Origin of the sequence: Devosia sp., from assembly GCF_028290435.1 — a bacterium.
Lineage (GTDB): Bacteria > Pseudomonadota > Alphaproteobacteria > Rhizobiales > Devosiaceae > Devosia.
This window is the reverse complement of sequence record NZ_JAQGJV010000026.1, coordinates 1-55548: the sequence shown is the minus strand read 5'-3', so window position 1 is coordinate 55548 and position 55548 is coordinate 1. Positions and strand designations below refer to the sequence as shown.

Annotated in this window: 61 protein-coding genes, 1 tRNA gene and 2 pseudogenes (1 of these 64 only partly in view); 27 read left to right on the top strand and 37 right to left on the bottom strand. The window is 62.7% G+C overall.

The window, feature by feature from the left end; genetic code table 11:
• From JWP26_RS07830 to JWP26_RS07815, 4 genes and pseudogenes are all read left to right on the top strand, one after another.
• Positions 1-774, top strand: partial view of an MFS transporter gene (locus JWP26_RS07830; RefSeq protein ID WP_299725400.1) — the 3' portion only. It extends 447 nt beyond the left edge of the window; 774 of the gene's 1221 nt are visible here — the last part of the coding sequence; its start codon lies off the left edge, out of view; its stop codon occupies positions 772-774.
• Between the two features lie 66 nt (positions 775-840).
• Positions 841-1513 (top strand): annotated as a pseudogene (locus JWP26_RS07825) (hypothetical protein); the annotation flags it as partial.
• A 48-nt stretch (positions 1514-1561) separates the two neighbouring features.
• A pseudogene (locus tag JWP26_RS07820) lies at positions 1562-1780 on the top strand (DUF2200 family protein); the annotation flags it as partial.
• A gap of 51 nt (positions 1781-1831) precedes the next feature.
• Entirely contained in the window at positions 1832-2254 is a 423-nt protein-coding gene (locus tag JWP26_RS07815) for an N-acetyltransferase (protein WP_299725398.1), read from the top strand.
• On the opposite strand, the gene JWP26_RS07810 is transcribed toward JWP26_RS07815, so the two are convergent.
• The 6 genes from JWP26_RS07810 to JWP26_RS07785 are packed head-to-tail and all read right to left on the bottom strand — an operon-like array spanning position 2251 to position 9460.
• Positions 2251-3366 carry an anhydro-N-acetylmuramic acid kinase gene (locus tag JWP26_RS07810; protein WP_299725395.1) on the bottom strand — a complete coding sequence of 372 codons (1116 nt, stop codon included), beginning with the start codon at positions 3364-3366 and terminating at the stop codon, positions 2251-2253. The genes JWP26_RS07815 and JWP26_RS07810 overlap by 4 nt on opposite strands.
• Before the next feature lie 2 nt (positions 3367-3368).
• Complete coding sequence (locus JWP26_RS07805) at positions 3369-4361, bottom strand: serine hydrolase (protein WP_299725392.1); 993 nt, start codon at positions 4359-4361, stop codon at positions 3369-3371.
• The gene (locus JWP26_RS07800; protein WP_299725389.1) at positions 4358-6088 is read right to left on the bottom strand and encodes an ABC transporter ATP-binding protein; all 1731 of its coding nucleotides are present in this window, start codon (positions 6086-6088) and stop codon (positions 4358-4360) included. The genes JWP26_RS07805 and JWP26_RS07800 overlap by 4 nt, the downstream gene beginning before the upstream one ends.
• Positions 6085-6924, bottom strand: coding sequence for an ABC transporter permease (locus JWP26_RS07795; protein ID WP_299725386.1), 840 nt, complete (start codon positions 6922-6924; stop codon positions 6085-6087). Before JWP26_RS07795 ends, JWP26_RS07800 begins: the two co-directional genes overlap by 4 nt.
• Positions 6924-7883, bottom strand: coding sequence for an ABC transporter permease (locus JWP26_RS07790; RefSeq protein WP_299725383.1), 960 nt, complete (start codon positions 7881-7883; stop codon positions 6924-6926). Before JWP26_RS07790 ends, JWP26_RS07795 begins: the two co-directional genes overlap by 1 nt.
• Before the next feature lie 53 nt (positions 7884-7936).
• Complete coding sequence (locus tag JWP26_RS07785; protein WP_299725380.1) at positions 7937-9460, bottom strand: ABC transporter substrate-binding protein; 1524 nt, start codon at positions 9458-9460, stop codon at positions 7937-7939.
• Positions 9461-9728: 268 nt separating this feature from the next.
• On the opposite strand from JWP26_RS07785, the gene JWP26_RS07780 reads away from it, so the two are divergent.
• Both JWP26_RS07780 and JWP26_RS07775 read left to right on the top strand, forming a co-directional pair.
• A complete protein-coding gene (locus JWP26_RS07780) occupies positions 9729-10640 on the top strand; it encodes an N-acetylglucosamine kinase (RefSeq protein WP_299725377.1) in 912 nt (303 codons plus the stop codon).
• Complete coding sequence (locus tag JWP26_RS07775; RefSeq protein WP_299725374.1) at positions 10637-11527, top strand: N-acetylmuramic acid 6-phosphate etherase; 891 nt, start codon at positions 10637-10639, stop codon at positions 11525-11527. The genes JWP26_RS07780 and JWP26_RS07775 overlap by 4 nt, the downstream gene beginning before the upstream one ends.
• Here JWP26_RS07775 and JWP26_RS07770 read toward each other — a convergent pair.
• Both JWP26_RS07770 and JWP26_RS07765 read right to left on the bottom strand, forming a co-directional pair.
• The gene (locus JWP26_RS07770; protein WP_299725372.1) at positions 11524-12759 is read right to left on the bottom strand and encodes an FAD-binding oxidoreductase; all 1236 of its coding nucleotides are present in this window, start codon (positions 12757-12759) and stop codon (positions 11524-11526) included. The two genes, JWP26_RS07775 and JWP26_RS07770, sit on opposite strands and share 4 nt — an antisense overlap.
• 150 nt (positions 12760-12909) lie before the next feature.
• A tRNA-Thr gene (locus JWP26_RS07765) sits at positions 12910-12985 on the bottom strand.
• Between the two features lie 71 nt (positions 12986-13056).
• Between JWP26_RS07765 and JWP26_RS07760 the strand changes: the two genes are divergently transcribed.
• From JWP26_RS07760 to JWP26_RS07745, 4 genes are all read left to right on the top strand, one after another.
• The gene (locus JWP26_RS07760) at positions 13057-13833 is read left to right on the top strand and encodes a metallophosphoesterase family protein (protein WP_299725370.1); all 777 of its coding nucleotides are present in this window, start codon (positions 13057-13059) and stop codon (positions 13831-13833) included.
• A gap of 83 nt (positions 13834-13916) precedes the next feature.
• Complete coding sequence (locus JWP26_RS07755; RefSeq protein WP_299725368.1) at positions 13917-16043, top strand: Wzz/FepE/Etk N-terminal domain-containing protein; 2127 nt, start codon at positions 13917-13919, stop codon at positions 16041-16043.
• Between the two features lie 100 nt (positions 16044-16143).
• Positions 16144-16407: a hypothetical protein gene (locus JWP26_RS07750; protein WP_299725366.1), complete on the top strand. Its 264-nt coding sequence runs from the start codon at positions 16144-16146 to the stop codon at positions 16405-16407.
• A 17-nt stretch (positions 16408-16424) separates the two neighbouring features.
• Positions 16425-17369: a hypothetical protein gene (locus JWP26_RS07745; RefSeq protein ID WP_299725364.1), complete on the top strand. Its 945-nt coding sequence runs from the start codon at positions 16425-16427 to the stop codon at positions 17367-17369.
• Here JWP26_RS07745 and JWP26_RS07740 read toward each other — a convergent pair.
• From JWP26_RS07740 to JWP26_RS07695, 10 genes are all read right to left on the bottom strand, one after another.
• Complete coding sequence (locus tag JWP26_RS07740) at positions 17366-18523, bottom strand: hypothetical protein (protein ID WP_299725362.1); 1158 nt, start codon at positions 18521-18523, stop codon at positions 17366-17368. The two genes, JWP26_RS07745 and JWP26_RS07740, sit on opposite strands and share 4 nt — an antisense overlap.
• Before the next feature lie 22 nt (positions 18524-18545).
• Positions 18546-19841 carry a hypothetical protein gene (locus JWP26_RS07735; protein WP_299725360.1) on the bottom strand — a complete coding sequence of 432 codons (1296 nt, stop codon included), beginning with the start codon at positions 19839-19841 and terminating at the stop codon, positions 18546-18548.
• A complete protein-coding gene (locus tag JWP26_RS07730) occupies positions 19838-20599 on the bottom strand; it encodes a glycosyltransferase (RefSeq protein WP_299725358.1) in 762 nt (253 codons plus the stop codon). The genes JWP26_RS07735 and JWP26_RS07730 overlap by 4 nt, the downstream gene beginning before the upstream one ends.
• The gene (locus tag JWP26_RS07725; RefSeq protein WP_299725356.1) at positions 20596-21852 is read right to left on the bottom strand and encodes a glycosyltransferase family 4 protein; all 1257 of its coding nucleotides are present in this window, start codon (positions 21850-21852) and stop codon (positions 20596-20598) included. Before JWP26_RS07725 ends, JWP26_RS07730 begins: the two co-directional genes overlap by 4 nt.
• Positions 21853-21871: 19 nt before the next feature.
• Positions 21872-22834, bottom strand: coding sequence for an NAD(P)-dependent oxidoreductase (locus tag JWP26_RS07720; RefSeq protein ID WP_299725354.1), 963 nt, complete (start codon positions 22832-22834; stop codon positions 21872-21874).
• Positions 22834-23787, bottom strand: coding sequence for a GDP-L-fucose synthase (locus JWP26_RS07715; protein WP_299725352.1), 954 nt, complete (start codon positions 23785-23787; stop codon positions 22834-22836). Before JWP26_RS07715 ends, JWP26_RS07720 begins: the two co-directional genes overlap by 1 nt.
• Positions 23784-24845: a GDP-mannose 4,6-dehydratase gene (gmd, locus tag JWP26_RS07710; RefSeq protein ID WP_299725428.1), complete on the bottom strand. Its 1062-nt coding sequence runs from the start codon at positions 24843-24845 to the stop codon at positions 23784-23786. Before gmd ends, JWP26_RS07715 begins: the two co-directional genes overlap by 4 nt.
• A 2-nt stretch (positions 24846-24847) precedes the next feature.
• Positions 24848-25852 carry a UDP-glucuronic acid decarboxylase family protein gene (locus JWP26_RS07705; RefSeq protein ID WP_299725350.1) on the bottom strand — a complete coding sequence of 335 codons (1005 nt, stop codon included), beginning with the start codon at positions 25850-25852 and terminating at the stop codon, positions 24848-24850.
• Positions 25853-25934: 82 nt separating this feature from the next.
• Positions 25935-27278 (bottom strand): UDP-glucose/GDP-mannose dehydrogenase family protein, encoded by a 1344-nt coding sequence (locus JWP26_RS07700; protein ID WP_299725348.1) that lies wholly within the window; start codon positions 27276-27278, stop codon positions 25935-25937.
• A 40-nt stretch (positions 27279-27318) separates the two neighbouring features.
• Complete coding sequence (locus tag JWP26_RS07695; protein ID WP_299725346.1) at positions 27319-28101, bottom strand: sugar transferase; 783 nt, start codon at positions 28099-28101, stop codon at positions 27319-27321.
• A gap of 171 nt (positions 28102-28272) precedes the next feature.
• Between JWP26_RS07695 and JWP26_RS07690 the strand changes: the two genes are divergently transcribed.
• Positions 28273-29049: an NAD kinase gene (locus tag JWP26_RS07690; RefSeq protein WP_299725344.1), complete on the top strand. Its 777-nt coding sequence runs from the start codon at positions 28273-28275 to the stop codon at positions 29047-29049.
• Here the strand turns inward: JWP26_RS07690 and JWP26_RS07685 are convergent.
• From JWP26_RS07685 to JWP26_RS07665, 5 genes are all read right to left on the bottom strand, one after another.
• Positions 29046-30245: a DUF2336 domain-containing protein gene (locus JWP26_RS07685; RefSeq protein ID WP_299725342.1), complete on the bottom strand. Its 1200-nt coding sequence runs from the start codon at positions 30243-30245 to the stop codon at positions 29046-29048. The two genes, JWP26_RS07690 and JWP26_RS07685, sit on opposite strands and share 4 nt — an antisense overlap.
• An 86-nt stretch (positions 30246-30331) precedes the next feature.
• The gene (locus JWP26_RS07680; RefSeq protein WP_299725340.1) at positions 30332-30481 is read right to left on the bottom strand and encodes a hypothetical protein; all 150 of its coding nucleotides are present in this window, start codon (positions 30479-30481) and stop codon (positions 30332-30334) included.
• Between the two features lie 157 nt (positions 30482-30638).
• The gene (locus JWP26_RS07675; RefSeq protein ID WP_299725338.1) at positions 30639-31448 is read right to left on the bottom strand and encodes a transglycosylase SLT domain-containing protein; all 810 of its coding nucleotides are present in this window, start codon (positions 31446-31448) and stop codon (positions 30639-30641) included.
• A gap of 77 nt (positions 31449-31525) precedes the next feature.
• Positions 31526-31774 (bottom strand): DUF2188 domain-containing protein, encoded by a 249-nt coding sequence (locus tag JWP26_RS07670; RefSeq protein ID WP_299725336.1) that lies wholly within the window; start codon positions 31772-31774, stop codon positions 31526-31528.
• A 52-nt stretch (positions 31775-31826) separates the two neighbouring features.
• A complete protein-coding gene (locus JWP26_RS07665; RefSeq protein WP_299725334.1) occupies positions 31827-32411 on the bottom strand; it encodes a nitroreductase in 585 nt (194 codons plus the stop codon).
• Between the two features lie 219 nt (positions 32412-32630).
• On the opposite strand from JWP26_RS07665, the gene JWP26_RS07660 reads away from it, so the two are divergent.
• Complete coding sequence (locus JWP26_RS07660; protein WP_299725332.1) at positions 32631-33599, top strand: hypothetical protein; 969 nt, start codon at positions 32631-32633, stop codon at positions 33597-33599.
• 12 nt (positions 33600-33611) lie between these two features.
• Here the strand turns inward: JWP26_RS07660 and JWP26_RS07655 are convergent, their stop codons facing one another.
• A complete protein-coding gene (locus tag JWP26_RS07655; RefSeq protein ID WP_299725426.1) occupies positions 33612-33833 on the bottom strand; it encodes an LCCL domain-containing protein in 222 nt (73 codons plus the stop codon).
• Positions 33809-34138: an LCCL domain-containing protein gene (locus JWP26_RS07650; protein ID WP_299725330.1), complete on the bottom strand. Its 330-nt coding sequence runs from the start codon at positions 34136-34138 to the stop codon at positions 33809-33811. Before JWP26_RS07650 ends, JWP26_RS07655 begins: the two co-directional genes overlap by 25 nt.
• A gap of 233 nt (positions 34139-34371) precedes the next feature.
• Between JWP26_RS07650 and JWP26_RS07645 the strand changes: the two genes are divergently transcribed.
• On the top strand, positions 34372-36174 hold the full coding sequence (locus tag JWP26_RS07645; RefSeq protein ID WP_299725328.1) for a hypothetical protein: 1803 nt from the start codon (positions 34372-34374) through the stop codon (positions 36172-36174).
• Between the two features lie 36 nt (positions 36175-36210).
• On the opposite strand, the gene JWP26_RS07640 is transcribed toward JWP26_RS07645, so the two are convergent.
• The 7 genes from JWP26_RS07640 to JWP26_RS07610 form a co-directional block, all read right to left on the bottom strand.
• Entirely contained in the window at positions 36211-37206 is a 996-nt protein-coding gene (locus JWP26_RS07640) for an NAD-dependent epimerase/dehydratase family protein (RefSeq protein WP_299725326.1), read from the bottom strand.
• Complete coding sequence (locus JWP26_RS07635; protein ID WP_299725324.1) at positions 37203-38624, bottom strand: phosphomannomutase; 1422 nt, start codon at positions 38622-38624, stop codon at positions 37203-37205. The genes JWP26_RS07640 and JWP26_RS07635 overlap by 4 nt, the downstream gene beginning before the upstream one ends.
• The gene (arfB, locus tag JWP26_RS07630; protein WP_299725322.1) at positions 38624-39055 is read right to left on the bottom strand and encodes an alternative ribosome rescue aminoacyl-tRNA hydrolase ArfB; all 432 of its coding nucleotides are present in this window, start codon (positions 39053-39055) and stop codon (positions 38624-38626) included. Before arfB ends, JWP26_RS07635 begins: the two co-directional genes overlap by 1 nt.
• Before the next feature lie 8 nt (positions 39056-39063).
• The gene (locus JWP26_RS07625; protein ID WP_299725320.1) at positions 39064-39294 is read right to left on the bottom strand and encodes a hypothetical protein; all 231 of its coding nucleotides are present in this window, start codon (positions 39292-39294) and stop codon (positions 39064-39066) included.
• Positions 39295-39297: 3 nt separating this feature from the next.
• A complete protein-coding gene (thrS, locus tag JWP26_RS07620; protein ID WP_299725318.1) occupies positions 39298-41277 on the bottom strand; it encodes a threonine--tRNA ligase in 1980 nt (659 codons plus the stop codon).
• Between the two features lie 73 nt (positions 41278-41350).
• Complete coding sequence (gene yidD, locus JWP26_RS07615; RefSeq protein ID WP_367184091.1) at positions 41351-41662, bottom strand: membrane protein insertion efficiency factor YidD; 312 nt, start codon at positions 41660-41662, stop codon at positions 41351-41353.
• Entirely contained in the window at positions 41662-42114 is a 453-nt protein-coding gene (locus JWP26_RS07610) for an iron-sulfur cluster assembly scaffold protein (RefSeq protein WP_299725316.1), read from the bottom strand. Before JWP26_RS07610 ends, yidD begins: the two co-directional genes overlap by 1 nt.
• A gap of 148 nt (positions 42115-42262) precedes the next feature.
• Here JWP26_RS07610 and folE point away from each other — a divergent pair, with 148 nt between their 5' ends.
• The 3 genes from folE (at position 42263) to hisI (ending at position 44289) form a co-directional block, all read left to right on the top strand.
• Positions 42263-42883, top strand: a complete 621-nt coding sequence (gene folE / locus JWP26_RS07605; RefSeq protein WP_299725314.1) for a GTP cyclohydrolase I FolE — start codon at positions 42263-42265, stop codon at positions 42881-42883.
• A gap of 87 nt (positions 42884-42970) precedes the next feature.
• A complete protein-coding gene (locus JWP26_RS07600; protein WP_299725312.1) occupies positions 42971-43804 on the top strand; it encodes an AraC family transcriptional regulator in 834 nt (277 codons plus the stop codon).
• A gap of 38 nt (positions 43805-43842) precedes the next feature.
• Positions 43843-44289 carry a phosphoribosyl-AMP cyclohydrolase gene (gene hisI, locus JWP26_RS07595; RefSeq protein ID WP_299725419.1) on the top strand — a complete coding sequence of 149 codons (447 nt, stop codon included), beginning with the start codon at positions 43843-43845 and terminating at the stop codon, positions 44287-44289.
• Here hisI and JWP26_RS07590 read toward each other — a convergent pair.
• On the bottom strand, positions 44283-45026 hold the full coding sequence (locus tag JWP26_RS07590; RefSeq protein ID WP_299725310.1) for a rhomboid family intramembrane serine protease: 744 nt from the start codon (positions 45024-45026) through the stop codon (positions 44283-44285). The genes hisI and JWP26_RS07590 overlap by 7 nt on opposite strands.
• A gap of 178 nt (positions 45027-45204) precedes the next feature.
• On the opposite strand from JWP26_RS07590, the gene JWP26_RS07585 reads away from it, so the two are divergent.
• The 6 genes from JWP26_RS07585 to JWP26_RS07560 all read left to right on the top strand — a co-directional run bounded on the left by JWP26_RS07585 (position 45205) and on the right by JWP26_RS07560 (position 48766).
• A complete protein-coding gene (locus JWP26_RS07585) occupies positions 45205-45849 on the top strand; it encodes a PAS domain-containing protein (protein ID WP_299725308.1) in 645 nt (214 codons plus the stop codon).
• Between the two features lie 130 nt (positions 45850-45979).
• The gene (locus JWP26_RS07580) at positions 45980-46612 is read left to right on the top strand and encodes a PilZ domain-containing protein (RefSeq protein WP_299725307.1); all 633 of its coding nucleotides are present in this window, start codon (positions 45980-45982) and stop codon (positions 46610-46612) included.
• 172 nt (positions 46613-46784) lie between these two features.
• Complete coding sequence (locus tag JWP26_RS07575; RefSeq protein ID WP_299725306.1) at positions 46785-47411, top strand: transglutaminase-like cysteine peptidase; 627 nt, start codon at positions 46785-46787, stop codon at positions 47409-47411.
• Between the two features lie 137 nt (positions 47412-47548).
• On the top strand, positions 47549-47878 hold the full coding sequence (locus JWP26_RS07570; protein WP_299725304.1) for a helix-turn-helix transcriptional regulator: 330 nt from the start codon (positions 47549-47551) through the stop codon (positions 47876-47878).
• Positions 47875-48339 (top strand): SRPBCC domain-containing protein, encoded by a 465-nt coding sequence (locus tag JWP26_RS07565; protein WP_299725302.1) that lies wholly within the window; start codon positions 47875-47877, stop codon positions 48337-48339. Before JWP26_RS07570 ends, JWP26_RS07565 begins: the two co-directional genes overlap by 4 nt.
• A 10-nt stretch (positions 48340-48349) precedes the next feature.
• Positions 48350-48766: a GFA family protein gene (locus JWP26_RS07560; RefSeq protein ID WP_299725300.1), complete on the top strand. Its 417-nt coding sequence runs from the start codon at positions 48350-48352 to the stop codon at positions 48764-48766.
• Between the two features lie 155 nt (positions 48767-48921).
• On the opposite strand, the gene JWP26_RS07555 is transcribed toward JWP26_RS07560, so the two are convergent.
• On the bottom strand, positions 48922-49242 hold the full coding sequence (locus JWP26_RS07555) for a hypothetical protein (protein WP_299725298.1): 321 nt from the start codon (positions 49240-49242) through the stop codon (positions 48922-48924).
• A 114-nt stretch (positions 49243-49356) separates the two neighbouring features.
• Between JWP26_RS07555 and JWP26_RS07550 the strand changes: the two genes are divergently transcribed.
• Positions 49357-50010 carry a hypothetical protein gene (locus JWP26_RS07550; protein ID WP_299725296.1) on the top strand — a complete coding sequence of 218 codons (654 nt, stop codon included), beginning with the start codon at positions 49357-49359 and terminating at the stop codon, positions 50008-50010.
• A 63-nt stretch (positions 50011-50073) separates the two neighbouring features.
• On the opposite strand, the gene JWP26_RS07545 is transcribed toward JWP26_RS07550, so the two are convergent.
• From JWP26_RS07545 to JWP26_RS07535, 3 genes are all read right to left on the bottom strand, one after another.
• Positions 50074-50292, bottom strand: coding sequence for a DUF3126 family protein (locus JWP26_RS07545; protein ID WP_299725294.1), 219 nt, complete (start codon positions 50290-50292; stop codon positions 50074-50076).
• 43 nt (positions 50293-50335) lie between these two features.
• Positions 50336-51211, bottom strand: a complete 876-nt coding sequence (gene cysE / locus JWP26_RS07540) for a serine O-acetyltransferase (RefSeq protein ID WP_299725292.1) — start codon at positions 51209-51211, stop codon at positions 50336-50338.
• A gap of 85 nt (positions 51212-51296) precedes the next feature.
• Positions 51297-52061 carry an alpha/beta hydrolase gene (locus JWP26_RS07535; protein ID WP_299725290.1) on the bottom strand — a complete coding sequence of 255 codons (765 nt, stop codon included), beginning with the start codon at positions 52059-52061 and terminating at the stop codon, positions 51297-51299.
• Positions 52062-52334: 273 nt separating this feature from the next.
• On the opposite strand from JWP26_RS07535, the gene JWP26_RS07530 reads away from it, so the two are divergent.
• The 4 genes from JWP26_RS07530 to JWP26_RS07515 all read left to right on the top strand — a co-directional run.
• Positions 52335-52580, top strand: coding sequence for a zinc-finger domain-containing protein (locus tag JWP26_RS07530; RefSeq protein ID WP_299725288.1), 246 nt, complete (start codon positions 52335-52337; stop codon positions 52578-52580).
• 3 nt (positions 52581-52583) lie between these two features.
• Complete coding sequence (locus JWP26_RS07525) at positions 52584-53798, top strand: FAD-dependent monooxygenase (protein ID WP_299725286.1); 1215 nt, start codon at positions 52584-52586, stop codon at positions 53796-53798.
• 156 nt (positions 53799-53954) lie between these two features.
• Positions 53955-55310: a TCR/Tet family MFS transporter gene (locus tag JWP26_RS07520; RefSeq protein ID WP_299725284.1), complete on the top strand. Its 1356-nt coding sequence runs from the start codon at positions 53955-53957 to the stop codon at positions 55308-55310.
• On the top strand, positions 55288-55548 hold a 261-nt coding region (locus JWP26_RS07515; RefSeq protein WP_367184089.1), incomplete at its 3' end, for an N-acetyltransferase family protein. The genes JWP26_RS07520 and JWP26_RS07515, both read left to right, overlap by 23 nt.

Genomic DNA, 55548 nt, shown 5'->3' with positions numbered 1-55548 from the left:
ATCGTCGCCATCATCCGCATGGCCCTCACCGCGGGATGGGTCATAGGCCCGGTTATCGGCGCTTGGCTCGCTGCCGAAGCCGGCATCCGCGTCATGTTCTGGGGCACCGCGCTCTGCTTTCTGGCGCAAATCATCCCGCTCGGAACGCTCAACACCGAGGCGGCGCCAGCGCAGCGGGCGGCAAACTCGGCATCCGTCAGCACCATGCCTTCGCAATGGTCTGCCATGACGCCGCTGCTCGTCTTCACCGGGCTCTACATCCTCGTCTATGCCGGAGAGGCCATCAAATACGGCTTCCTGTTGCTCTACATGGAGGAACAACTGCACCTCGGGCCCGAGCTGCGCGGCGCGGTCATTGGCATTCAGCCGTTGATCGAGCTGATCATCATGCCATTCAGCGTCATCGTCGCACGACGCACGGGTCCGCTCTGGTTGATGGCGTTCGCCGCTGGTCTGGCCGTGTTGGCGAACCTCTGCTTTGCCCTGTGGCCCAGCGCCGTCGGCATGTTTGCCGGGCAAATCCTGATGGGCGGCGTCTGGGGCGTTTTCGCGGCATTGGGCATCATCGTGGCGCAGCGACTACTGCCCAGCGCCGTCGCCACTGCCTCGGCGATTTTCATGAGCTCGACGGCCCTCAGTTCCGCTCTCGGTGGCGTTACGGGCGGAGTGGGCATCGCGGCGGTCGGGTTGCCAGTGGTGTTCCTGTTCCCGGCCGCCTATGCCGCTTTGGCGACGATCGGGCTCACCATCATGGCCCGCCGGGCGACGAGATGACGCGCAAAGGATACCGATGCTTTCCGAAGCGTTTACGCCTCGCATGGCATGTTAGTCGCCATGAAGATGGCCGAGACATTGGCGCTGCGCAACGAGCGGGCGCTGCTGCGTTTCAACAAGGCGCTGTCGGAGGTATTTCCGGCGGCCGTTCTGACGCACGCAAAGGCCAGACGCTGGACCCCGCCGACCCCACGGCTCGCCGTCGACAGCTACTGGCGGACGCATCCCCTGCGCGCCGACCGGCTGGCGCGGGCCCTTGCGGCCAAGAGCGGAACACCCGAAGGCTGGACCTGGCGGCTTAGGTCGGCCGATGAACCCGATCTCGCCCCCAGTTTTCGCATGCCACCGGCGCCATATCGCCAGCAGGCCTTTTCGCGCGGGGCCCGGCCATTGCGTGGTCTGCGGCCAGCCCGTCTACCGACTTGGCTGGCACGTCGACCTTTGGGACAAGGGTCCCAACAAGAACGCCGTCTGGCACACCGCCTGCGTTACCGCCTGGCAAATGTGGACTGCGCCCAGCAACCACGCCAAACTGCTGCGCAAACTGCAAACCCGGCGCTGTGCGACAAGTGGCGCAAGGCTCCTTCGAACGTCCGAAGTCGACCACCGCACGCCCCTGTTCCGGGTGTGGCATGAACATCGCCAGGCCGAATGGCCAACGCTGCTGAATTATTGGGGCCTGCCCAACCTGCAAGTAATCAACCGCGACGCGCATGCGGAAAAGTCTGCCGCCGAAGCGACGACCCGGCGGCGTAGCAAAGTCGTGGCCGGCGGTGAAGGTTTAGCGACGTTGGATATCGAACTGGCAAGGAAGACAAGTTTTGAGGATTTCTTCTCCCGGGCGCCCAAAATGAATCCCTCGCGGTCCCTGACCAAGGGAGTCGTTTGCGGCGTGCGGGTGGAAGAGATCCAGGACCCTACCATGCGGGAAATCCGCTATCTCGACAAACTGGTCGACGAACTCGCCAAAGGGAAGGCGATGGAGAAAATCCTGCGGAAGGCCTGACACGCTCCTTCGGGTGTGCTTTGTAGCGCACACGTGATTGGATGGGCGATCATGAGCACGACAACGATCACAGTGGCCGCAGAGGCGACACCGGACGAGCTGGGGGCGATTGGCGATGGTTTGACGGCGTTCAACAACGCCGATGTCGGCCGGTCCGGGCGGCTAGCTGTAATCGTGCTGGTGCGGGACGAGGCCAACGCCATCGTCGGCGGCATTTCGGGATATACCGCCTGGGGCTGGCTCTATGTGCAATGGTTGTGGATCGCCGAGGCGCAGCGCGGGCGGGGCATGGCCGGGCAAATGCTCGAGGCGGCCGAGGCCGAAGCGCGGCTGCGGGGTTGTCACGGCGCCTATATCGATACGTTCAACCCGGTGGCGCTGAAAGTGTATCGGCGGCAGGGCTACGTGCCGTTTGGCGAATTGGCGAACTTTCCCATTGGACGCACGCGCACCTTCCTGCAGAAAGCGCTTTAGCCGGCGATGCGGCCGCCCTGCAGGGGGCGAGGGGCGCCGGTGGTCGATGGAAAACTGATCGGCAAGCCGCGAATAACGCGGGCCGCCAGAAACGCAAAGCATTCCGCCTCGATCGCATCCCCGCGCCAGCCGACAGCCTCGGCGGGAACGACTTCGACATCTGCGCGAACCGACAGCATGGCCATGATCGCCGGATTATGCCGCCCGCCACCGCAGACCACCAGCTTGCTAGGCCGTTGCGGCAGGAGATCGAGCGCCTTGCCGACTGCGCTGGTGGTGAACGCGGTCAGTGTCGCCGCGCCATCGGCGGGCCCGAGGCCATCAGCCATGGTGGACAGGAAATCGAAGCGGTCGAGCGACTTCGGATAAGGCGCAGAGAGATAGGGATGCCTTAGCAATTCCTTGAGCCGCGGCTCGTCGACCTCGCCACGCAGTGCGAGTTCACCATTGCGGTCCATTTCTCCCAGGCCGAGATCCTTAATGAAATCGTTGATCGGCGCGTTGGCCGGGCCGGCATCGAAGGCGATCAGCGTATCGGCGCCATCCCACCAGGTGACGTTGGCGACGCCGCCCAGGTTGAGCACGGCGGTGTCGCCCTTGGCCCCAAGGCCGCGCAACAGGGCCTGGTGATAGATCGCGGCCAAGGGCGCGCCTTGTCCGCCGGCTTGGACATCGGCGGTGCGGAAATCATAGGCGACCTTGACGCCGAGCAGCTTGTGCATGAGCTCGCCGTTGCCCAACTGGCGGGTGGCCCCGATCCGCCCCGGCTGCGGCGCGCGATGCAGCACCGATTGGCCATGAAAACCGACCACGCCGATATCGGCCATGGTCATGCCATTGGCCTCGACCAGTTGGCGCACGGCGGCGGATTGCGCGCGGGTCAGCGCCTCCTCGGCCTCGGCGAAGATGGCGGGATCGGCTCCCTCGAAGTTCCATTTGCGCGCCTGGGCCAGGGTTTCATCCAGCAGACGGCGGATCGATTGGGAATACGGCGCCAGCGTGTAGGGGCCGAAGCTCTCCACACGCTCACCGTCTGTCTTGATCATGGCGACATCGATATTGCCGTCGAGCACGGTACCGGTCATCAGGCCGACGGTCCAGATCGTGTCCATAGTCATTGCTCCGCGTTGATGAGATCGCCGGTGGCACGGCGCAAAGCGACGATGCCGCTATCGAAATGACGGGTGGGATGGACGCGGTTGGTCAGCAGCGTCCAGGCGCGGCCTTTGGCGAAATCGATCCATAGGCCGGTGCCGGTGAAGCCGGTATGGCCGATGGTTTCAGGCGAGCAGGTTTCGCCGCCCGACCAGCCGTCATAAGCGCGCTCCCAGCCATGGGTGCGGCGGCCGGCGATGGTGGTGCGGATGAGAGGGGAGGCCTGCCCGTTCAAAAGGGTCTGGGCGAAATCGAGCACTGAGGCGGCGTTGCCGAACAGGCCGGCATGGCCGGAGCCCTGCAACGCGTAACAGTTTTCGTCATGCACCTCGCCGACCACGACGCGATTGCGCCAGGGGTCGAACTCGGTGGCGGCCGCCTGGGCCGGCTCGGCAGACCAGGCGAAGCCGGGACCGGGGTCCATCTGGCGAATAGACTTTCCTTCCAGTCGCTCCAGCGCGATGCCGAGCAAGATGAAATTGATGTCGGAATAGACAGGCGGACCCGAAGGCCATTCATGCTGCAACACGAAGGCGCGGAGCCGATCGGGATCGCCGCCGTAAGTGTAGATCGGAACCACGCCGGGAAATGGCGTGTCATGGCCAAGGCATTGGCGGAAGGTGATTTTGCGCTCCCAGGCATTGGGATCGTACTGCCGGAAATCGGGGATGACCGAGATCAGCGGTGCGTCCAGATCGATGCGACCGGCCTCGGCATGTGCCAGGATGCGCTGAGTGGTGAAGATGACCTTGGTGAGCGAGGCGAGATCGAACCAGGTGCCGTCTGTCATCGGGCGCGGCGACGGCACGAGTTGAGCCGAACCGATGACGCGGGTGGCACGCGCGCCGCCAGCATCGATGACGCCGAGGATGCCGCCGGGAATGCGCTTGGCTTCGACCGCCGCCTGCAATGGCGCGAAGGCGCGGTCGATCATGGCTTGGACGGACGTCATATGGTCTCCAGACGAACACGATGATCAGGGCCCGCGTCGCGCCATTGCGCGGTCGGCGGCTCATAGCCATTCGGCCGTACTAGCGACGGCACCTGCGTGCCATCGACCATGAAGACCTGCTTGCGGCGCTCGATAGCCGGCACTGCGGCGATCAGGCGCTTGGTGTAGCTGTGCTGAGGATCAGACAGCACCGAGGCGGCGGCGCCGATCTCGACAAGCTGGCCGGCATACATGACGGCGATGCGGTGGGCGATGCGCTCGACCACGGCCATATCGTGGGAAATGAACAGGTAGGCGAGGCCGAATTCGCGTTGCAGATCGATCAGCAGATCGAGCACGCGGGCCTGCACCGAAACGTCGAGGGCCGAGACAGCCTCGTCGAGCACGACGACTTCGGGATTGAGCATCAGTGCGCGGGCGATACACAGGCGCTGGCGCTGGCCGCCGGAGAACTGGTGCGGGTAACGCGTCAGCGCATCCTCGGGCAGGCCGACGCGCGTGAGCAGGAACGTCATGCGTTCGCGCAGTTTGGCGTCCCGCCGCTCGCCGGCGGCGATGGCGGGTTCGGCGAGGAGGCCTTCGACGTTGAGGCGCGGATTGAGCGAGGCGAAGGGGTCCTGGAACACCATTTGTACGGGGCGCGGACTGCGGCCGGAGGCCTTGTCGATGCGGCCGCGCGTGGTGCCGACAAGGCCGAGAATGGCGCGGGCGGTGGTGGATTTGCCCGAGCCGCTTTCGCCAACGATGGCAAGGGTTTCGCCGGGAACGAGATCGAAGCTGACGCCATCGACGGCATGCACTGCACCGGCGGAGCGCGCAAACACGCCCCTGGCAGCGGGAAAGCGGACGACGAGATTGTCCACGGTGACGACGGGCGTGGCGCCGGCAACGCGGCTGCCATCGCTGCGGACGGCGCGGCCGCCATTGAAGTGGGGGACGGCCTTTAGCAGGTGGCGCGTATAGTCGTGTTGAGGATTATCGAGCACGGCGTCTAAAGCGCCCTGCTCCACCGCGACGCCATTCTGCATCACCATGATCTGGTCGGCGATGCCGGCGACAAGGCCGATATCGTGGGTGATGAAGATCATCGACATACCGAGCTCGCTTCGCAGTTCGGCCAGGAGCGCCATGATCTGGGCCTGGACTGTAACGTCCAACGCCGTGGTGGGCTCATCGGCGATCAGGAGGCGCGGATTGCTGGCAATGACCATGGCGATCATGACGCGCTGGCGCATGCCACCCGAAAGCTGGTGCGGGTAATATTTGAGCCGTTGAGCGGCATCTGGAATGCGGACGCGTTCCAATGCCTCCTTGGCCGCATGGGTCGCGGCGGCGCCGTTGAGGCCGCGATTGAGGCGGAAGGCTTCCTCGATCTGCGCACCCACGGTGTGGACGGGATTGAGCGAGGTCATCGGCTCCTGGAAGATCATGCCGATATCGCTGCCGCGCACGCGGACCAGCGCCGACTCGTCGGCTTTGGTCACATCGAGAATCGAGCCGTCGCTGCGTTGCAGGGCGATACTGCCCCCGGTGATCCGACCGCCGCCGAAGTCCACCAGCCGGTTGATCGACAGCGCCGTCACCGATTTGCCGGAGCCGCTTTCGCCGACAATGGCCAGCGTTTCCCCAGCCGCCAGATCGAAACTGACGCCCTTGACGACCTCATTGGCCTTGGGGTCCCGACCAAAGCCGACGCTCAGGTCCCTGATCGACAGAAGGGGCGTCATGCCGGCCGCTCCTGCGTACGGGGATCGAGAATATCGCGCAGCGCGTCGCCGAACAGGTTGAAGCCAAGGATGGCGAGCATGATGGTGAGGCCGGGAAACACCATCAGCCACGGTGCGCGCGTCATCATCGACTTGCTCTCGGCAAGCATCACACCCAGCGACGGCGCTGGCGGCTGCGTGCCGAGGCCCAGGAAGCTGAGGCCGGCTTCGGTCAGCAGCGCCCAGGCCAGCGCCAGCGTGATCTGCACGGTCAGCGGCGCGACCAGGTTGAGCAGCAGGTGGCGGGTGAGAATATAGGGCTGCGAACTGCCGAAGGTGCGCGCGGCCTCGACGAATTCACGCGCCTTGAGGGCCAGCGCCGGCGCCCGCACGACGCGGGCAAAGATGGGCGTGTAGACGATGCCGATTGCCGTGATGCTGGTCGCGACACCGGGACCTTCGATCGCCACGATCAGCAATGCGAGCAGGATCGCTGGAAAGGCCAGCAGCACGTCCATGATGCGCATCAATATGCCATCCCACAGGTGCCCCCACCAGGCGGCGAACAGCCCGATGACGGTGCCGGCCGCGGCAGCGGCCGCGACGGACGCGAATGCGACAAGGAAGGATTCCCCGATGCCGAGCATCAGGCGGCTGAAGGTATCGCGCCCCAAAAGGTCCGTGCCGAACCAGTAGGTGCCGCTCGGCGGCTTGAGGCGATCGATCACATATTGCTTCAACGGGTCGTGCGGCGTCAGGCCGATGGCTCCCAGCGCCGCCACGACGAGAAAGAGTAGGATGATCGCCGCGCCGATGCGGCCGCTGGGATGCCGCAGCACCGCGTTGAACAAACGCATCACTTGCCTCCCAGCCGGATGCGCGGATCGAGCGCCGCATAGGCGAGATCGACCAGGAGATTAACGACGAGAAAATTGAAGGCAATGAACAGCACGGCGCCCTGCACCAGCGCATAATCGCGCTGCGAGATGGCATCTAGCGTCAGCCGGCCGAGCCCCGGAAGCGCATAAATCTGCTCGACGATCACCGCACCACCCAGCAGGTAGCCAAACTCGACGCCGCTGAGCGTCACCACCGGGATCAGCGCGTTGGGCAGTGCGTGCCGCCAGACGACATCGCGCTGCGACGCGCCCTTGCTGCGCGCCGTACGGACATAATCCTCGCTCAGCACGTCGAGCATTGACGAGCGCGCGATGCGCGTCACCGCCGCCGCGAAGGCGAGGCCCAAGGTCATCGACGGCAGGATCATCTGCGCCAGGTTGCCTAGCGGATCGACGAAGAGCGGCGTGAACGAGCCCATCGCGGGCAAGATGTGGAAGTTTACCGACAGCAGATAGATGAGAACGAGCCCGACAACAAAGCTTGGCGTCGACTGGCCGAGCATCGCGAAGAGCCGCACGACTAGATCGGATGGGCGGTCGGCACGCGTCGCGGCGAATACGCCGGCCGGCACGCCCACCGCCAGCGCAATCACCATCGAGAGCAGTGCCAGCTCGATGGTCAGCGGAAAGCGGGCGATGATCACCTCGAGCACCGGCTTGCCATAGGTCGTCGAGATCCCGAGATTGCCCTGGAACAGGCCGGTCAGCCAGCGGCCATATTGTATGACGACCGGCTGATCGAGGCCAAAATACGCGGCGAGCGAGGCGCGCTGCGCATCCGTCAGCAGCCCCGCTTCGGTGCCCAGCATCGCGATGATCGCGTCGCCGGGCACGAGGCGGATGGCGAAGAACACCAGCAGCGACACGCCCAGCAGGACCAGCGGAAACGTCAGCAGCCGTTGCACGAGATAGTTCATATTGGGCGCACTTACCGGTCGTGAGGCGGGCTTGGCGCCCGCCTCGGAGACGCTTACTCGCCTACAGTCACCTTGCTCAGCGAGAAGAGCAATCCGCTCGGATTGATCTCATAACCTTTCACGGTGCCCAGGTTGGCGGTGTAGGTCACCGTGCTGCTGATCCAGATCCAGGGGGCCTCTTCGGCGAGGCGTGCCTCGAACTGCTGGAAGATCGGCTTGCGCTTGGCGATGTCGGTTTCCACACGGCCCTCCTGTAGCAGCTTGTCGAGCTCGGGATCGACAAAGTTCGACACCTTGATCAGGTTGCCGTCCTTGGTGAAGTACCGATTGTACATCGGATAGGGGTCCGGGCGGCCGCCATTCTGCGCCACCGCCATGTCGAAATCGCCCTTGAGCCAGGTATCCACATAGACCTTGAGGTCCATGGTCTGGATGGTGAGCTTGACGCCGATCGCGGCAAGCTGGCTCTGCAGTACCTGCGCTTCGTTGGCGGCATAGGGTGGCTCGCCGGTTGCGGCGATCACATTGACGGAGAACCCGTCAGCAAGGCCCGCTTCGGCCATCAGCGCCTTAGCTTTCTCGACGTCCTGTTTATAGCAGAACAGGCTCGCCGGATCGGATGCAAAGGCTGCCATGGTCAGCGGACCCGTGACCTTGCCTTCACCCACCAGCGCGGTATCGATGATTTCCTGCCGGTTGACGGCGCAGGAGATGGCCTGCCGCACCTTCACATTGTCCATTGGCGGTCGCGCGGGATTAAGCTGCAGCACGTTGTAGGCGAGGCCCGGGATACGGTTGAGCGTCATGTTGGGCTCACCCGGGATCAGCGTCGCGATGGTCGGATCGTTGAACAGCGCGAAGTCGATCTGGTTGGCGCGCATCGAGTCGATGATGGAACTTTCGCTCGGCAGCACCGAAATGATGATGCCATCGACGCCGACCTTGCCGCCGGCCCAGTTCGGGTTGGCGCTCAGCACTTCCTTGACGTTCGGGTCCCACTCGTCGAGCTTGAACGGGCCCGAACCGACGGCCTTGGTGCCGATGGTGCCATCGGCAATCGCACTGGCGGGTACGATCGAGGCATTGGTGCCCGACATCGCGATCAGGATCGGCGCGTCGGGCTGGCTCAGGTTGAACACCACGGTCTGCGGGTCGGGCGTGTCGATGGTTTTGATCGAGAGGAAATTAGCGCGCGCCGCGGCGGCGGTGGCCTCGTCAAGCAGGCGTTCGAAGGAGGCCTTCACGTCAGCGGAGGTCACCGCATCGCCGGTCGAGAACTTTGCGTTCGGATCGAGCTTGAAGGTGAGCGTCAACCCGTCGCTGGAGAATTCCCAACTCTTGGCGATAGCCGGCCCGACATTGTACTCCGCATCGAGCCGGACCAGCGGCTCATAGATCAGCTCAAGCAGCCGCAGCGACGAGAATGCCGTCTGGGTATGCGGATCAAGGCCCGTGGCGTCCTGCGCCCAGGCCATGCGTAGCGTCGCTGCCTGCGCCGGCAGTGCCAAAGTGGCCGTACCGAGCAGCGTCGCCATGGCGAGGCTGGTGAAAAGCGTTTTGCCGAAATTCAAATGCATGAAAGTCTCCCGCTCCGAGGTTTTTTGAGCCGCACCATTCCGCACCCCAACGGAAAAGGCGTTGCCGGAGGTGAGCTTACGACTGCTTTCGCGCTAACGGCAATCGCCATAATCGTTCGCCGGACGCGGAGGACGATTCCGTGATCGATTTGTAGATCGAGCAATGAAAGCAGGGTTGCATCCTTTACGCCGGCCAAGCCGTGGTCGATGTTGTGGCAGCACGGAGGATAGTCATGGCGAGACTGAAGCTGCCAGGGGTCGAAGGCTGATGCCAACTTTCCTGGGCGTCGATATCGGCGGAACGGCATCGCGCTGGGCTTTGGTGGATGAGAATTCGGCCGTGATCGCCCGTGGCACCACCGACGGGGCCACCGGCCACGCGTTCAATCCCATCGAGCGTGAGCGGCTATTGGCGACCCTGTCGACCATTGCCGAAGCTGTTCGTGAATTCTCCCCCGTCTCCGCCTGCCTGGGCATTACCGGGCTGGGGCAAGGCGCGCACGACCCGGTGCGCAACATGGTAACGGCGCTGCTCGGCATCGAGCCACCCGCCATCCAGCTTGGCGACGATATGGAACTGGCGTTCCGCGCCACCTTCGCCCCTGGCACCGGACACCTGATTTCAGCCGGCACCGGCTCCATCGGCCTGCACCTGACCACAGAGGGCAAACTGATCCGCGTCGGTGGGCGAGGCCTCTTGATCGACGACGCCGGCTCCGGCACCTGGATTGCGCTCAAGGCGCTCGACCAACTCTATCGGCGCATTGATGAGACGGGCGACCCCGCCGATGCGGCCATTCTGGCAACCGAACTCTATGCCGAAATGGGCGGTGAAGGCTGGGACCACAGCCGCAGCTTCGTTTATGGCAGCGATCGTGGCCGCATCGGCACCCTAGCGCAGGCCGTGGCGCGCGCCGCAACCAAAGGCGATGTCATTGCCACCGACATCCTTGCCCGCGCCGTCGTCGAACTCGCCCGCCTCGCCAGTGCCCTGATCGCGCGAACCGGGCCCCTGCCCGTCGCCTTCATCGGCGGCATTATCACGCTGCATCCCAGCATCAAGCCTGCCTTGGAAAAAGCCCTACCCCATGCCGTGGTGAGCTTCCCCCAGATCGACGCCGCCGCCCACGCCGCCCAATGGGCGCGGCAAAACAGCCAAGAAACCGAGACGTCCCAATGAGCACCACCGAAGCCGCCTCCCCCCGCTATGCCACCTTGGAAGATTGGTCGAGCACCGACCTCGTCGCCGGCATTCTCGAAGGCCAATACGCTGCCATCGCGGCCGTGCAGGCGGCGAGCGCACCAATAGCCGAGGCGATTGATCGCGGTGCCGAGCGCCTGGCCCGCGGCGGCCGACTGATCTATCTCGGCGCCGGAACCTCCGGCCGCATCGCCACCCAGGACGCGGCCGAATTACCCCCGACCTTCAACTGGCCTTATGAGCGCGCGATCACCCTGATGGCCGGAGGCAAGGACGCGGTGTTCCACGCCGCCGAAGGCGCCGAGGACAGCGAACAGCTCGCCACGGATGGGCTAGACAGCGTCAATGTGTCCGAAAACGACGTCGTCATCGGCCTCGCCGCCAGCGGGCGCACACCCTATGCCATCGGTGGCTTGATCCATGCCCGCGCCAAGGGCGCCCTGACCATCGGCATCTTCAACAATCGCGGCGGTCGGTTGGGTGAAGTGGCAGATATTTCGATCCTGATCGAGACCGGGATAGAAGTGCTGTCCGGGTCCACCCGGATGAAAGCCGGGACGGCCCAGAAGGCCGCGCTCAACTGCATTTCCACCGGCGTGATGATCCGCCTCGGCTTCGTCTATCGCGGCCTGATGGTCGAGATGCGCCCCACCAACGTCAAGCTACAGGACCGCGCAGTCAAGATGGTCGCAACCCTAGCCGATGCCGAATACGACGTCGCCAAAACCGCGCTGGATACCGCCGAGGGCAGCATCAAGCTGGCCACGACGATGCTGATCCTGGGGCTGGATCGTGATGCCGCGCAGCAGCGCCTAACCGCAGCGGGTGGAAACTTGCGCACTGCCCTGCAAGACGCAAAAGACTAGCCGAACCGGGCAACGCTATATGGCGTCGGCTCGATAAATGGCGTCTGGCCAGTCATCATTTCGGCTAGCAGCCGCCCGGTGGCGGGTCCCAGGGTCAGGCCATGGTGCGCATGGCCGAGCGCCAGCCAAAGTCCCTCGCGGCCTTCGGGGCCGATGACCGGCTTCATGTCCGGCGTACAAGGACGCGCACCCATCCAAGGACTTGGGTTAAGTCGCTCACCCAAAGGATAATCGGCGGCAGCAATCTTTTCCGCGGCGTCCAGTTGCGCCGGATTGGGCGCCGCGTCCAGCAAGGCAAATTCCGCCCCTGTGGTCAGGCGCAGGCCGCCATTCATCGGCGCGATGAGGAAACCCGCGTCATCATAGATCGGCATGGAAATGGTCGCGTTGCCGCGCGGGGCATAATGCATGTGATAGCCGCGCTTGACGCCCAGCGGCAGCCTGCGCCCCAGCTTGCGCAGCATCTTGTCCGACCACGGCCCCAAGGCAATGACAGCTTCCTTGGCGGTCACCGCGCCGTCGACGGTGTCAACCTCCCAGCCCCCAGCAGCACTGCGCAACGTCATCGCATCGCCGGTGACGAATTGGCCGCCCAGCTTCTGGAACAGACGGAGATACGCCTGCGTCAGCGCCAGCGGATCGCGCACGCTCCAGGGCTGCGTCCAATGGACGGCGCCGGCAAGCGGGGCAGTGATGCCCGGCTCTTGCTGACGCAGCGCATCGGCGTCAAGCGCCTCGTGCTCCAGGCCGAACCGCTCAAACGCCTCCGCCTGTTCGCGGGCGGCGCGATAATTCGCCTCGCTGCGATAGGCCTGCATCCAGCCGGCCTTGCCGATGAGATCGGTGGCACCCGCCTCCTCGACCAGCGGCGCGTGTTCGCTGACCGCATGGGCGATGAACTTGGAATAATCCTCGACAATGGCACGATACGACAATGCGCGCGACGACCACCAATATTGCGCTAAAAACCGCGATATGCGCGGCAACGCCCGCCACTGGTAGCGCATGCTGGTGCTCTGGTTGCGCGCATATTTGAGCAGCGTCGCCATATCCTGCGGAAACAGGTGCGGCGCCACGCCCTCGCGCTGGATCAGCCCTGCATTGCCGAACGAGGTTCCCTCTCCCGCGCCTTGCCGATCGAGCAGCACCACCGAGCGACCACGCTTGACCAGATGGATGCCGACGCTGACGCCAACGATCCCGGCGCCAAGCACAAGGACATCGCTCTTCATTTGCGAAAACCCATTCTGTAGAATCAATTCTCGCCATACACCGATGATTTGCCGCGTCTGGCAATTGGGCGCCGCTACAATTCGCTATCCAGACAGCCATCCTCCGATTTGGGCGGTCGGGAGCGTCTGGGCATAAATGCTGGAGATTTGTGGTGCCGGCATCAGGGTTCGAACCCGAGACCCCCTGATTACAAATCAGGTGCTCTACCAACTGAGCTATACCGGCGACGCGACCGCATCTAGCATTGCGCGCCGCGCGGGGCAATAGTGGGCGCAGCCTCGAACCGGACTGATATCATGCTGCAATCGCTTATGCGTTCATTGTTCGGCGCGCCCACCCCACCGGCGCCGGAACGCCAGCGCCTGACGGTCGCGGAATGGCCCGCCGCCATCTACGCGATCGGCGATGTTCATGGATGCCTTGCAGAGCTTGAGCGTCTCGAACAGGCCATCTATGCCGATGGCGCCGCGTTCGCGGGCGAGAAGTGGATCGTCATGCTGGGCGATTACGTGGATCGCGGACCCAACAGCGCCGGAGTGCTCGATCACCTGCTGGCCCCCGTGCCCGCCGGATATCGGCGCATCTGCCTTGCCGGCAATCATGAGACCATGATGCTCGCCTTTCTCGATGAGCCCCTCTCAGGGTCGGACTGGCGTCGATTTGGCGGCGACCAGACGCTGCAATCCTACGCCATCGATGAGCACTTTGACGCCCACACTCTGGAGCAACGACGCCAGATCCTGCACGGCCACGTGCCCAGGCGGCATGTGGAGTTTATGCGCAGCCTGCCCCTCTATCTGCGCGTCGGCAATACTGTGTTCGTCCATGCCGGACTGCGGCACGGCGTGCCGCTGGAGCAGCAGAGCGAACGCGACCTGCTCTGGCTGCGCCCCGGCGACGACCTACCCTTCGAGGCCGGAACGGTCGTCGTGCATGGACATACCCCCGCCGCGACGCCTACGCTGTCGCCCTGGCGCATCGGCATCGACACCGGCGCAGCCATGACCGGCATCTTGACCTCGGTCAGATTGACGCCGCATGGCGACCCAGCAATACTTCAAGTCGGCAACTGATTAAATTGCGAAAATTGCTCTAGGCAAGACTCTCTAATCCGAAGATTTGTGGCTAGGCTCAATGCGATTGCGGCGGGGTCTTCATGAGCGACGGCGAAATCGACATAAGGGCCATTTTCGGCCTGTTGCGGCGGCAATTTCGTTTAATTGCGATTACCACCCTTGCTATCGTCGCTGCCGCAGGCCTGGCGACACTAGCGCTTACGCCCATCTACACCGCCACAGCACTCATCATGGTCGATCCAAGCCGCAAGGATCTGCTGGATCCCGAGAACCAGGTGCGCAACAGCGGCTCCGACAGCGCCCGCGTCGAGAGCGAAGTGGAACTGGTTCGCTCCGACACCGTGCTAATGCAGGTCATCGAGGACCGGCAACTGGCCTCCGACAGCGAGTTCGGGGCAGGCCCGGGATGGACCGCGCGCCTGCTGGCCCTGGTCCGCCCTGATAATGAAGCGGCGCCTACCGGCCAGCGCGCCCTGGGTGAAGTGCTGAACAGGCTGCGCGCCGCCGTCAGCGCCCAGCGCCGTGGCTTAACCTATGTGATCGCCGTGCAGGCCCGTTCGGAGAACCCGACGCACGCTGCCGACCTGGCCAATGCCATCACCCAAGCCTATATCAGGGATCAGCTCGCGTCCAAAGTGGCAGGCACATTGGCATCGCACGACATTCTGCAGGCCCGGATCGAGCAGGCACGCCAGGCGATCGTGGCCTCCGAAAATTCGTACGATAATTTCATTTTCGACAACATCGATCGTCTTGTCGGCCAGTCTGGCGACAGCCAGCTCGCCGATTTGGTCGATCAGATCGGGGCGATCAAAAATGCCGCCGAGCAGAGTTCGCAGACCGCAGATATCGTTCGGCGAAGCGTGGAGACCGGCAATTGGGGCGAACTCTCCGGCTCCCTGGCCTCCGATACACTCAGAGCGCTCGCTCGGCAGCGCGAGGAAATCGCCAACAGTCTCACCCAGCTCGCCGATAGCGCGCCCGCTCCTGCCAGCCTGAGTGCCGAACTCGATCGTCTCGACGCCGAGCTGCGCGACGCCGCGACGACCGAACTGACGGCGCTGCAGGCAACGATCGCCGAAGGGCGAAACAGCGAAAACCAGCTTCGCGACACCCTTCGCACCGCGGTCCTCAATAGCGACCTGCCGCCGGGCGTGCTGACGCAAATCTACGAATCCCAGCAAAACGCCAGCATTGCCCGAACCCAATACGAAACCCTGCTGGCGCGAGCGCAGGACCTGAGTGCCCAGGCCGACCTGCAGGTCGCCGATAGCCGCGTGGTTTCGCCCGCCTTGGTGCCAGCGGCCCCCTCATTTCCCAATCCACAGTTGATCTTACCGTTGAGCGCCCTTGCGGCGCTGAGCTTTGGTGTCGGCCTGGCCTTTCTCTATGAAAATGTCATCGGCGGATTCAGCAGTGAAGAGCAGGCGGAGTCCGTGCTTCGCGTCAAGGTGGCCTCGTCCCTGCCACGGCTGAAAACAGTCCGTCCAGACCAAACCAGCTTTGCCGAACTGATGGTCAACGCGCCAATTTCGGTGTTTTCCGAATCGGTCCGCCGGGTTCGAGCCTCGGTGGATCGCGCGGCCAAATCCGGCACGGTGTTCGGCCAGGGCACGGTCGTCATGGTTTCATCGACGGCTCCCGACGAAGGCAAGACCACCGCCGCCCTGGCGCTGGCCCGCAGTTATGCCCTGTCGGGAAAATCGACCCTGCTGATTGATTGCGACCTGCGCAAGCCCAGCGTGCATCGCCAACTGGGCATCGAGCCATCGGTCGGCTTTCTCGATTATCTGACCGCTGAAGCGGGGGACGCGATCAATATCCAGGCAATCACCGCCAGGGACCCGCTCAGTCCGGCGACGGTGATTGCCGGCGCCCACCGCAGCAGCCTTCCGACGGACCAATTGATCGCCAGCACCGCCTTTGTGCAGTTGATCACCGCTGCGCGGCGCAGTTTCGACATCGTAGTGCTCGATACCCCGCCGATCGGACCGGTCGTCGACACCCTCTATATTGCCCAGCACGCCGACGTGATCGTGTTCGTCGTGCGTTACGCCTCCACACCGCAGACCGAGGCGCGCAAGGCGCTGGCCAGTCTGGGCGCTGCCAAGTCCCATGGCGCTGAAATCCTCGCCGTGCTCAACCAGCAGGACAGTTCAGCCCCGGGCTATTCCAAGCGCTATGGCGCCTATTTTTCTCAGGCCTGACAGCCCGCGATCATGAGGGCGATTATCCACCCTGCCCCGCTTGTCCCCCTCGTTAGCCGACACCGCATAATCTGGCTCGAACCATCTGAGCGAGGACCCTATGCCCGATCGTTACGCCGACCATGCCGGCAGCCTGGAAGCACCAGCCGAGACCGGCTTTTCCATCACCCCCAATGACGCAACCGATCTGAGCGAAACCACGCGCGCCATCTATGTCGGCAATGGCGGCAGCGTCGTCGTCGTACTCGCCTCGGGCGTCGAATTGACCCTGGCCGGCCTGCAGACCGGCTCGATTATTCCCATCCGTGTCCGCCGCCTCAAGGCCACGGGCACCACCGCCACTGCGCTGGTCGGCCTGCTATGATGGTTGGCCTCACCCTGATGACAGGGCGCCCCAGCTATCCGTGGTGGGCGGTCGACGCCGCCTACGCCGCCGATTTCGTCAACGACCGCTATATGCGCGGCGGCGTTGCCCTGGATCGCGCGACGGCGCTCACCTTTACCAGAAGCACGCCGAAGCTGGCTCAGGACAGCAGTGGCGTCTGGCACAGTTTCAACATCGACGCTCTCGCCCTGACAGATCGCGGCCTCTCACTCGAACCGGCCGCCACCAATCGCGTACCGAACGCCGCAATGGCCGGCGCCGCCCTCGGCGTCATCGGCGCGGGCGGCACGCTGCCAACCGGTTGGACCGCCGCCGATTTCGCCACCGTCGAGATCACTGCCACTGGCACCGAAGCTGGCCTGCCCTTTGTCGAACTGCGCCTGCAGCACGAAAACAGCACTGGGGGCAGTCAGTTCCCCCGCCTCGGCTGCGCCGGGGCGATCGCCGCCGGGATCGGCGAGCATTGGACGGCCAGTTGTTTCTACAAGAAAATTGCCGGCACCTGGCCGGCCATCACCGGTGCATTTCTCAATGTGCAGGAGATCGGCACCACCACCGCTTATGCCACGGCCGATCGTCCAGACCATCTGGAAACGCGTACCCGCCTTGCGGCCACCTGGATCACGAGCAGTCCGGGAACGATTAGCCTCGATATGCGGGCGCTGATGTTCAACCTGTCACCGGGCGAGCTGTTGGATGTCACCCTGCGCATCTACGCGCCGCAATTGGCGAAGGAAGTTGCGGCATCGAGCCCCATCATTACGTCCGGCACCGCCGCGACCCGCGCGGCCGACGCGGCATCGCTGTCACTGCCCGGCGGGACGTATAGCCTCGCGCTTACCTTTGACGATGCCAGCCCGCAGAGCGTTGAAGGCCAAAGTGGCAGTTACAATCTGGAAAACGCCAGCGCCAGTCCCATCCGACAGGTGATTGCCAGCTAGTGATCCGGGTGGTCGAGTTCTCTGCGCATCCCGTAACGGATCGCACCCAGAACGAGGCCACCCACCACCGGCAGCACATAAAACAAGCCCACCGCAACCAGGAAAACGCCGGCAATTGCCTGCACGGCGATACCGGCGACAACATGGGGCAAATATCTCCCCTCGCGGCCTCGGGCGTAGCTCAAGGCTTCAAATGGTGGCACCAGCGCCGATAGCGTGTATCCAACTGACGCCGCGGCGGCCACCGCGGCAATGCGCCATTCGAACATGCCGAACACCATATAGCCCCACACGCTGGCGAAGACCGGCGCAGCAAAGCCAAGGACGACCATCAGGCTGACGGCGTAATAAGAGCGCTCAAAAATGCGTTGAACGGCAGCCTGATCCTGCGCGGCCACTAAACTGGCGAGGACCGGCTGTATGGAGTTGATATAGGCAACGACCGGGAAGGTCAGAACCATCGTCATTCGACTGGCGAACGCATAATACGACAGCTCCTGGCCACTGACGAACAGACTGACGACCCACAAATCGAGCTGGGAAATACTGCTCACCAGGATCGTCACGGCCAATGACGCAAAATCCAGAATCTTGACTGGCTGACCCACCACCTGAGGGGCCGATACCCTGCGCCAGTCGGCAAGGCGGAGAGCGATCAGGCCCAGCCCGGCCCCTGCCGCCAGGCAAAGCCCGTAGAGCCGCATGGTGTCCATCGTGACGAACGGCATGATGACGATGAAAATCGCGTTCGGCACGATCACGAAATTCAGGCGAGACAGGACGAAGCGACCGAGCCCGTTGGCCAGGCCGCTGACGATAAACTGGACGCCGACGAGGAGGGCTCCAGCGCCATAGACCGCAATGCTGACGTCCCCGCCCATGTAAGCCAGCAGCGCGCCCAGGACGATCCCCAGCCAAAGGGCCGCCTCGACGCTGGCCCGCGGCTTCAATCGCCCGGACGCATCGAGATTTTGCGCAACCAGATAAGGCCCGCGCTGGTATCCGGCCAGCGAGGCCACCTGCCCCAAAATATAGACGGCGGAGTAGAAGACAAGAAACGGCCCGACAATGTCCTCGCCGCGCAGCATGCCAATTTCCGCCGAAATCAACATCAGGCTCGCAAAGGCGCCACCGCCAAAAAGCAAGCTGAACACAAAGCGTCTCACGATGGACCAGTCATCGTGTTGCGAGACCGGCCGGAACAGTTGCACCGATAGTCTGCTCGGCAAGGGCCCGCTCCGGCCCTGATCTGACGATCGACAAGGCTACCGCCAGCGGCAGGACAAACACGCTATTGTATCCGGACCCCGTGGCTGCCGCGAACAGTGCTAGCACCACCAATGGCAAGGCGAGATTACCCCGGCTTCGCAATGCTCGCCACAGTCGCAGCAGGCACCAGACAATGAAGCCCAGTCCCGCCAGCCCGAAATAAACGACCAGCCAGACGTAGAAATTGTCTAAGGTTGAGAACTGGCGACCGGCAAAATCGACCAGATAGTCGCGCGTTAGCAAGAAGGTTGGGTCATTGATCGGCAGACCGAGCAGGCCCTTACCCAGCACCTCCCCGATCAGCATGAACGGGCCGGTGAAACGAATATAGATTGACCCGCCCATTTCACCGGCGCCATCCACCCGGTCCATCAGGTATGACCCGCCCACAAGAGCTGCAACCACCACCGCCAGCAATGCCAGCGCGTAAATGCCGAACTTGTGGCTCGATTTCATGCCGCGCGCGCCAAACATCATGAAACAGGCCAGTACACCGCCCAGCATGACCCAACCCGTCAAGGCAAAGGTGGCAAAGGCGCCCGCGGCGAGAACCACCGCCATAGTGACTTTCCGCCCGCTTCGCAGTGTGGTCGCCGATAATACGCAGGCCAACGCGAAAACAGTATAGGCCGCCGCGACTGATGGCTCCGAATAGAATCCGTTCGGTCGCATGACGCCGTCTTCATAGGGCAGATAAGGTGCCTGCAACGCGCCAAGCTCGCCCGCCGGCCCGATAGCAGAAAACGGCCCGAACGGATTCTGTAGGACGAACGATCCAAAGACGTTGAGCGCGATGCACTGCGCGATCAACAGCACGGCATGCAGGGTCATCAGCCGGCCAAACAGCACGGCGAAGTCTTCCCGATGCACCAGACCGCCACGGCGGACACTGAAGATGCAAAGGCAAAGCGCCGCCGCGATGATCTGCGCCCCGGACTTCGCGGACTCTTCGACATTTTCGGTCCCGATGGCCTTTACCGCCACGATAGCCACAATGATCGCCACCGCCAGCAACGGCCATCGTGGCACCCGACCCTCGATGACCAAGGTCAGCATGGCCGACGCCGCCAAGGCAAGGAACGACCCGTTCAGCGCGTAGCCGCCCAAATAGGTCACCGTAAAATTGGCAAACAAGCAGCCGAAGGCAAATACAGGCGTCAGGACATCCGACAGCTGCCCACCCGTTGCAGTGGCCGGCATCATGCCCGCCCCGGAAAGGTCTGGATTATTCGGATGGCCCCGATCGCCACCGCCTTCCGGGCGAGACTGGCCCATTTGATAACCGCCGGCACATTCAGCACTTCGGTCTGAATTCGATGGTGATCCCGCAACATGCGCAACGGATGCCGGGCGGTGAATGACGCCCCGCCGATCGGCGTCTGCGCCACCTCATAGTTCAGCAGGAGCACGTTATCGCGCCGGTTCTGATAGATTTTGGCGATCGTGTAATAATCCGAGCTGACACTATAGCTCAGGTCGTGCGGTATTAGCAGATGCTCGGCTAGGCTGATGAACGTCGCCTGATGCGAGGTGGGCATGCGATGCCAAAGGTGGACATCGGGCGGCAGCACCTTGCGATGCCGAACCCGGCCATTGCTGAACAGCAGCGCCACTTCCCCGAAAATCAGGCTATAGCCGCGCCCGTCGTCCGCGAGCCTTTGCTCGGTTCGCGCCAACACATCAGGCAGCAAGATATCGTCGCCGTTGAGAAACAGCACATACTGCCCGCTTGCCCGGGCAATGCCCTTATTCATGGCGTCATAAAGCCCACGATCCGGCCCCGACTGGAAATGATCCATCAGGCCGGAGAACTCGGCGAGCGCCTCCAGCGTGCCGTCGGTCGAGCCGCCGTCCACCACGATCCATTCAAACAATTCGCGCTGCTGTCCTCGCAGGCTCTGCGCTGTTTTCCGCAGCCCGGAAAGATTGTTCCAGACGATGGTGACGATGGAAAATCTCACACCGGCTCTCCCACCCCAGCACTATCCTGAGGACTGAAAATCGGCGCAGTTTTTGCTTGAGGCGTTGGTGAGGCATTGCGCAGGATCAGTTCAAACCGTGCAGAGATGAGGTCGATATCGAACGCTTTTTCCGCGTAGGCACGACCAGCCCGACCCATCCTGGCCCTCAACTCCGGCTGCTCCAGCAAGGCACGCGCATACTGAACCAGCGCTTCGATATCGCCCGGTGCGGCGACCAAGCCGGCCCCTTCGCGCGCCACCGTGACGGCCGCGAGGTTCTGCTCCGGAATCGACGCCAAAATGGGCTGCCCGGCTGCCAGATAGCTCAGCACCTTGGACGGCACTGAGAACACACCGGCATCGGCCTCGATGATCGCCAATGCAATATCGGCGCCGGCGAGCATGCTCGGCAAGTCCTCCACCGAGACCCATGGCCTGACGATGACATTGTCCAAACCCTCGGCCGACGCGGCATCACGCACGAGGTCCGCTCCCGATCCTTGGGAGAACAAATACACATCGGCATCCAGCTTGCGCGCCAACTCCAGCAGCAGGCCCGGATTGTGCTTGCGGGCGAGCGTTCCCGAATAGACCACGCGGTGGCGCCCTTCCCGCATGTTCTCTTGAACCCAGACATTGTCACGCGGCAGCGACGGCATGTCGGCGATATTGGCCCAGTTCTCGATGACCACCATGTGCGAGACATCCAGCCCCCAGCGCGGCCCAGCCAACACATCGCGGAAGGCCTCCGCGATCACCACTACGCCATCGCTGTCGCGCAGCACTCGCGCTTCCTTGCGTCGATAATAGGCCCCCACCAGCCTGCCCAAAACGTCATTCTTCTTGCCGATGATCCGCTCGATCGCCTCGGCATGGATATCCTGCACCCAGAAAACGAACGCCGCCCCCAGTGTCCGGCAAGCGGTCAGTAAATGCTCCTGCACCTCAATCGGCGCATTGGCGGACAGCACCACATCCGGCCTCTCAGCCAATACCAGCGCTCGAATCCGCCTTGCATATTCGAGCTGCTGGCGATGCCGTTTCAGCAGATTGTCCTTGTCGAATTCTTCCGAAATGCCGATCTGCACCGCGCGAAAACTGGCCGGATCGCCTACCATTCCAGCCACCCGGCCCTTGGGCGTCGCGAACCCCTCGAAAGAGGCATAGACGACCTCGATGCCACGACACGCCAACGCCCGCCCCAACTGGGCAGTGAACGCGTGGCCGCTATAATCGTGCAGCAGGAGCTTCATAGGGCGCCGGGCTCCATCATCACTTGAAATCACTGATGGCCTTCCAGCGCGCCAACGCCTCGGTCAGCGAATAACGAAACGTCCATCCACGATCGAGCAATTGACGCGGATAGACATTGGTCGAATGCAGCAACTTGCCCATGCGGACGCGGTTGATCGAGGTCTTGAGCCCGATCTTCGCCAGCAACTCAAACGCAAACGCCCCGACCATCATCAGGCTGGCTGGAATGACCAGACGCGGAGTCCTGAAGCCCCCAGCCTCGGCAAAACTCCGGTTGATTGCCTCGGTAGTCGTACGGTCCGGATACGCGTAAATATAGGTGAGGACGGGCTCGTCGAACGCGCCCATGAAAGCGATGCTGCGCGGAAAATCTTCCACCGGGGCGCAGGCCTTGATCGTATCGGTTCGGCCCGGATAAACAAACAATCCCCGGCGCAATAGCCCGGCCAGCCGGGTGAAATTGCCACGTTCGCCTTCCCCAAAGATCACCGCAGGCCGCACAACCAATAGCCGGTTGGCAGCGTCGCTCGCCTGCCAATCGCGATGGATATTCTCCGCCAGCAGCTTGGAGCGGCCGTAGGCGTTTACCGGCTTGGGCACGGTGGTTTCATCGACCTGCACTTCCTGCGGTCCATAGACCGACATGGTGCTGGCAAACACCATACGTCTTGCGCCGACCCGTGTCGCGAAACGGCACGCATTGGTGGCTCCTGCCACGTTGGTCCAGTAATATTCCCAATCCTCATGCCCCGGCGTGGTGTGCACGGCGGCAAAATTGTAGACCTCGACCTCGCCCAATACCGGCAGATCGATCGCCTCGCAGACATCGACGCGAACATATTCGGCCTTCGCCGACAACTCGCGAGGCTCCTTGATGTCGGCCAGGATAATGCGCTCATAAGCCGGATCGAGTGCCAGCGCCCGCATCAGATGCGTCCCGAAAAACCCGCAGCCTCCCGTGATGACCGCCGTCTTGCCCATCACGCCGATTCCAACGTCGTCGGCATATTGGCGAGGAACCACCGATAGGTGTCGGCGATCCCCTGTTCCAGGCCAATGCGCGGCGTCCAGTCCATCGCCCGCAGCTTGTCGCTGCTCATCAGCTTGCGAGGCGTGCCGTCAGGCTTGGACACATCATGCGCAATCGCACCGGTAAAACCCACCACGCGGCAGACAAGCCGCGTCAGTTCCAGAATGGTGACGTCTGCGCCCGAGCCGATATTGATGTGCTCGAACTCCGAATAGTTCTTGAGCAGAAACAGCAGTGCATCGGCACAATCGTCGACATGCAGGAATTCGCGGCGCGGCGTCCCCGTGCCCCACACCGTGATTTCAGTGTCGCCCCGCAACTTGGCCTCGTGCGCCTTGCGGATCAGGGCCGGCAGCACATGGCCGGACCTCAAATCGAAATTGTCACCAGGGCCGTAAAGATTGGTCGGCATGGCCGAGATGAAATCATGGCCATATTGCTTGCGATAAGACTGGGCGAGCTTGATCCCCGCAATCTTGGCGATGGCGTAACATTCGTTGGTCGGCTCCAGCGGACCGCTCAGCAGCGCCGCTTCCGGGATGGGCTGCGGCGCCAGTCGCGGATAAATGCACGACGAGCCGAGCGACAGCAGTTTTTCCACGCCGCTCGAATGTGCCGCGTGGATGATATTGGCCTCGATCATCAGGTTGTCGTAGAGAAAATCGGCCGGAAAGCTGTCATTTGCCAAAATGCCGCCGACCTTTGCCGCGGCGATCACAACGGCATCCGGCAGGGTCTTGGCGACAAAAGCCTCTGTTTCGGACTGGCGCCTGAGATCAACCTCGCGCCGGTCGGCGATGATCAACTGCACGCCCTCTGACGCCAGGCGGCGTACCACCGCGCTGCCAACCATTCCCCGATGGCCCGCCACCCAAACCTTTTTGCCGGCCAGCGCGTATGTCATGCGTCCACCATCGCGGGCGCGACCTGCACGCCCCTAAGGTCTTCGCGCACCATTTCGGCGATCAGCGCGCGCACCGATATTTCGTGCGTCCAACCCAATTTCTCATACGCCTTGGCGGGGTCGCCGAGCAGCAAGTCCGCTTCTGTTGGGCGGAAATAGCGCGGGTCGACTTCGACCACGACCTTGCCCGTCCTGGCGTCTCGGCCCTTTTCGTCGGCCCCACAGCCCGTCCACTCCAGCGCCATACCGACATTCTCAAAGGCCCATTCGGCGAATTGACGCACCGAGGTGGCCCGGCCAGTGGCCAACACGTAGTCGTCCCCCTTCTCCTGCTGCAGCATCAGCCACATGCCGCGCACATAGTCCCGCGCATGCCCCCAATCGCGCTGCGCATCGAGATTGCCGAGATACAATTTATCTTGGGCCCCCGTATGGATGGCCGCAACGGCGCGCGTGATCTTGCGGGTCACGAACGTCTCACCCCGCAAGGGGCTTTCATGGTTGAACAGAATGCCGTTGGAGGCGTGCAGCCCATAGGCCTCGCGGTAATTGACCACGATCCAATAGGCGTAGAGCTTGGCCACCCCATAGGGCGAACGCGGATAGAACGGCGTCGTCTCGCGTTGCGGCACTTCCCGGGCTTGGCCATAGAGTTCCGAGGTCGAGGCCTGGTAGAATTTGCATTTCTCCTCAAGGCGAAGAATGCGGATCGCCTCGAGCAGCCGCAACGTGCCCAGGCCATCGACATTGGCGGTATATTCGGGCGTCTCGAACGACACCTGAACATGGCTTTGCGCGGCTAGATTGTAGATTTCGTCCGGCTGGGTTTCCTGCACGATGCGGATCAGGTTGGTGGCATCGCTCATATCGCCATAGTGCAGCACGAACCGCGGATCGGTCTCATGCGGGTCCTGATAGATGTGCTCGATACGCCCGGTATTGAACGAAGAGGACCGCCGTTTGACGCCATGGACGATATATCCCTTGTCCAGCAGCAGTTGCGATAGATAAGCCCCGTCTTGCCCCGTGACGCCCGTAATCAACGCAACCTTGGGCAAACTCAAAACCCCGTCTCGACGGTGAAAGGACCCTGCGCGGGGAGGTTGTCCTGCGCCAGATTGGCGCCATTGACCTGGAGCAGCGCATCGAAATAGCGGATGGTCCGCGCCAGTCCAGCGCGCAATTGCACGCTGGGCGCCCACCCCAGAACCTGCCGCGCCAAGGTGATGTCGGGCCTGCGCTGGCGCGGATCATCGACCGGCAAAGCCTTGTGGACTAGTCTGGAGTTCGAATTGGTCATGTCGATCACCAGCTGGGCCAATTGGTTGACGGTAATCTCATCGGGATTGCCGATATTGATCGGTCCGGTCACCGAGCCGTCGGTACCCATCATGGCGACCATGGCTTTCACCAGATCGTCGACATAGCAGAACGACCGCGTCTGGCTGCCATCGCCATAAATCGTGATGTCCTCACCGCGCAGCGCCTGCACAATGAAATTGGATACCACGCGCCCGTCGTCCGGATGCATGTTGGGGCCATAGGTGTTGAAGATGCGGATCACCTTGATCTGCAACTGGTGCTGGCGGTGATAGTCGAAGAACAGCGCTTCGGCACAACGCTTGCCCTCGTCGTAGCAGGCGCGCGGGCCGATGGTGTTGACGTTGCCCAGATAGCTTTCAGGCTGCGGATGCACTTCGGGATCGCCATAGACCTCTGAGGTCGAGGCCTGCAGGATCGGCACATCGAGCCGCCCGGCCAAATCCAGCATGTTGATCGCGCCCATGACGCTGGTCTTGGTGGTCCGCACCGGATCGGCCTGGTAATGCACCGGCGAGGCCGGACAGGCCAGATTATAGATTTGATCGACCTCAACCTGCAGCGGCGACGTGACGTCATGCTCCATGATCTCAAAATGCTGATCGAGCAGATGCTCAACATTGGCCTGGCTGCCGGTCAGGAAATTGTCGACGCACAGCACGTCATTGCCGTCCCGCAGCAGCCGGTCGCAGAGATGGGAACCGATAAATCCGGCCCCGCCAGTCACCAAAATACGCTTCGCCACATGAGCCCCCACTCATATTCGACACCGCCGCAAAGAGCGGCGCTTACATTTCGTCGTCTCAACGGTCCCTAACCCGTCGAGATTATTCGGCCGCCTCCGCCAAATGTCCTGGCGCCGCGCCTTCTGGCCGGCCGATGCTTGAATACATCAGTCCATGGGCCACCGCGTCAGCGCGATTGTAGATATTGCGCAAATCCACCAATACGGGTTCGGCCATGATGGTGCGTAAATGAGCCAGGTCGAGCGAGCGGAACTGGTTCCACTCGGTCACGATCACTGTCGCATGCGCCCCCCTGGCAACGTCATACGCGTCGGTGCCGAACTGCACATTGTCCAGCAGCCTGGCAGCAGGCTTCATGCCCTCAGGATCGAACGCCCGAATGATCGCGCCGTTGTCCTGCAACGTCTGGATGATTGTGATGGATGGGGCGTCGCGCATGTCATCTGTATTGGGCTTGAAGGTCAGTCCGAGGATGGCGATGGTCTTGCCGCGGACGCTGCCGCCACAGGCCGCGATGATCTTGCGCGCCATCGCCCTCTTGCGGTTGTCGTTGATGGCGACGGTGGTCTCGATCAAGTTGACCGGGCTATTGTGATCACGCGCTGTCTTGACCAGGGCCAACGTATCCTTGGGAAAACACGAACCGCCATAGCCCGGGCCCGCATTGAGAAATTTCATGCCGATCCGGTTGTCGAGGCCAATGCCGCGCGCCACGTCCTGCACATTGGCGTCCACCGCCTCGCAAAGATCAGCCATCTCGTTGATGAAGGTGATCTTCATCGCCAAGAATGCGTTCCCCGCATATTTGATCAGCTCCGCCGTCCGCCGCGTAACAAAGAACAGTGGCGACTGGTTGAGAAACAGCGGCCGATAGACTTCCGTCATCACCTGCTTGGCGCGCTCACTGTCCAGGCCCACAACGATGCGGTCGGGGTGCTTGAAATCCTGGATCGCCGCGCCCTCGCGCAAGAATTCGGGGTTGGCCACGACGGCGAAATCGGCCTCGGGATTGACCTCGCGGATCAGCCGCTCAACCTCGTCGCCCGTGCCCACCGGCACGGTGGACTTGGTCACCACGACCGTGAACTGCTGGATCGACCGGCCGATGGTACGAGCAGCGTCGTACACATAGGACAGGTCCGCATGACCGTCGCCGCGTCGCGACGGCGTCCCCACGGCGATAAACACCACTTCGGCGCCCGCTACCGCTTCCGCCACATTGGTGGAAAAAGTCAGGCGGCCGGCCTTGGCATTGTCGGCCACCAGAGAATTGAGACCCGGCTCGAAAATCGAAATCTCACCGGCCTGCAAAGCGGCAATCTTGGTCTCGTCCGTGTCGACGCAGGCAACCGAATGCCCAAAATCGGCAAAGCAGGCGCCGCTCACCAGGCCAACATACCCCGAACCAACAACAGCGATGCGCATCTGACTGACCTCCCACTGAGCGTTGACGTCTCAGGATCGATTAATAGCCCGTTCCCGTGACGAATTCGCGCAGAACCGTCCGGATCATGATCCGGATATCCAGCAGGAGATTGAAATTCTGAATGTAGGCAATGTCGTGCTCGATGCGGGCGCGGGCCGTCGTCGCATTGTCGGTTGGCCCCCGCAGACCATTGGCCTGCGCCCAGCCTGAAATCCCCGGTTTCATGACATGGCGCGCGTGATAATACGGCACCAGTGCTTCATACGGGCCACCCGCCGCAAGCAATCCGACCGGATGCGGACGCGGCCCGACGAGGCTCATATCGCCCCGGATCACGTTCAACAATTGCGGCAGCTCGTCCATACTGGTTCGACGGATAAACCGACCGATCGGTGTAACCCCGGCGCGGTCGACATACATGGAGCGAAATTTATAGACCGAAATGACGGCACCGTTCAGCCCGTCCCGATCCTGGCGGAATAGCGCCGGGCCCTTGCTGGTCAGACAGATGACGATCGCCAGCAAAACCAACACCGGCGCCAGGATCGCCAAGGCAACAGTCGCCAGAACCATGTCCATGGCACGCTTGACCACGAGTTGCACCGCACGCGATGTCGTCAACCGCGCCGACACCGGCCTGCCCGCCAACAAATGCATCGGCAAGCCACTGGCAGAATGCAACGTGACGGAGTGCTTGTTTGCCGATGGATTCGAGGCTGGGAAACAAACAAATTCAGCTGCCACGCTGCCATTTGTGCGCGCAGTATCATAGGACGACAAAACTTGCATCGCCGCCCGCTCCTGCCCAGCCTTGGCTGCCATTACTTCCGTCTTTGTACGTAGGTTACCAAGATATTAAGAAATGCCAATACCAAATCAGGCGCGGTGCAAATTACCACCGGCTAGTGTGACGTCGCTCCCTGCCGGCTGGCACGCTGGCGGCCCGCATGATAGCAGTCGCCGCATCGGGCTCTAGAGTCTTTGAGGAATGCCGTGGCCAGCCGACCCACCGAGCGCATCAGTTTCGTCACCAACGGCACGCCGGAGGCTGATGTCGCGGCCCAGCGCCTGCAGCAGCGCTATGGCAACATCGCCTTCGAGTCCGCTGAGGTGGTAGTGGCCCTGGGCGGCGACGGCCTGATGTTACAGACCTTGCACCGCGTCATGCGCACCAGCGTGCCGGTCTATGGCATGAATTTCGGCTCGGTCGGCTTCATGATGAACGCCTTCTCGGAGGATGACTTGGGTGACCGCCTCGCAGCGGCGCAGCAGACGCGGATCTATCCGCTCTCGATGCAGGTGGTCGATACCACCGGCCGCGCGCAGACCGCCCTGGCGCTCAATGAAGTGTCGCTGTTCCGCTCCACCTATCAGGCCGCCAAGATTCAGATCGTCATCGATGGCGAAACCCGGCTGGAAGAGCTGATCTGCGATGGCGTTCTGCTCTCCACGCCCGCCGGCTCCACGGCCTACAACCTGTCGGCCCACGGCCCTATCCTGCCGATCGAGGCCCCGCTGCTGGCGCTAACGCCGATCTCGCCGTTCCGCCCCCGCCGCTGGCGCGGTGCGATCCTGGGCAATCGCGCCGTGGTCAAGTTCATCACCCGCGAAGCGGCCAAGCGTCCGGTCAGCGCCGTGGCTGACAATATCGAATTCCAGAATGTCCTTGAGGTCACTGTGCGTGAAGACCGCTCGCATGGCGTGACCCTGCTGTTCGATCCCGGCACGAGCCTGGAAGAACGCGTGCTGAGCGAACAGTTCCGCTATTAGGCCGCCGGCAGCGCCAGCCGCTCGTCCAGCATCGGCAGGGCCATCGGGGCATTGGCAATCCCGGCAAAGGCCGCCATTACGCCGCGCGCAGCCTTGCGGGCCAATTGAACATTCTGCTCGCTGAGATAGGCAAAGGCCTCTTCCAACTCTTCGGGAATGACGCCGCCATGATCGACGATCAGTTCCTCGGTCAGCGCCGTCACCACATAATGGCGGGCGGCTGCGTCATCGGCGAGGTCCGCTGCGCGGGCGTGCATCACCAGCTTGGCGAACAGGTTGCGCATCCCCTCGCCCAGCCCGCAACGCACCAGCAGCGCATTAAGCGCCGGCCGGCTGCCGCTCTCCAGCAGCGAAAACACCTTGTCGCGCGGGGTCTGGCCGAGTTCGGCGAGGCAATCGGCGAAAAACATCACATGCCCGGTCACCACCGCATGCAGCAGCAACCGGGTATTCAATTGGTCGGCCCCGATCAGCCCGGCGGCAAAACCCGTTTGCGCCTTCACCGCTTCGCGTTCGCCGATCGCCGACAGCGCGGTATCGCCGCTATTGCGCAACAGGCGCTCCAGCCGGTCACTGGCCAGCGCGCCCTTGACAATGCGCGCATTGCCCAGCGCGGCGGCAACCTTCTGCACCAGCAGAGCCCTGATGCCAGCCGGCAGGTCGCGACGGCCCAGCAGCGCCCCGCGCATCTCGGCATCATGGCCATCGCTTTGCGCCAAAGCCTGCAGCAGTCTCGCACTCACCGGGACATCCGCTCGCCTGAGCAGCCGCAACGTCACCGGCCGCTCCTGCCGCCCGATCAGGGCGGCGCCGAGACGTTCGCTGATCCGGCTGCGCTGACACACCGCCACCAGCATCGACAGATCGAAACCGCGCACCAGCCCCATGATATCGGCATCGATCAGCACCGGCGAATATTGCAGGACGGCGCGCGAAATGACCGAGCTGTCATGCAGCAGCGCCAGCATGATCGGACGCGGCGCGATATCGGCATGCAGCAGGCCATAGGCCAGAGCCGCACGCACCTTGACCGAAGGATCATCGAGGAAATTGATCAGCGAGGCATACAGCGCCGCCTGCTCGTCGGCCGGGCCATCATGGTTGAGATAGGCCATGGCAGCGAGATGGGCCGCACTGCCGCGCTCTTCGCTATCGCTCGATTGAGACAGCCGGACGAAGTCCTTGTACGCAACCATTACACTCTCCGGATACCCGGAGCTGAAGTTAGCCGCGAAGGTTTAAGGAACGGTTCACCATGATTTCGATGACCGTCAGAGCCGCGTTAGAACGCGGCAGCCACATAGTGGAACAGGCCGGACACGATCTGGATCGTCAGAACCAGCAGGCCCCACGACGCCAGGGCAAGCGCCAGGACAGTCCATCCCCTGGGCAGTGAGATCAAGCGATCAGCTACAGCAAAAGCACGGCGCATGGCACTCTCCTCAGAGCTGGACGGACACGGTGATTACTGCGTGAACACCTTTAACAGGCCGTCAATTCACTCACTTCGTTTCGTCTCGACTCAAACTATTCGCGCCCTATTCAATTTTCCTTGATCAGGAGTAAACGCCCAATTGAGGTGTGCGTTCCTATTTTGCATAAAGCTGAGTGAAAAACGCGCTACCGCCCGCCCCGACCGGGTTCAACGGCGATTCCGGCCCGATCTGCTCTTCGTTCTTGAACAGACCGGTGAACGACATATTGGCCGGCGAAAAGCGCGACGCCACTACGGGCGCGGCACTGGCAACGGGCTGGCTCGCCAATTGCTGCGCCGCAAAGCCCGACGATTGCCCACCGCCCTCATGCTTGGCGACCAGCGCGCGATACACCTGCCGGATCGTGCGTGGTTGGCCTTCGTCGTAAAAAATGGTCCTGTTGGCCTGCGCCTGGCGCGGAAACAAGTCGGCGGCGATCTGGTCGGGGTTTTGTAGCCCCGCGTTGAACATCCGCTCGGCCCCCTGCGCGCCCAGGAAATGGGCGATATAAAGCTCGCCGGCGCTCGGCTGCCGGCCAAATTTGGCGCTCAGATAATCGCCATTGGATTTGGTGAACGCGGCCGCGAGATCGGAGGCAATCTGCGGGTCCTCGCGCAACTTGAGGATTTGCGCCCGTGCATCGGGGTCGCGCACCGTATAGCCGTTGCCGCTCTTTTCGATCTGGTCGGCATATTGCCCGTAGCCCAGCCGCGGCCCCTGCTCCTTCATGGTCTGCAGCCAGGTCGTATCGAGGAATTGGAACAGCCCGGTGGCGGACGAGGTCTGCGCCTTCGCCTGCGGATTAAGGCTGCTCTCGCGGATCGCGGTTTGCAGCAGGTAGTTAAAGTCCACGCCATTGCGATCGCCCGCCGAAGTCAGGACATAGGCAAGACTTTGCGGTATCGCGATTGGCTGAACGCCCATTAATCCGTCTCGAAAGAATCGTGTCGGTTAATGAAACACTAACAGCAGTTAACCGCGCGTTAACTTCGGTTTCACACTTAGGCCCGCGTCGCCAGCTCCTCGTCGCTGTCGTCATCAGCGCCCGACCGCCACGCGCTATGGAACGTGGAGTCAATATCCTGCACCAGCACCTCGACCTCACGCCCCTTTGCCGATTGCAGCTTCGCTTCCGCGACCGCCGCCACAATCGCATCTTCCTTGGTTTCGAACGGGCTCTGGTCGGAACCGTGAAAGCTCACTTTCCAGTGACTATCGCAGCGCGCGACGATGAAATGATCTGCAACCATGAATGCCTCCCTTGCGCCGGCATAACGCAGGCGCCCGCTTTGATGTTGCATCCTACTCCGGCAATTGCCAACGCGATACGATAGTGTCCAGCTTCGGTCGTGGCCGGTCCTCGATCACCGCGCTCGGCGTGCCGATCTGCACGAAGGCCACGAACCGCTCGCCCTCCCGCGCGCCCAGCATGCGGGCCGCTTCTGCGTCCATGGAATACCACCGGCTCACCCAGTTGGCCGCATAACCCAGTGCGAATGCCGCATTCACCAGGTTGAACGCCACATTGCCGGCGGACAGGAACTGCTCCCATTCCGGCACCGTCGGATGGGCCTTGGGTGCTGACAGCACGCCAATCGTCAACGGCGGCGGCAGAAACCGCCCCAGTTCGCGGTCGAGCTCCGCCCCCTCCAGGTTGGGGTTCTTTGCCTTAGCCATCGCCGACAGCTTTTCACCGATCAGCGCTCGGTCATCGCCGCTATACAGCACCAGCCGCCACGGATTGAGCTTGCCGTGATCGGGCACGCGCGTGCCGATGGTGAGGATCTGCTCCAGTTCCTCCGCATTCGGCCCCGGCTCCTTGAGAAAGGCCTGCCCCACCGACCTGCGGCTCATCAGATACTCGCGCATCGCTGCATTGGCCGGCATCATCATCTCCTTCTCATCGAAGTCATCCAATAATCAGACTGCCGCGATCACGATAGTCCCCAGTGGCTATTCACATAAAATCGTCTGCGCTGGCGCACAGGGCTGTTCCAAAGTGGCAGCGTCTATGACACAGCTTTTCCCCAATCGCCGCCTATTGCGTCGCGACTCTCCACACACGACGCCAATTTTTGGGCGTACCTACCGGGGCCGGGAAAACATATGCGTTCGGGACTAGTCTTTGCCCTCTTGTTGCTCTTGCTGGCGCCATTAGCGCCTGCGGCTCTCGCCCCGTCGGCATTCGCGCAGGACGCTGCCGCCGAAATGCCGCCCATGCCGCGCCCGCGCCCCAATCGCGACGAGACGCCGCCAGTGACGCCCCCCGCTGCGCAGACGCCCGCCACCGAGGCCATCAGCGCCCTGACCACGGTGCCGCAACCTGTCTCGCTCAAGGCCCGCATCACGGAGGATGGCACCACCATTCCCGAGGGCCTGGTCTGGCGCATTTTCGGCACCACGCCCGATGCCAATGGCGAACTGGCCTTGGTGGCCAAATCCGACGAAGCAATCGCCTCGGTAGAATTGCCGCCCGGCGAATATGTCGTTCATGTCGCCTATGGCCGCGCCCAGGCCAGCGACACGCTGACGGTCACCGAAGGCACCAATGAAAAGAGCTTCGTCATCGGCGCCGGCGCCCTGCGTCTCAATTCTGCGATCACCGGCGATATCCCGATCCCCGCCAACCTCCTGAAATTTGACATTCTCACTGCCGGCGATGAAGCCAACCGCACCACCGTTGCCGAAGGCCTGCGGCCCAACGAGATCGTCACCCTCAATGCCGGCACCTACCACATTGTGTCGCACTTTGGCGACGTGAATGCCGTGGTGCGGGCCGATCTGCGCGTCGAGCCAGGCCAGCTCACCGACGCAACGCTCTACCAAAAGGCCAGTCAGATTTCGTTCAAACTGGCCTCCGAGGTGGGTGGTGAGGCGATTGCCGACGTCGAATGGACCGTCAAGGCCGCCGATGGCACCACGGTGTTCACCGATCTAGGCGCCTTCCCAGCAACCGTACTGGCCGAAGGCGAATACACGGTCCTGGCCAAGCAGGGCGAAACGGTCGTCAACCGCGACTTCGAAGTCCAGGCCGGCTCCAGTCAGGAAATCGAAGTGCTGACGACCGCCCACTAGGGCTGCCGCGCCCTAGTTGCTCAGCTTGCTCTGAACCTTGGCGTCGACGTTCAGCACGAATTTGAAACTGCCGTCCCATGGGCCGTAGTCGCGCGAGGCCACGCCATTGGCCTGCGAGCCGCTATAGCTGGCCTGTCTCGGCATGATCTCGATGACGACGGGGCCGGTTTGCCCCGGTTGCACTGCGCCCGCATGCACGGCTGCCGCGGCTATCGAGGAATCGTCGGTATAAATGCGGTCGCCCCAGACGGTCTGCGCGTGACGACGCCCGCCTGCCCCACCTTCAAGGCTCCGGCATGCACAGCGGCGACGGCCAGCGCAGAGTCACTGGTATAGGTGCCATCGCCCCAGATCGCTCCGGTATCGCTGCCCACGACATTGAGTTTCAACGTCTGGCCAACCGCCCCGGCAAAGTTGAACAGGCTCCCCGGATCGGGCTCGACGACCGCGCCCGCAATAGCCACTTCAGGCGTGCCGAGCTTGCCGCTCGACGGCTGGTTTGACTGGGCCGAAGCAGAAATGACGCCAAGCAACGCCATAAATGCGCCGGTCACTATGGTGCGCGGAACTTTGGTCGCCAAAATTATCAAGCCCCGGCCGTCTCGTCTGGTGCCGGCTATATTGCTTACCGCCGCCCGACTGACAAGCATTTGCGCGCGTCCAGCCGCGCCTTAACATTTGACCAACCCTATGCGCGACGACGCTCTTTGCCTATTGCTGGCAACAGCGCGATGGCACAAATTGCGCACCGAACAAGCCCGGAGAGTTAGCCGTGACCTTTGATATCCTGTCCCGCCCCAAACTGGCAGCTTTTGCCGCTGCCTGCCTGCTGACTGTGGCCCTGCCTGCCGGAACCGCGATCGCCAAGGAAAAGATCAAGGCGCCCGCCGAGCAAAGCACGCCGGCGGTCACGACGCCTCCCGAATTCTCGGTTGAAATTGCCGACCTCGACGCCGTCGACTCTAATGTCGATGACGCTACGCTACGCGCCATTTTCAGTGGCGACGTGATCGACAACGCCGACGCGCTGGCCGGCCTCACCGCCACAAGCATCACCATTCCCGATATTACCGTCAGTTTCACCTCCACCGTGGACGGCGAAGCCAAGTCCGGGCAGTTCAGCTTCAAGGACGTTGTTCTCGACAATGTCGAGGAAGGCGTCGCCGCCAGCGTGTCCCTGGGTGGTGTCGAACTGAGCTCCGATGAAAATGTCTCGGGCAACTTCGGCGCGGTCTCGGCGACCAATTTCGATATCGGCGGCATGCTCCGCATCTATGGCCTGGTCGATACCGCCGGCCAGACCGAACTCACCACCCTCTATAGCGATTTCAAGGCGGAAGGCGGCACCATGGATATCAAGGACGTCGCCTGCCATGTCGGCGCCGTCGAAACCGCCGAATTCAAGGGCCGTCCGCTGAAATTCTCCTTTGCCGATATCATGTCAATGTCCCAGTCGATGGAAGCCGAAGGCGAGACCCCTTCGCCCGAGACCATCGGCAAGGCGCTCCACATGTACGCCGATATCTTCACCGCCTTCGAATCCTCCCCCGTCACCTTTGGTGGCTTCGATTGCAAGGGCACCAACGAGGACGGAACCCCGCTGGACTTCGCTATGGGCGGCATGACCATGGACGGCATGTCCCCCGGCACCTACCCGGCAATCGCCCTGCAGAATTTCCGCGTCGCCGTGGAAGGCGATGGTGAAATGAGCATCGCCAATATCGCCTTCAAGGCGATGGACCTCAGCGGCCCTATAGCCGCTGTCGAGGCCGCCCCCGAAGCCATCGACCAGGCCTGGCTCGATGCCAATGCGCGTTCGCTGATCCCTGCCTTTGCCGGGTTCTCGTTCGACGGCTTCAAGATGGACGTTCCCAACCCCGACGCCACCGACGAGCGCATCAAGGCAGATATCGGCGCGTTCGACCTGTCACTGGGCGACTATCGCAACGGCATCCCGACCAATATCTCGACCACCGGCGACAACATTGCAATCGATGTGCCCAAGGATTCCGGTGACGAGCAGTTTCAGCAAATGATCGACCTGGGCATCACCTCGGTCGATCTCGGCTTTGCCGTCAAGGCCGCCTGGGATGAGGCGGCAAACGCCATCAATATCGAGGATGTCTCGGTCAGCGGCGCCGACCTCGCGACCGTCAAGCTCGCCGGCACCATTGGCAACGCCACCGAGGCCCTGTTCGATATCGATCCGGACACGTCGCTCGCCGCCGCCATGGGCGTCGTCATCAACAATCTGAAGGTCAATGTGGTCGATGCCGGCCTCTCCGACATCATCCTGAAGCGTGTTTCCACCGAACAGGGCTCCGATGCCGCCAGCATGCGTCCGATCTATGCGGGCCTGGCCGAAGGCACCATTTTGGGCATGCTCGCCGGCGCCGCCGAGGCCCAGAAGGTCGGCAAGGCCGTCAGCGCCTTCATCACCGGCGATGCCAAGGACCTGACCATCGAAATGACCGCCAAGGACCCCGCTGGCCTCGGCCTCGCCGATTTCATGGCCGCCGAACAGGACCCCACCGTGCTGTTGACCAAGACCAACATCACTGCAACCTCGAAGTAAGCCACTGACTGGCCTCGCTCCGGCGGGGCCAGTTCCCTAGCGGTAGAACTGCCGATACCAAGCCACGAGTTTGGCGGCACCATCCTCGACCGAGGTCTGCGGCAGCGTCCCGATCAACTGCCGCAGCAGCGACACATCCGAATAGGTTTCCACCACATCGCCCTGCTGCATCGGCAGGAAATTGAGCTTGGCCTTCTTGCCCAGCGCCGCCTCAATGGCCGCGACGAAATCCATCAGCTCGCGCGGCTGCCCGCCACCCAGATTGACGATGCGGCTCGGCGCCACCGGCGACAAAGTATCGCCCTCCAGCACTTCGCCCATCACCGGCGGCCGGCCGATAACCCGCACGATGGCCTCGACCAGATCGTCGATATAGGTGAAATCGCGCCGCATCTGGCCTTCGCCATAGACATCGATGGCTTCGCCCGCCTCGATCGCCCGTACGAACTTGAGCGCCGCCATGTCCGGACGCCCCCAAGGCCCATAAACGGTAAAAAACCGCATGCTGGTCGCGGGGATGCCCCACAGATGCGCATAGGCATGCACCATCGCCTCGCCACCCTTTTTGGTGGCGGCATAGAGCGAAACCGGATTGTCGGCGCGATCGGTTTCCGCGAACGGCATCTCCAGATTGCCGCCATAGATCGAGCTGGTCGAGGCAAACACCAGATGCCGCGGCCGATGCGCCCGCGCCGCCTCCAGCAGGTTGGCCGTGCCCACCAGATTGGAGCTAATATAGGTCTGCGGCGCCTCGATGCTGTAGCGAACCCCCGCCTGCGCCGCCAAATGAACCACGACCTCGGCCTGACTGGCCCGCAACGCCTCGGTCAGCCCCGCCGCGTCCTCAAGCATGCCCTGCACGCCCTCAAAGCCCGCCTGCCCCGACAGCAGCGCCATCCGCCCGGCCTTCAGCCCCTCGTCATAGAACGGCGTCATCCCATCATAGCCGGTGACGCTGTGCCCATCGGCCAGCAACCGCCGCGCCAGATGAAACCCGATGAACCCGGCTGTGCCCGTCACGAATACTTTCACGGCAACGCCTTCAGCGCGCCAACGGCTGCCGCCAAACCCCACTGCAACAAGGCCCGCGCGCTCGCTTCCGACCCGCTCTCGACATAGCAGCGCAGTTCAGGCGCATTCCCCGACGCGCGGAAGTGCACCATCTCCCCCGCCCGCGTCCAAAACTGCAGCCCGTCAATTTGCGACAACCGTTCGATTTCATGGTCCGGCGCAAAAAAAGCCGCCGCATATTCCACATCCGCCGCCAACCGCCCTAGCAAAGCCGCGCTTTTTTCCCCCGGCACATGTTCAAGCCGGTCGCTCGCCGCATACTGCAGCGGCAGTCCCGCCACCAGCTCCGCTAGGCCCAAACCCTGCCGCGCCGCCAATCCCAGCGCGCTGAGCAATGGCAGTACCGCATCCCGCGTCGGCAATGCCGAAATCTCGCCGCCTCCGACCGACGCCGAAGTGCCGAGCAACGTTCCGCCATTAGCCTCGAACCCCACGACGACAGAGCTGCCCCCCGCAATTGCCTCCGCGATACCAGCGATCACATAGGGCGACCCCACCTTGGTGCGGATCACACTTGGGAAAAACCCGGTCTTCTCGATCGCGCTATTGGAGGTCACCGGCGTCACCACCGCATCGGCGCCGAGATAGCGCGCCGCCAACAGTCCCAGCACATCCCCGCGCACAAACGCGCCCTGCCCGTCCATCAGCAGCGGCCGGTCGCCATCCCCGTCCGCAGAAACAATGGCGTCCAGCCGCTCAGACGCAATCCACCCCTTGAGCGGCCCGAACACCGCATCGCCGAATGCCTCGGTATCCACCGCCACAAAGCCATCGACCCGCCCCAGCGGCACGATTTCCGCGCCAGCCCGATGCAAAATGGCGCCAAGGATATCCCGCGCCACCGTGGAGTGCTCGAACAACCCGATCCGCCAGCCCCGCAACGCGCCAGCCGGCACCAAATTGGCAAACCGCGCAACATAGCGCTCGATCGCCGCCACATGCTCATGACCGACCGGCAACGCCCCATCGGCAATCGCCTCGTCCCGCAACGCCGCCAAAATCCCCGCCTCGTCGGCCTTACCGATCTCGCCGCTGGGCGTGTAAAACTTGAGCCCGTTCCGATCCGCCGGAATGTGGCTGCCGGTAATCATGATCGAGGGGCTGTGCGCCGCCATGGCATGCAAGGCCAGCGCCGGCGTCGGCAATGCCCCGCAATCCACCGCCCTCAGTCCATGCGCCTCGATCGCCGCCGCGCAGTCTGCGGTAACTGCCGCGCTCGACGCCCGGAAATCGCGCGCCAGATACACACTATCGCTCACGATCGCCCCGAGCCCATCCAGATGCCGCAGGAACGCCGCCGTATAGCGCCGCGCCGACTGCCCTTGCAGGTCAACCGCGAGACCACGCAATCCGCTGGTGCCGAATTTCAGACTATCCATCAATCGCCATCCGGAATATCGCGCCGCATCGTCTTGGTCACCGAGCGGATCGATTTCCCCTCAAGACGCCGCCTTTTCGAAGCCAAAGTCGGCCGCGTCGCCACCCGGAATTTCGGCGCTATTGCGCCTTCCTTGAGCAGCGCCACCAGTCGCTCCTGCGCATCGGCGCGGTTCATCGGCTGGTCGCGATGGCTATTGGCGGTGATCACCAGCACGCCCTGCTTGGTAAGCTTGCGCCCAGCCAGCACCGCGACCCGGCGCTTCATTGGCTCGGGAATATTGGGGGAATTCATCAGATCGAAGCGCAGTTGCACTGCGCTCGACACCTTGTTGACGTTCTGCCCGCCCGGTCCGGCGCTGCGCACGAAGGTTTCCTCCAGCTCGCTGGAGTCGATGCTGATCCGTTGTGTGATCTCTATCGGATCGGGCATCGCATCATCTAGTTCCGGTATCGACCGGCGAAGATGATCTCGCCTTCGTGGATCGTCAGGCCCTTGATGGTCGCGCGGTATTTGCCGGGCAGTCCCTCTGCGGGGACCACCCAGCCTTTTTTGAGCATACCGGCGAAAACCTTCTCGCCGATATCCTTGAAGTCGCCCGGCCCAAGCGCGTTTTCCTCACCCAGCAGGGTAAGCGCCTTAATCTCGCGATTGGACGGACGCTGCGGCATGGATCAGGCCGCCTTCGCCTTGAGGTCCGGCGGGGTCGCTTCCGCCATCAGCTCAACCAGCGCGTCCATGAACGGCACGACTTTCTGCCCTTCGGTGCCGAGGCGGCGGACGGACACGGTGCCCTCCTCGGCCTCGCGCTTGCCGACGACAAACATCAGCGGCACCTTGCCCACCGAGTGCTCGCGCACCTTGTAGTTGATCTTCTCGTTGCGCGCGTCGAGCTCCGCCCGGATCCCTGCCGAGCGCAACTGGCGGACCAGCTTCTCGGCGGTCTCGTCGGCTTCCGACACGATGGTAGCGACCACCACCTGCACCGGGGCCAGCCACATCGGCATCTTGCCGGCATAGCTTTCGATCATCATGCCGATGAACCGCTCCAGCGAGCCCAGGATCGCGCGATGCAGCATTACGGCGTATTTGCGCGAACCGTCCTCGGCCACATAGGTGGCGTCGAGACGTTCGGGCAGCACGTAGTCGAGCTGCAGCGTTCCCACCTGCCACGAACGCCCGATGGCGTCCTTGAGGTGGAATTCGAGCTTTGGCGCATAGAAGGCGCCCTCGCCCTCGGCGATCTCGAAGTCATAGCCGGTCGCGCGCAGGGCATCGCCCAGCGCCTTCTCGGCCGCGTCCCAGCGCTCGATCGTGCCGCCGAACTTTTCCGGCCGCGTGGCGAGCTTAATCACCACGTCCGAAAAGCCCATATGGGCATAGACCGAATAGAGCAGATGCACGAAATGCTCGGTCTCGGACTGGATCTGGTCTTCGCGGCAGAAAATATGCGCGTCGTCCTGGGTCATCTGCCGCACGCGCATCAGCCCGTGCAGCGCGCCATGCGCTTCGTTGCGATGGCAGCAGCCGAATTCGGCCATCCGCAACGGCAGATCGCGATAGCTCTTGATGCCCTGGTTGAAGATCTGGATATGGGCCGGGCAGTTCATCGGCTTGAGCGCCATCAGCTCGCCCTTGCCGCTCAGAACCGGACCTTCTTCTTCCGTGCCGGGCACTTCGTCAGGCACCACGAACATGTTTTCGCGGTACTTGCCCCAGTGGCCCGAGGCCTCCCAGAACTTTGAGCTCATCAGTTGCGGCGTCTTGACCTCGACATAGCCCGAGGAATTCAGCCGGCGACGGATATAGGTCTCCATCTGGTTGTAGAGCACGTAGCCCTTGGGATGCCAGAACACCGATCCCTGCGCTTCCGGCTGGAAATGGTACAGGTCCATCTCCTGCCCGATCTTGCGGTGATCGCGCTTCTCCGCCTCTGCAATCATGTGCAGATACGCGTCCAGCTCTTCCTTGGTGGCAAAGGCGGTGCCGTAAATCCGGCTCAGCACCGGATTATTGCTATCGCCACGCCAATAGGCGCCAGCCACCTTGGTCAGCTTGAACGCATTGCCGATATCCTTGACCGTACGCATATGCGGCCCACGGCACAGGTCGATCCACTGGCCCTGCTTGTACATCTTGAGCGACTGGTCAGCCGGAATGGCATCGACCAGCTCGACCTTGAAGTTCTCGCCGCGCGTATTGAAGAATGCCTTGGCCTGATCGCGGCTCCAGATTTCCTTGGTAAACGCCGCACCGCGATCGATAATCTCGGCCATCTTCTTCTCGATGGCCGGGAAATCGTCTTCGCTGAACGGCTCGTCCCGCTTGAAGTCGTAGTAGAAGCCGTTCTCGATCACCGGCCCGATCGTCACCTGTGTCGTTGGCCACAGCTCCTGCACCGCTTCGGCAAGCACGTGCGCCGTGTCGTGCCGGATCAGTTCCAGCACATCCGCCGACCCGCTATCGCGCGTCACGAATTCGATTTTGCCGTCGGCTTCCAGCGCGTCAGACAGATCGCTGAGCACGCCGTTCCAGCGCATTGCCACCGTCTTCTTGGCCAGGCTCTTGGAGATGCCTTCGACCACGGTGGTCCCGGTGGTGCCACGCGCATAGTCGCGAGCCGCACCGTCGGGGAACGTCACCTTGATCGTCATTTTTCACATCTCCAGAAATTGGATAGATGCAGCGACCTTCGCTGCAAGGCGGCTTGTCTAGCACGACTGGATTTTATTTCCAGCTTCCATAGGTCCATGGCGCAAACCAGTGCGCCCGCTCTGGCACAACCACGGGCACCGGATCATAACCATGTGTACCGCCCGGCCTGCATCGCACCACCCGCGCCAGCCCCATCCAGCCGCCGGGCCAGAACCCGTGCTGCCAGATGGCGTCTCGCGTATATTCCGAGCAGGTTGGCGCATGCCGGCAGGTTCGCCCCACGAAAGCCGAAAGCGTATAACGATAAATCTGGATCAGCAGCACGCCGACCAGCTTGAACGGCCAGTCGATCACCCGCCACATCATATCGATGACTCTGCCCATCAACCGGCGGCTCTAACCGATTCTACCGACTCGATTTTATCCAGCGCCTCGACCATCGCGTCGAACACCAGCAGCGTCGAGGTGTGCCGAGGCCGGTATTCCCGCACCGGCTCCAGATATTTGAGGTCGCTCCACTTGCCCGCGGGCGGCGCCCCATTCTCCTTGAGCATGGCATGCATCTGCGCCCGCAGTGCCCGCACCTCTTCGACTGGCGTGCCGACAATCTCTCGGGCCACCACTGCCGCCGAGGTCTGCCCCAGCGCGCAGGCGGAAATATCATGCCCATAGTCGACGATGACGCCGTCGCGCACGGCCAAGTCTACCTCGATCACCGAGCCGCAAACCCGGCTCACCTTGCGAGCCGAAGCATCGGGCGCAATGAGCCGCGCTGGCTGCACGGCGTTTGCTGCCAGATCGAGGATTTTTTCGGAATAGAGATCGCTAAGGTCCATGAAACGAACAAATCTGTTTCTTGTGGGCGGGTCGTGCCCCTCCTATATATGTGCTCGCAAACGGACTGTCAGGGCGCGCTGTCGCTTTGTGGTCCAAATTCGCGTCCGGCCCGTATCCAACGCTGACGCCAATTGAGGACCTGCTGCTATGGACGCCCGCATAAACTCCCTCGAGACCGAGTCCGGCGCTCTGCGTGCACGCCTTCGTCCCAGCCAGGCTGAGGCAGAGGCGGCCGTGCGCACCCTGATCGCCTGGGCCGGCGACGACCCGAGCCGCGAGGGCCTGCTGGAGACCCCTGCCCGCGTCGCCCGCTCCTATGGCGAACTATTTGCCGGCTACGACCAGGACCCCAAGGAAATCCTCAGTCGAATCTTCAAGGAAGTTGGCGGCTATGATGATATCGTGCTGATGCGCGATATCCCGTTCCATTCCCATTGTGAGCATCACATGGTGCCCTTCGTCGGCAAGGCGCACATCGCCTATCTGCCCCACGACGGCGTCGTCGGCCTGTCCAAGCTCGCGCGGCTCGTTGAGGTGTTCGCACGCCGCCTTCAGACTCAGGAAAACCTCACAGCTCAAATCATCGACGCCCTCAATGAGCATCTGGGCCCGCGCGGCGTTGCCGTCATGCTCGAAGCGGAGCATATGTGCATGACCATGCGCGGCGTCCGCGCCCATGGCGTCGCCACCATCACTCATCGCTTTACCGGCGTCTTCGCCGAAGACCGCGTCGAGCAGGATCGCTTCTTCGCGATGATCAAGCGCTAAACTCGCGTTAGGCTCGCCGTGCATGCGCGATCAAATGCACCGGCTCACGCCGTGGCATAGAATCGGCGTCTCAAGCGAGTTCTGCCCATGTCCGACGTCGCCAAAATGCTCTGGGTCCTCGAAAGCCGGCTCACCGAGCCGGTATCGCTGGATGATCTGGTGGAAGTCACCGGCCGGTCGAAATCCTACCTGTCGCGCGCCTTTCCGCTGGCCACCGGCTATTCGATCTCAGGGTATATGCGGGCCAGGCGGCTCACCGAAGCAGCACGGAAACTGGCGGATGGCGCCCCCGATATCCTGTCGGTAGCGCTCGATGCCGGCTACGGCTCGCACGAGGCATTCACCCGCGCCTTCGGCGATCAGTTCGGCATCACGCCGGACGAGCTTCGCCGCCGGCGCAATCTGGACACCATCCAACTCGTGGAGCCTCAGCGCATGGATACCACCACAACGATCGATATCGCGCCGCCCCGTTTCGAAACCCGCTCGCGCATGCACTTCGCCGGCCTTGCCCAGCGCCATCCGATGAACAATCCCGCCGGTATTCCGGCCCAATGGCAACAGTTTCAGGCCTATATCGGCAACATCGAGGGGGCCGTCTCAGACGCCGCCTATGGCATAGTCTGCGGTATAGAAGGCGGCAATTTCGACTATATCGTCGCCGTCGAGGTACGCGAAGGCGTCGATGTTCAGCCCGAGCTCAAGCGCATCACCACTCCCGCATTGAACTGGGCGCGTTTCGTGCATCGGGGCGACGTCACAACCATCCGCTCGACCATTGGCGCGGCCTCCGAATGGCTCGCCAATGCCGGCCGGGAGCTGAGCGACGCCCCCGTCGCCTTCCTCGAATATTACGGCCCCGCCTTCGATATGGCCACAGGCAGTGGCGATATCGAAATCTGGTTCGGCCTCAAGGCCTGATCTGGCGCAATGTCATGGCGCGGTATAAAAACCGCGCCATGACCCTCACCTTTGCCGACGCCAAAACCCTCAGCCACGCCGAACTCGAAGAAGGCGCCGCCCTCGCGCCCGCCTTCGATGCAAACGGCCTCGTCACCGCCGTCACCATGGAGGCCGGCAGCAACGAGTTGCTGATGCTCGCCCACATGAATGCCGAGGCCTTGGCGCTGACGCTGGAAACCGGCTTCGCGCATTACTGGTCCCGCTCGCGCGGCAAAATCTGGAAAAAGGGCGAAAGCTCCGGCGAGTTGCAGCGCGTGATCGAAGTTCGCGTCGATTGCGACCAGGATGCCGTCGTCCTGCTGGTCGAACAAACCGGCCTCGGCGCCGCCTGCCACACCGGCCGCAAATCCTGCTTCTACCGCCGCATCGTCACCAAGGACGGCACCGCGACGCTGGAAGACACCGGACTGCCCAAGCTGTTCGACCCCAAGGACGTTTACTGACGTCTTTCGAACAACCCCACGAGAAGGATACCCGCAAAAAACCCGCCCAGATGCGCCTGCCACGCCACCTGCACATTGGCACCGGTGAAAATCGGCAGCAGCGGCACCGCGGCGTTTAGCACCACCCAGATCAGGATGAACATGCGCGCCCGCGTGTCCTTGGCCAGGTCGGCGAAACTCGCTAGCCGCCGCCCCACCGGCACGCGCTCGCCGGTCTCAGGATTTTGCATCACCAGCACCGGCTGGAAAATGAACCGCACTGCCGCTCCGGTCAGCCCAGCGATCCCGCCTGAAGCGCCCACGAGATAAGCCCCGCTCCACAGCGTTGTCGCCGCGAACAGTGCCGCGCCCGCCGCCGAGGCCACGAAGAACAGAACCAGCGTCGCCACCGTCCCATAGCGCCGCGCAATCGGTGTCCCAAAGATCGCCAGCCAAGCCATATTGATCAGCAGATGGTCCCACCCGCCATGCAGCAGCGCATGGGTAAATGGCGTCCAGAGCAGCGGCAGCGCCAGCGCCAGATTCTCCTGCGCCGCCAGGATTCGCAGGGGTAGAAATGCGAACCAGAAAATCAGTTGCCCATACCCATCCTGGTTAAGAACAAAGGTTGACGCCGCCTGAATCGCGACCATGACGCCGATCATCGCGGTGATCACGCCCGGCAGCAGGAAAACCGGCTCGCGCCCGCCCGCCCTGGCATTTTCCGTGCCCGGCGCGTGTGGTCCCTGTTCACTCATCACTTTGCTCCGACTCGCAGGCGCCACGCCGCTCTGCCTCTTCTTTTCCACATTGGGACACCCGCGTTAACCTTAAGTATTCTTTAATGGCGCTTTTGCCCCGCCCTTTTGCCAATGTCATCCCATGGCGGAAGCGCTCCCTTTGGGGTCGAGCGCGAGTCCATTTGGGTCATGACGAATGCAAAAGACGAGCACCAAGACGCTCTACGAATATTGGAACGGCATCCGTGGCGCCCGTAGCGCGCCCGACCGCAAGGATATCGATCCGACCCGCATTCGCGAAGCCCTGGCCAATACCTTCATCCTGGAGCTGGATGAAGACGAAAAATTCTCGTTCCGCCTCGCCGGCTCCCACCTTTGCACCGCCTATTCGCGCGAACTCAAGGGCCGCTCCTTCTCCGGCCTTTGGCATGAACGCGACAAGGATGCGCTCGATACCCTGATGCGCGCCGTCACCGAGGATCATGCCGTCGCCCTCGTGACCTTCCAGGGCACCACGGCCATCAATACCAAGGCCAGCTTCGAGACCATCCTGATGCCGCTGCGGCACAATGGCTCCACCCATACCCGCATGCTCGGCGCCATGACGGCGGTGGACGAGCCCTATTGGCTCGGCGTGCAGCCGATCATGGAACAGCGCATTACCGGCCTGCGACTGATCTGGCCAGACGACGTGGCGATGCAGGATGTTGCCAGCGACGTGGCCACCACGGTCAACAGCGATATCGGCTACACGTCCCCTGTCGCCATGCCCGCCGTGGTATTCGGCCGCACCGCCCGCCGCTATGCCCACCTCGCGGTCATCGATGGTGGCCGTCAGTAAGCAAATTGCTGCCCTGCCGCCGCCAATTTGAAGCGCATTTGCGGCGCTTCCTCGCCGGCAGACACAACCATGCGTTAACCAAAACCCGATAGCGTGATCATAGAGTCACAGCTTTTTATCGGTCATGCGCATGCTCAGCGACGATATTCCATCTCCGCAGTTCATCGCCCCCCTGCGGACGCGTGCCGAAAAGGTGCGCTTCCAGCGCGTAAAGGTTTCCGTGCTCGGCCGCTACATGCTGGCCGATCGCCGTGAGTTTCCCTGCCAGGTGCTGGAAATGTCGCCCGGCGAAGCCATGGTCATCGCGCCGGTCTCCGGCGTGGTCGGCGAACGCGTCATCGCCTATATCGATCATATCGGCCGCATCGAAGGCACCATCATCGAGCAGGTCGAGGGCGGCTTCCTCATGGAAGTGGCCGCCTCCCCGCGCAAGCGCGACAAGATGGCCGCCCAGCTCACCTGGCTGGCCAACAAGGACGTCCTCAACCTGCCCGAGGATCGCCGCCACGAACGCGTCGTGCCCGACAATCGCCACTCCACCGTCGTGCTCGATGATGGACGCCGCTACAATTGCAAAATCATCGACATCTCGCTCTCCGGCGCCGCCATCGAACTCGATGTCCGTCCCGCCATGGGCACGCCCGTCACCCTGGGCCGCATGCGCGCCCGCGTGGTCCGCCATTTCCAGAACGGCGTCGCCGTCGAATTTGCCTCCGCCCAGGAAATGCTGACCGTGGTGCAACAGAACCTGCGGATGAACTAAGGAACCGGCCCTCAGCCGGAATCCAAAACTGCGCTTCTCAACCCAAGCATCTGATCTGCATAGTTAATCGCGACTGAATCCGGTCGATAAGACTTGAATCAAAACTGCATTGCAGTTTTCGGACCGGCGAAATCCGGCCCCCATAGGTTGGTCTCCATCAGGGAGATCAACAATGTCATTCACTCAAAAGGGACTGCCGGCGGCGCTGATTGGCGCAGTTCTGGCTCTGGCAGCGGTCATCGCGCCGGCCCACGCTTTCGACACCACCAACGTCGCTTTTATCCAGACGCTCGACGTCACAACCTCCATTCCTGTCGGCGCCGCCGAGTTCTGCAAGAGCCACCGCGACGAGTGCCGCCCCAATGCCGTGGTCGTGCCGGCCGTCAACCTGGACGAAGCCAGCTGGAGCCAGTTGCTCACCGTCAACGCCACCGTCAATCAGACCGTGGTGCCGGTCACCGACCAGGAACTCTACAACGTCTCCGAATTCTGGACCTATCCCAACGGCTACGGCGATTGCGAAGACATCGCGCTGGAAAAGCGCCGCGACCTGATCAACGCCGGCTGGCCCGCCAGCACCCTGCTGATGGCCGTGGTGCGCGAGCGCAATGGTGACGGCCATGCCGTGCTGATGGTGCGCACCGACCGCGGCGATCTCGTGCTCGACAACCAGGAAGGCCAAGTGCGCGTCTGGAACGAGACCCCCTACCATTACATCAAGCGCCAGTCCCAGGCCGACGCCGGAAAATGGGTCGACATGATCGACGACCGCCCGGTCATCGTGGCCGCCGCCAACTAATTCCGGACCCCGCCAAAAGCCTATCCCTGATAGGGGTCTGATGAATGAGGCCAGTTCCGCGCAAGCGAAACTGGCCTCATTGTTTTAGCCAACCAATTAGCATTGACTCATCAATTAGCGTTCGCTATTGGTTTGTCATGACCCAAGCCGCCCCCATCAACGCCGTCATGCGCGCCCTTGCCGATCCTACGCGTCGAGCTGTGTTCGAGCAGATCGTTAGCGCCAACGAAATCACCGTCGTCGAACTGACGCGCGGCAGTGGCGTAACGCAGGGCGCCGTTTCCCAACACCTCAAGGCCCTCAAACAGGCCGGTCTGGTCGCCGAACGCCCCGAGGGCCGCAACGTCTATTACCGCGCCGAGCCCGAGGGCCTCGCACCCCTGGTCGATTGGATGAGTCATTACGGCGTGTTCTGGCGCGAGCGCTTCGCCAATCTCCGCACTCTTCTCAAGGAAATCGATCCATGACCGACGCAGCATTAAAGCCCGTCACGCAGGACATCGTTGTCGATGAAATCTTCCCCCATACGCCCGAGACCATATGGAATGCGCTGACCAGTGGCGCGTTGATAGCGCGCTGGCTGATGGCGCCGAAAGGCTTTGCGCCGGTCGCCGGTACGCATTTCACCTACCAGACCACGCCAGCCGGCCTTTGGGACGGCGTCATTCAATGCCAGGTGCTGGAAGTGATCCCCAACGAGCGCTTCGTCTACGCCTGGAAGGGCGGTCACGAAAGCAATCAGGGCTACGGTTCGCGGCTCGATACGGTGGTGACCTGGGTTCTCTCGAAGGTCGAGCGCGGCACCCGCGTTCGCCTCGTCCATTCCGGCTTCGTGATGCCGCTGAACGATACCGCCTTCAACAATATGAGCGAAGGCTGGAGAAAGATCGTCCCCCGCCTCACCGCCATCATCGACGAGCAGGCCTGAGGACGAGCACATGAGCCAGCCCTATACCGGCGGATGCGCCTGCGGCGCGATCCGCTACGAAATTTCTGCCGAGCCAATTGTCATGAACGACTGCCAGTGCCGCGACTGCCAGAGCACGAGCGGCACCGGCCACGGATCCTACCTGACCTTCCCGAGCCGCCAGGCGGTGACCCTCACTGGCAAAGCCACCCATTGGGACATGATCGGCGACAGCGGCAACACCAAGACGCGCAGCTTCTGCCCCGCCTGCGGCTCGCCAGTCTACCTGACCTTCTCGGCTATGCCGGACCTTTTCACCATCCACGCCGCAAGCCTCGACGATCCAACCCGATACCGGCCGCAAATGGTGACCTACACCGTGCGTGGCCATGTCTGGGACCAACTGGATCCGACCGTAGCGAAATTCGAAAAAATGCCGCCGATGTGACTCTAAGCCACCACCACCGAGGAGCGATCGAGATTCAGCTCAGGCTGAGCCGAAAATGGTGGTTTTCGAGAACCGGAGCGTACGTTGGTACGTGAGGACCGGAAGCGCAGAAAACCGGCATTTGCAGGCCAGCATCAGCTGAATACCGATTAGTCCTAGCTGCGAACGGCCACGTAGAGGCCCACGATCAGCAGGCCGGTCAAAAAAGCCCAGCCAAAGGCGACCAACGCCGACAGCAGCGCCGAACCCATATTGACCGATGCCCCGCCCTCCTGGCTCCAGCCCATTTGCAACATGATGTAGGGCCCGCAGAAAAAGCTCATCACCAGGTTTCCCATCGAGGCGAACACCGTCGCCCCGTCATAGCGCAGCATGGCCTGCTGGCGTAGCCGCCACTGATAGAAATGCGTCCCGGCCCCCGCCACGCACAATCCCACGGAGATGATGAAAGCTGCCAGCAGCAATTCCTTGGTCATGCTCTATTCCCCGCCGCCCGATCGCCGAGATCGGCCGCTGTTAACCCTTCATTAATCATATTGCGGGCTCTATGCCCTGTCACCTCTCCTCGGCTGAACTGGTTAATTCTGGTCATGCGCACTCATGCGGCCGCACCGCAGTCCAGCTCGCTCGGCTTCAACCTTGCCGGCATTGCCGTTTTGGTGCTGTTGTTGGCTGTCGGCGCCGCCTATGTGGTCGATATCCTGGGCAAGAACAGCCGCACCGCGCCGCCGAACCTTGCGGACAAATCCACCGTCGCCATCGCCGTCGCCGGCAAGGAGCTGACCATCCCCTCGTCCTGGTTCCGATACGGCGAGCAATTGCGCGGCGGCTTCGTCAACCAGATCGACCTGCACGTGCTGCTGGGCGAAAGCGCTATCCCGGTCGATGTCACGCTACTGCCGCGCAGCCGCGTCCGCCCGAGTGCCATCCTGCTCGATGGCGTCTACCTGCACCAATTTGATGATGCCACGCTGAGCGGCGTCGCGGGCCTGGTCGGCAAGCCGCTGCACGATGGCGATGGCTTCACCGGCGAAAGCGTCTGGTACGATGCGCTAGCCGCCAATCCATTCGTCGCCAAATGCCTAGCACCTGTCCGCAAAGACGAGCCCGTGCAATGCCTGCGGACCGTCTTCCTGCCCAGTGGCATTGCCGCGGTCTACGCCTTCGACGCCAGCACCTTGCAATCCTGGCGCCAGTTCGATTCCGAAATGCAAAAATGGCTGGGTCAGATCGGGGCTTGGTGATCAAGCCCTTGAGTCGTCACCCTCGCGCTTGACGCGAGGGCAGATAGTGCAAAGGCCTGTGCCTTAGGCGATGTCTTCCAGATCGATGTCCAGGATCGACATGTTGAAGATATACGACTTGTCGCCGTCCTCGTCGTCGAGGTGGATGAGACCGACCGATTCATCGCCGATGAACACTTCCACCGAATCGTTGAGCTTGTGGCGGGGCCGCACGTCGATGTTCTTGTTGTTGAACTTCACCTGCAGAAATTTCTGCAGCTTGAGGATCTCGGGCTGATTCACTGTCACGCGTCCTGTTTGTTGGCTAAGGCCGCAATGTAGGGCCTCAAGCGCTTGGGGCAACCCCCGGGCTGTCCGAATTAGCGGTGGAAGGCGCAGTTTCGAGGTCGTGCACCAGGATCATCTGGTCCATGACGAGTGCCGGTTGCGCGCAGCCTGCTTCGCCGATCACCTTGGCCGGAACCCCGGCGACAGTGGTGCGCGGCGGCACTTCCTTGAGCACCACGGAGCCCGCGCCGATGCGCGAGCAATCGCCCACTTTGATATTGCCCAGCACCTTGGCGCCCGCTCCGATCAGCACGCCATTGCCGATCTTGGGGTGACGATCCTGATCGGCCTTGCCGGTGCCGCCCAGGGTAATGCCCTGCAACATCGAGACATTATCGCCGACCACCGCCGTCTCGCCGATCACCAACCCCGTGCCGTGATCGAGCATGATGCCCTTGCCGATCCGCACTGCCGGATTAATATCCACCTGGAACACTTGGCTCGCCCGGCTCTGCAGATAGAGCGCAAAATCGCGCCGACCGGCCAGGAACATCGCATGGGCGAACCGATGCGTCTGGATCGCCTGATAGCCCTTGAAATACAGCAGCGGCTCGACCGCGCGGTGGCAGGCCGGATCGCGCTCCAGCGTCGCCGCCAGATCGACCCGGGCATCGGTCCCGATCTTGGGCGTATCGGCGATAATTTCGGCAAAAGTCTGCCTGATGATATCGGCCGACACGTCTTCGTGGTCCAGCCGCGCCGCGATGCGATGCGCCAGCGCCTGCTCGAAGGTTTCGTGGTTGAGGACGGCCGTAATCACCAGATTGGCCAGCGAGGGCTCTGTGGCGATGATCTGTCGCGCTCCGGCCCGCACGGCATCCCATACGGGATCCATGGACTGGACGCTGGCGGATTTTTTGGCGCTCGCGCTCATGGCACGTCACTCCCACATTCAAGACCGTCGATATAAGCTATACCATGCCCCAAAACAAAGCCCCAACGACCCGTTTGGTTCACGTTCAGCTGACGCTGACGAAATTCCTGCTCAAGAATTCCAGCGCCGCCGCCTTGAACTTGGGATCGCCGGTGCCGCGCATGTGATCGCGCTTGGGAATGACGAAGGCTTCGCCCTTGGGCAAAAGCTCCGCCAGCGCCTCGGGCGGCCCGGCCATCGTATCGGCCTCGCCGACCGCCACCAGCACCGGAACCGCGATTCGCCGCACATCAGAGCGCGCCATCGGCTCGCGCGACGTTTCCATGCAGGCGGCCAGCGCCTCCCGATCAGCCTTGGTATGATCGGCAAAAATCCGGAACTGCCGCGCCGTCGGATGGCTCAACTCCGCCAGCGTCGGCGCCCGCAGCCCGGCAATGATGTCATTGCCATCGCTCAGCCCGTTGATGAGGTTGATCCCCATGCCGCCGAACACGGCGCAGGCGACCCGTTCTTCATCCTGAAACGCTGCAAACGCCGCAATCCGCGCTCCCATGGAATAGCCCAGCAGCGCCGCCCGCGCGATTTCCAGATGGTCCAGCAACCGCACCGCATCCCGCGCCATATCCTGCGGATAATAGCGCTCCGGATCATAGGGCTTGTCCGAAGTCCCATGTCCGCGATTATCGATCAGGATCGCCTGGTAGCCAGCCCCCGTCAGCGTCTCCACCCACCCTGTGTCGATCCAGTTCACTTTGCCGCTCGACGCAAAGCCATGAATGCAGAGGATGGGCAGGCCTTCGCCGAAGACTTCATAAGCCAGGGTCAGGCCATCGGACTGGAATGTTGGCAAGGCAAGAACCTCATGAAGTGATGCATCGGCTTTTAGAACGTCAGACGCCGCTGCGGAACCCCACTCTCGCCCACCCACCATCCTTCCCGCGGGCCTGACCCGCGGGCCCCCACCACGCCCCCAAGCTACGCGTCCGTCGAGAGCGCCCGGCGGATCAAGTCCGCGGGAAGGACAGAAAGGAGTAGTAATGCATCAGGCATCGCCACCCTTCCAAATCTTCCCCCACTTAGCTATGGTCCGGCGCAAATCATTCCATCTGCGCAGGTCTGCACCATGGCTCACGGCACAACGCCCCATTTCCACAATACCGAGGGCCTTCGCCAGATCGAGGTGGGCTCCAAGGAATTCCAGTGCGTCGGCGCCCTGCCCCCGTTCGACCACCCCCATATCTACATTGACATGGGCAAGGACAACGAAGCGGTCTGCCCCTATTGCTCGACCCATTTCGTGTTCAATTCCCGCCTCGCCGCTGGTACCGCCAACCCGCTGTCCGCCGTCTTCCAGGCCGACGCCGCCTAGCTAATGAATATGCCCGGCTCCGGCCGCATCTATTACATAGTCGGGGCCGGGATTTCCGGCCTCACCCTCGCTTTGGCGCTCGCCAAATTCGGCGCCCATGTCGTGGTGCTCGAACGCAGCCCGGTCCTGTCCGAGTTCGGCGCCGGCCTGCAGATCAGCCCCAATGCCCGCCATGTGCTGAACGACCTCGGCCTCGACGCGGCACTGGCCGCCCATAGTCTCGAGCCCTCCGGCATCGATATCTACCCCTATCGCCGCCCCGTTCCCCTCGTCACTCTCGAGCTCGGCGCCGCCATTCGCGAAAAATTCGGCGCGCCCTATGCTGTCATGCACCGCGCCGATCTCGCCGACGCGCTCTACAAGGCCTGCCGCCGCTTCGCCAATATCGACATGCTGTTCGGCGTCCGCGCCTGGACTGCGGTCCCCAACGACCGCGGCGTGTCCGTCACAATTGAGGACGCCAGCGGCCAGTCCCGTACCGGCCGGGCCGATGCGCTGATCGGCGCCGATGGCGTTCATTCCACCACCCGCACCAGCCTGCTCGATGGCCCGGCCGCCGATTATCGCGGCCGCGCCGCCTGGCGCACCCTGCTCCCCTTCGATGCCATGGCCGGACAGGTGACACTCGACCGGGTTTCGGTATTCTTTGCGCCCGCCTACCACATGGTCTGCTACCCGCTGCCCCATCGCCGGCAGGTCAATATCGCGCTCTTCGCCAAGGGCCCGACGTCTCGCTCCGACCACGCAAAGCTGGCGCTGCCCAAGTCTCTCCGCCGCAGCCCGCGCCTCGACGTGATTCTGGCCGCAGCCGGCACGTCCTGGACGCCTTGGCCACTTTACACCGTGCAAACCGCGCACTGGCATCGCGGTAACATCGGCCTCATCGGCGACGCGGCCCATGCCATGGAGCCCTTCCAGGCACAGGGCGCCGCCATGGGCATCGAGGACGCGGCGATCCTGGCCCCACTGCTCATCGCCAACCCCAATGCCGAGGCCGCCTTCGCCAAATTTGCGGCCCTGCGCCGCCCCCGCGTCGAGCGCGTCGCCAATCTCTCACACACCAATGGCGCCATTTTCCACATGAAATGGCCGCTCAGCACCGCGCGCAATCTGGTCATCGCGGCCCAGGGCGGACGTGCTCACCTCAAGCGGCTCGACTGGCTCTACGGCTATGACGCCGCCACCGCAATGCGCGACAAATTCCCCACTTCGAGCTGAATCAATCTCTCGCCTCCGCACCTCAAGCCCTTGATTGTCAGCCGAAATCCGCCCTTCAAAAGCAAGTCGTGCAGCACACAAACCACCCTGCGGCCTTGCTTTGGCAGGTCCGGCTGTGTCAACTGCGCGACAGATTGAAAGGGTAGCGACCACTCTATGCAAGCCGCCACACGCTCACGACTGACCCTCGCCTGTATCCTGATCACCATTCTGCTCGATATGGTCGGCGTCGGCATCATCGTGCCCGTCCTGCCCGAATTGCTGGAAGAGTTGACCGGTGGCGGCGTGGCTCAGGCTGCGGTCATTGGTGGCTATCTGGTGTTCGCCTATGCCTTCATGCAGTTCGTATTCTCGCCGGTCCTCGGAAACCTGTCCGACCGCTATGGCCGCCGCCCAGTGCTGCTCTGTTCGCTGGCCGGCCTGACCTTTGATTACCTGATGATGAGCATCGCGCCCGTCGTCTGGTATCTGTTCGTCAGCCGCATCATCGCCGGCATTGCGGGCGCCGCCGTCGCCACTGCCACCGCCTACATGGCCGATATCACCCCGCCCCATAAGCGCACGCACCGCTTCGGCCTGATCGGCGCCGCCTTCGGGCTCGGCTTCATCATCGGCCCGGTCATCGGCGGCGAATTGGGCGAGCTCGGGCCCCGCGCGCCCTTCTTTGCCGCCGCCGGCCTTGCCTTCGCCAACCTGTTGTTCGGGCTCTTCGTGCTGCCCGAAAGCCTGCCCAAGGCCAATCGCCGCAAGTTCGATATCCGCCGCGCCAATCCCTTCGGCGCCGTGATCGCGCTGCGGAAATATCCCATTGTGCTTTGGTTGCTCGGGGTGCTGTTCGCCTTCTCACTGGCCGCTCAGGCCCTGCCCTCGGTGTTCAGCTATTTCACCGTCGAGGTGTTCCATTTCACCTCCTCCAATATCGGCCGCTCGCTCGGTGCGTTCGGCGTCGGCTTCGCCATCTGCCAGGCTTTCCTCGTCGGCCCCTTCGTCAAGCGCCTCGGGGAAACCCCGGTCGTCATCCTCGGCCTGCTGGCCGCCATCGCCGCCTTTGCCGGCGTCGCCTTCACCAGCGAAGTCTATTACCTCTATCTCTTCATTATGATCGGCGCCGTCAGCGGCCTTGCCGCCCCCGCAATCAATGGGGTGCTGTCGCGCCAAGTGCCCGACAATACCCAGGGCGAGCTACAGGGCGCCGTCAACGCCGCCAATTCGCTGGCCACCATTATCGGCCCACTCGCCGCGACCCAGATTTTCTCCTATTTCACCTATGCGGAAGATTCGCCTGGCTACTTCCCCGGCGCACCCTTCGTTGCCGCCGCCGCCTCGGTGGTCCTGGCTTTGGTGATTTTCGTTGTCGCGGCCTTCAAGTTCGATCTGGCGCATCGCCCCAGCATTGCCAACAAACCCATGCGCCCGGATATGAGCCCGCCTGGTCAGATCGATATCCCTTTCCCCGACGAGGACGGCGATGGCATCCCGGATGACCCCAATGCAAATTCGCCCCGCCGCTGAGGCCGACCGTGCCGCCATCCTCGCTATCGTTGCGCCGGTCCTCCGCGCGGGCGAAACCTATGCGGTCGACCTTGATCTGACGGACGAGGAAACGCTCGCCTATTGGTTTGACCCCGCCCACGAAGTCTTCGTCGCCGAAGACGAGGGCGTCATCCTGGGCACCTATTATCTGATGGCCAATCGCTCCGGCGGCGGTGCCCACGTCGCCAACTGCGGCTACATGACCGCCCCGGCAGCC

Coding starts and splice junctions, on each gene's coding strand:
- hisI (WP_299725419.1), top strand. CDS start 43,843: ATGACCCTCACCTTTGCCGACGCCAAAACCCTCAGCCACGCCGAACTC.
- JWP26_RS07580 (WP_299725307.1), top strand. CDS start 45,980: ATGCTCAGCGACGATATTCCATCTCCGCAGTTCATCGCCCCCCTGCGG.
- JWP26_RS07795 (WP_299725386.1), bottom strand. CDS start 6,924: ATGCGTTTGTTCAACGCGGTGCTGCGGCATCCCAGCGGCCGCATCGGC.
- folE (WP_299725314.1), top strand. CDS start 42,263: ATGGACGCCCGCATAAACTCCCTCGAGACCGAGTCCGGCGCTCTGCGT.
- JWP26_RS07725 (WP_299725356.1), bottom strand. CDS start 21,852: ATGAAGCTCCTGCTGCACGATTATAGCGGCCACGCGTTCACTGCCCAG.
- JWP26_RS07770 (WP_299725372.1), bottom strand. CDS start 12,759: ATGAAGAGCGATGTCCTTGTGCTTGGCGCCGGGATCGTTGGCGTCAGC.
- JWP26_RS07775 (WP_299725374.1), top strand. CDS start 10,637: ATGAGCACCACCGAAGCCGCCTCCCCCCGCTATGCCACCTTGGAAGAT.
- JWP26_RS07715 (WP_299725352.1), bottom strand. CDS start 23,787: ATGACATACGCGCTGGCCGGCAAAAAGGTTTGGGTGGCGGGCCATCGG.
- JWP26_RS07585 (WP_299725308.1), top strand. CDS start 45,205: ATGCAAAAGACGAGCACCAAGACGCTCTACGAATATTGGAACGGCATC.
- JWP26_RS07695 (WP_299725346.1), bottom strand. CDS start 28,101: ATGGCAGCCAAGGCTGGGCAGGAGCGGGCGGCGATGCAAGTTTTGTCG.
- JWP26_RS07560 (WP_299725300.1), top strand. CDS start 48,350: ATGAGCCAGCCCTATACCGGCGGATGCGCCTGCGGCGCGATCCGCTAC.
- JWP26_RS07685 (WP_299725342.1), bottom strand. CDS start 30,245: ATGGTTGCGTACAAGGACTTCGTCCGGCTGTCTCAATCGAGCGATAGC.
- JWP26_RS07665 (WP_299725334.1), bottom strand. CDS start 32,411: ATGCCGGCCAATGCAGCGATGCGCGAGTATCTGATGAGCCGCAGGTCG.
- JWP26_RS07745 (WP_299725364.1), top strand. CDS start 16,425: ATGACAGGGCGCCCCAGCTATCCGTGGTGGGCGGTCGACGCCGCCTAC.
- JWP26_RS07520 (WP_299725284.1), top strand. CDS start 53,955: ATGCAAGCCGCCACACGCTCACGACTGACCCTCGCCTGTATCCTGATC.
- JWP26_RS07575 (WP_299725306.1), top strand. CDS start 46,785: ATGTCATTCACTCAAAAGGGACTGCCGGCGGCGCTGATTGGCGCAGTT.
- JWP26_RS07625 (WP_299725320.1), bottom strand. CDS start 39,294: ATGCCGCAGCGTCCGTCCAATCGCGAGATTAAGGCGCTTACCCTGCTG.
- JWP26_RS07555 (WP_299725298.1), bottom strand. CDS start 49,242: ATGACCAAGGAATTGCTGCTGGCAGCTTTCATCATCTCCGTGGGATTG.
- JWP26_RS07720 (WP_299725354.1), bottom strand. CDS start 22,834: ATGGGCAAGACGGCGGTCATCACGGGAGGCTGCGGGTTTTTCGGGACG.
- JWP26_RS07785 (WP_299725380.1), bottom strand. CDS start 9,460: ATGCATTTGAATTTCGGCAAAACGCTTTTCACCAGCCTCGCCATGGCG.
- JWP26_RS07530 (WP_299725288.1), top strand. CDS start 52,335: ATGGCTCACGGCACAACGCCCCATTTCCACAATACCGAGGGCCTTCGC.
- JWP26_RS07735 (WP_299725360.1), bottom strand. CDS start 19,841: ATGATGCCGGCCACTGCAACGGGTGGGCAGCTGTCGGATGTCCTGACG.
- JWP26_RS07800 (WP_299725389.1), bottom strand. CDS start 6,088: ATGACGCCCCTTCTGTCGATCAGGGACCTGAGCGTCGGCTTTGGTCGG.
- yidD (WP_367184091.1), bottom strand. CDS start 41,662: ATGGGCAGAGTCATCGATATGATGTGGCGGGTGATCGACTGGCCGTTC.
- JWP26_RS07805 (WP_299725392.1), bottom strand. CDS start 4,361: ATGACGTCCGTCCAAGCCATGATCGACCGCGCCTTCGCGCCATTGCAG.
- JWP26_RS07570 (WP_299725304.1), top strand. CDS start 47,549: ATGACCCAAGCCGCCCCCATCAACGCCGTCATGCGCGCCCTTGCCGAT.
- JWP26_RS07675 (WP_299725338.1), bottom strand. CDS start 31,448: ATGGGCGTTCAGCCAATCGCGATACCGCAAAGTCTTGCCTATGTCCTG.
- JWP26_RS07590 (WP_299725310.1), bottom strand. CDS start 45,026: ATGAGTGAACAGGGACCACACGCGCCGGGCACGGAAAATGCCAGGGCG.
- JWP26_RS07610 (WP_299725316.1), bottom strand. CDS start 42,114: ATGGACCTTAGCGATCTCTATTCCGAAAAAATCCTCGATCTGGCAGCA.
- JWP26_RS07600 (WP_299725312.1), top strand. CDS start 42,971: ATGTCCGACGTCGCCAAAATGCTCTGGGTCCTCGAAAGCCGGCTCACC.
- JWP26_RS07815 (WP_299725398.1), top strand. CDS start 1,832: ATGAGCACGACAACGATCACAGTGGCCGCAGAGGCGACACCGGACGAG.
- JWP26_RS07550 (WP_299725296.1), top strand. CDS start 49,357: ATGCGCACTCATGCGGCCGCACCGCAGTCCAGCTCGCTCGGCTTCAAC.
- JWP26_RS07790 (WP_299725383.1), bottom strand. CDS start 7,883: ATGAACTATCTCGTGCAACGGCTGCTGACGTTTCCGCTGGTCCTGCTG.
- arfB (WP_299725322.1), bottom strand. CDS start 39,055: ATGCCCGATCCGATAGAGATCACACAACGGATCAGCATCGACTCCAGC.
- JWP26_RS07810 (WP_299725395.1), bottom strand. CDS start 3,366: ATGGACACGATCTGGACCGTCGGCCTGATGACCGGTACCGTGCTCGAC.
- JWP26_RS07750 (WP_299725366.1), top strand. CDS start 16,144: ATGCCCGATCGTTACGCCGACCATGCCGGCAGCCTGGAAGCACCAGCC.
- JWP26_RS07525 (WP_299725286.1), top strand. CDS start 52,584: ATGAATATGCCCGGCTCCGGCCGCATCTATTACATAGTCGGGGCCGGG.
- JWP26_RS07780 (WP_299725377.1), top strand. CDS start 9,729: ATGCCAACTTTCCTGGGCGTCGATATCGGCGGAACGGCATCGCGCTGG.
- JWP26_RS07760 (WP_299725370.1), top strand. CDS start 13,057: ATGCTGCAATCGCTTATGCGTTCATTGTTCGGCGCGCCCACCCCACCG.
- JWP26_RS07650 (WP_299725330.1), bottom strand. CDS start 34,138: ATGGCGTTGCTTGGCGTCATTTCTGCTTCGGCCCAGTCAAACCAGCCG.
- JWP26_RS07660 (WP_299725332.1), top strand. CDS start 32,631: ATGCGTTCGGGACTAGTCTTTGCCCTCTTGTTGCTCTTGCTGGCGCCA.
- JWP26_RS07700 (WP_299725348.1), bottom strand. CDS start 27,278: ATGCGCATCGCTGTTGTTGGTTCGGGGTATGTTGGCCTGGTGAGCGGC.
- JWP26_RS07755 (WP_299725368.1), top strand. CDS start 13,917: ATGAGCGACGGCGAAATCGACATAAGGGCCATTTTCGGCCTGTTGCGG.
- thrS (WP_299725318.1), bottom strand. CDS start 41,277: ATGACGATCAAGGTGACGTTCCCCGACGGTGCGGCTCGCGACTATGCG.
- cysE (WP_299725292.1), bottom strand. CDS start 51,211: ATGAGCGCGAGCGCCAAAAAATCCGCCAGCGTCCAGTCCATGGATCCC.
- JWP26_RS07565 (WP_299725302.1), top strand. CDS start 47,875: ATGACCGACGCAGCATTAAAGCCCGTCACGCAGGACATCGTTGTCGAT.
- JWP26_RS07670 (WP_299725336.1), bottom strand. CDS start 31,774: ATGGTTGCAGATCATTTCATCGTCGCGCGCTGCGATAGTCACTGGAAA.
- JWP26_RS07680 (WP_299725340.1), bottom strand. CDS start 30,481: ATGCGCCGTGCTTTTGCTGTAGCTGATCGCTTGATCTCACTGCCCAGG.
- JWP26_RS07635 (WP_299725324.1), bottom strand. CDS start 38,624: ATGGATAGTCTGAAATTCGGCACCAGCGGATTGCGTGGTCTCGCGGTT.